The 56,642-nt window shown below is 36.4% G+C and carries 63 protein-coding genes and 1 riboswitch (2 of these 64 cut by a window edge); of the genes, 53 read left to right on the top strand and 10 right to left on the bottom strand.

What is annotated here, in order from left to right; translation table 11 throughout:
- Together pepQ and efp are read left to right on the top strand one after the other, a co-directional pair.
- Nucleotides 1-640, top strand: partial view of a Xaa-Pro dipeptidase gene (gene pepQ / locus ACXKY9_RS20465; RefSeq protein WP_000411041.1) — the 3' portion only. Its footprint begins 422 nt before the window's first position; only the last 640 of its 1,062 coding nucleotides appear in the window; its start codon lies off the left edge, out of view; it ends in the stop codon at nucleotides 638-640.
- Nucleotides 641-661: 21 nt separating this feature from the next.
- Entirely contained in the window at nucleotides 662-1,219 is a 558-nt protein-coding gene (efp, locus tag ACXKY9_RS20460; protein ID WP_000626516.1) for an elongation factor P, read from the top strand.
- 36 nt (nucleotides 1,220-1,255) lie between these two features.
- On the opposite strand, the gene ACXKY9_RS20455 is transcribed toward efp, so the two are convergent.
- Nucleotides 1,256-1,576 carry a hypothetical protein gene (locus ACXKY9_RS20455; protein WP_000645695.1) on the bottom strand — a complete coding sequence of 107 codons (321 nt, stop codon included), beginning with the start codon at nucleotides 1,574-1,576 and terminating at the stop codon, nucleotides 1,256-1,258.
- Nucleotides 1,557-2,135 (bottom strand): GNAT family N-acetyltransferase, encoded by a 579-nt coding sequence (locus tag ACXKY9_RS20450; protein WP_001164991.1) that lies wholly within the window; start codon nucleotides 2,133-2,135, stop codon nucleotides 1,557-1,559. The genes ACXKY9_RS20455 and ACXKY9_RS20450 overlap by 20 nt, the downstream gene beginning before the upstream one ends.
- Nucleotides 2,136-2,326: 191 nt before the next feature.
- Here ACXKY9_RS20450 and ACXKY9_RS20445 point away from each other — a divergent pair, with 191 nt between their 5' ends.
- From ACXKY9_RS20445 to ACXKY9_RS20405, 9 genes are read left to right on the top strand one after another with little or no spacing between them, the layout of a single operon-like run.
- Entirely contained in the window at nucleotides 2,327-2,608 is a 282-nt protein-coding gene (locus tag ACXKY9_RS20445; protein WP_000816050.1) for a YqhV family protein, read from the top strand.
- A 27-nt stretch (nucleotides 2,609-2,635) separates the two neighbouring features.
- Complete coding sequence (spoIIIAA, locus tag ACXKY9_RS20440) at nucleotides 2,636-3,562, top strand: stage III sporulation protein AA (RefSeq protein ID WP_000665905.1); 927 nt, start codon at nucleotides 2,636-2,638, stop codon at nucleotides 3,560-3,562.
- Nucleotides 3,556-4,071 carry a stage III sporulation protein SpoIIIAB gene (spoIIIAB, locus tag ACXKY9_RS20435; protein ID WP_000238702.1) on the top strand — a complete coding sequence of 172 codons (516 nt, stop codon included), beginning with the start codon at nucleotides 3,556-3,558 and terminating at the stop codon, nucleotides 4,069-4,071. Before spoIIIAA ends, spoIIIAB begins: the two co-directional genes overlap by 7 nt.
- 14 nt (nucleotides 4,072-4,085) lie before the next feature.
- Nucleotides 4,086-4,289, top strand: a complete 204-nt coding sequence (spoIIIAC, locus tag ACXKY9_RS20430; RefSeq protein ID WP_000020914.1) for a stage III sporulation protein AC — start codon at nucleotides 4,086-4,088, stop codon at nucleotides 4,287-4,289.
- 23 nt (nucleotides 4,290-4,312) lie between these two features.
- Nucleotides 4,313-4,696 carry a stage III sporulation protein AD gene (gene spoIIIAD, locus ACXKY9_RS20425; protein WP_077393170.1) on the top strand — a complete coding sequence of 128 codons (384 nt, stop codon included), beginning with the start codon at nucleotides 4,313-4,315 and terminating at the stop codon, nucleotides 4,694-4,696.
- Nucleotides 4,697-4,706: 10 nt separating this feature from the next.
- Complete coding sequence (gene spoIIIAE / locus ACXKY9_RS20420) at nucleotides 4,707-5,879, top strand: stage III sporulation protein AE (RefSeq protein ID WP_000946110.1); 1,173 nt, start codon at nucleotides 4,707-4,709, stop codon at nucleotides 5,877-5,879.
- Between the two features lie 12 nt (nucleotides 5,880-5,891).
- Complete coding sequence (spoIIIAF, locus tag ACXKY9_RS20415; protein ID WP_001161026.1) at nucleotides 5,892-6,524, top strand: stage III sporulation protein AF; 633 nt, start codon at nucleotides 5,892-5,894, stop codon at nucleotides 6,522-6,524.
- On the top strand, nucleotides 6,514-7,176 hold the full coding sequence (gene spoIIIAG, locus ACXKY9_RS20410; RefSeq protein WP_000368890.1) for a stage III sporulation protein AG: 663 nt from the start codon (nucleotides 6,514-6,516) through the stop codon (nucleotides 7,174-7,176). Before spoIIIAF ends, spoIIIAG begins: the two co-directional genes overlap by 11 nt.
- 15 nt (nucleotides 7,177-7,191) lie before the next feature.
- Nucleotides 7,192-7,836, top strand: a complete 645-nt coding sequence (locus ACXKY9_RS20405) for a SpoIIIAH-like family protein (protein ID WP_000914710.1) — start codon at nucleotides 7,192-7,194, stop codon at nucleotides 7,834-7,836.
- Nucleotides 7,837-7,946: 110 nt separating this feature from the next.
- Here the strand turns inward: ACXKY9_RS20405 and ACXKY9_RS20400 are convergent, their stop codons facing one another.
- A complete protein-coding gene (locus tag ACXKY9_RS20400; protein ID WP_002101315.1) occupies nucleotides 7,947-8,141 on the bottom strand; it encodes a hypothetical protein in 195 nt (64 codons plus the stop codon).
- A 462-nt stretch (nucleotides 8,142-8,603) separates the two neighbouring features.
- Between ACXKY9_RS20400 and accB the strand changes: the two genes are divergently transcribed.
- The 15 genes from accB to ACXKY9_RS20325 all read left to right on the top strand — a co-directional run bounded on the left by accB (nucleotide 8,604) and on the right by ACXKY9_RS20325 (nucleotide 23,951).
- Nucleotides 8,604-9,098 carry an acetyl-CoA carboxylase biotin carboxyl carrier protein gene (accB, locus tag ACXKY9_RS20395; protein ID WP_000472860.1) on the top strand — a complete coding sequence of 165 codons (495 nt, stop codon included), beginning with the start codon at nucleotides 8,604-8,606 and terminating at the stop codon, nucleotides 9,096-9,098.
- 16 nt (nucleotides 9,099-9,114) lie between these two features.
- Nucleotides 9,115-10,467 carry an acetyl-CoA carboxylase biotin carboxylase subunit gene (accC, locus tag ACXKY9_RS20390; RefSeq protein ID WP_000592870.1) on the top strand — a complete coding sequence of 451 codons (1,353 nt, stop codon included), beginning with the start codon at nucleotides 9,115-9,117 and terminating at the stop codon, nucleotides 10,465-10,467.
- A 22-nt stretch (nucleotides 10,468-10,489) separates the two neighbouring features.
- The gene (locus tag ACXKY9_RS20385; RefSeq protein ID WP_000807630.1) at nucleotides 10,490-10,882 is read left to right on the top strand and encodes an Asp23/Gls24 family envelope stress response protein; all 393 of its coding nucleotides are present in this window, start codon (nucleotides 10,490-10,492) and stop codon (nucleotides 10,880-10,882) included.
- Nucleotides 10,883-11,228: 346 nt separating this feature from the next.
- On the top strand, nucleotides 11,229-11,621 hold the full coding sequence (gene nusB, locus ACXKY9_RS20380) for a N utilization substance protein NusB (RefSeq protein ID WP_000830247.1): 393 nt from the start codon (nucleotides 11,229-11,231) through the stop codon (nucleotides 11,619-11,621).
- Between the two features lie 23 nt (nucleotides 11,622-11,644).
- Nucleotides 11,645-12,505 (top strand): bifunctional methylenetetrahydrofolate dehydrogenase/methenyltetrahydrofolate cyclohydrolase FolD, encoded by an 861-nt coding sequence (folD, locus tag ACXKY9_RS20375; protein ID WP_000226732.1) that lies wholly within the window; start codon nucleotides 11,645-11,647, stop codon nucleotides 12,503-12,505.
- Nucleotides 12,506-12,531: 26 nt separating this feature from the next.
- Nucleotides 12,532-13,890, top strand: a complete 1,359-nt coding sequence (xseA, locus tag ACXKY9_RS20370) for an exodeoxyribonuclease VII large subunit (protein ID WP_000415249.1) — start codon at nucleotides 12,532-12,534, stop codon at nucleotides 13,888-13,890.
- Nucleotides 13,880-14,110 carry an exodeoxyribonuclease VII small subunit gene (gene xseB, locus ACXKY9_RS20365; RefSeq protein ID WP_000428423.1) on the top strand — a complete coding sequence of 77 codons (231 nt, stop codon included), beginning with the start codon at nucleotides 13,880-13,882 and terminating at the stop codon, nucleotides 14,108-14,110. Before xseA ends, xseB begins: the two co-directional genes overlap by 11 nt.
- A complete protein-coding gene (gene ispA, locus ACXKY9_RS20360) occupies nucleotides 14,110-15,000 on the top strand; it encodes a (2E,6E)-farnesyl diphosphate synthase (RefSeq protein ID WP_000150374.1) in 891 nt (296 codons plus the stop codon). The genes xseB and ispA overlap by 1 nt, the downstream gene beginning before the upstream one ends.
- Nucleotides 15,001-15,301: 301 nt before the next feature.
- Nucleotides 15,302-17,194, top strand: a complete 1,893-nt coding sequence (dxs, locus tag ACXKY9_RS20355; protein ID WP_000366454.1) for a 1-deoxy-D-xylulose-5-phosphate synthase — start codon at nucleotides 15,302-15,304, stop codon at nucleotides 17,192-17,194.
- 3 nt (nucleotides 17,195-17,197) lie between these two features.
- Entirely contained in the window at nucleotides 17,198-18,037 is an 840-nt protein-coding gene (locus tag ACXKY9_RS20350) for a TlyA family RNA methyltransferase (protein WP_000111874.1), read from the top strand.
- A gap of 142 nt (nucleotides 18,038-18,179) precedes the next feature.
- Nucleotides 18,180-18,629, top strand: a complete 450-nt coding sequence (argR, locus tag ACXKY9_RS20345) for an arginine repressor ArgR (RefSeq protein WP_001032580.1) — start codon at nucleotides 18,180-18,182, stop codon at nucleotides 18,627-18,629.
- 264 nt (nucleotides 18,630-18,893) lie between these two features.
- On the top strand, nucleotides 18,894-20,633 hold the full coding sequence (recN, locus tag ACXKY9_RS20340; RefSeq protein WP_000947764.1) for a DNA repair protein RecN: 1,740 nt from the start codon (nucleotides 18,894-18,896) through the stop codon (nucleotides 20,631-20,633).
- 118 nt (nucleotides 20,634-20,751) lie between these two features.
- Nucleotides 20,752-22,050 (top strand): SpoIVB peptidase, encoded by a 1,299-nt coding sequence (gene spoIVB, locus ACXKY9_RS20335; protein ID WP_002101312.1) that lies wholly within the window; start codon nucleotides 20,752-20,754, stop codon nucleotides 22,048-22,050.
- Nucleotides 22,051-22,340: 290 nt separating this feature from the next.
- Nucleotides 22,341-23,135, top strand: a complete 795-nt coding sequence (gene spo0A / locus ACXKY9_RS20330) for a sporulation transcription factor Spo0A (protein WP_021727703.1) — start codon at nucleotides 22,341-22,343, stop codon at nucleotides 23,133-23,135.
- 252 nt (nucleotides 23,136-23,387) lie between these two features.
- Nucleotides 23,388-23,951: a PRK06770 family protein gene (locus tag ACXKY9_RS20325; protein ID WP_000428227.1), complete on the top strand. Its 564-nt coding sequence runs from the start codon at nucleotides 23,388-23,390 to the stop codon at nucleotides 23,949-23,951.
- Nucleotides 23,952-24,191: 240 nt separating this feature from the next.
- Here ACXKY9_RS20325 and ACXKY9_RS20320 read toward each other — a convergent pair whose 3' ends face one another.
- Nucleotides 24,192-24,338, bottom strand: a complete 147-nt coding sequence (locus tag ACXKY9_RS20320) for a YycC family protein (protein ID WP_001247671.1) — start codon at nucleotides 24,336-24,338, stop codon at nucleotides 24,192-24,194.
- Nucleotides 24,339-24,388: 50 nt separating this feature from the next.
- Between ACXKY9_RS20320 and ACXKY9_RS20315 the strand changes: the two genes are divergently transcribed.
- A complete protein-coding gene (locus tag ACXKY9_RS20315) occupies nucleotides 24,389-25,117 on the top strand; it encodes a glycerophosphodiester phosphodiesterase (RefSeq protein WP_000172580.1) in 729 nt (242 codons plus the stop codon).
- A 49-nt stretch (nucleotides 25,118-25,166) separates the two neighbouring features.
- Here ACXKY9_RS20315 and ACXKY9_RS20310 read toward each other — a convergent pair whose 3' ends face one another.
- Entirely contained in the window at nucleotides 25,167-25,400 is a 234-nt protein-coding gene (locus ACXKY9_RS20310; protein WP_001190210.1) for a DUF2627 domain-containing protein, read from the bottom strand.
- Between the two features lie 137 nt (nucleotides 25,401-25,537).
- Between ACXKY9_RS20310 and ACXKY9_RS20305 the strand changes: the two genes are divergently transcribed.
- The 19 genes from ACXKY9_RS20305 (at nucleotide 25,538) to ACXKY9_RS20215 (ending at nucleotide 44,166) form a co-directional block, all read left to right on the top strand.
- Nucleotides 25,538-27,610 carry a sigma-54 interaction domain-containing protein gene (locus ACXKY9_RS20305; RefSeq protein WP_000810974.1) on the top strand — a complete coding sequence of 691 codons (2,073 nt, stop codon included), beginning with the start codon at nucleotides 25,538-25,540 and terminating at the stop codon, nucleotides 27,608-27,610.
- Nucleotides 27,611-27,805: 195 nt separating this feature from the next.
- The gene (yqiS, locus tag ACXKY9_RS20300; protein WP_000764671.1) at nucleotides 27,806-28,705 is read left to right on the top strand and encodes a phosphate butyryltransferase; all 900 of its coding nucleotides are present in this window, start codon (nucleotides 27,806-27,808) and stop codon (nucleotides 28,703-28,705) included.
- Nucleotides 28,706-28,739: 34 nt separating this feature from the next.
- On the top strand, nucleotides 28,740-29,840 hold the full coding sequence (locus ACXKY9_RS20295; protein ID WP_000171357.1) for a leucine dehydrogenase: 1,101 nt from the start codon (nucleotides 28,740-28,742) through the stop codon (nucleotides 29,838-29,840).
- 87 nt (nucleotides 29,841-29,927) lie between these two features.
- Nucleotides 29,928-31,031 (top strand): butyrate kinase, encoded by a 1,104-nt coding sequence (gene buk, locus ACXKY9_RS20290; RefSeq protein WP_000115780.1) that lies wholly within the window; start codon nucleotides 29,928-29,930, stop codon nucleotides 31,029-31,031.
- Nucleotides 31,032-31,035: 4 nt separating this feature from the next.
- A complete protein-coding gene (gene lpdA, locus ACXKY9_RS20285; protein ID WP_001051289.1) occupies nucleotides 31,036-32,457 on the top strand; it encodes a dihydrolipoyl dehydrogenase in 1,422 nt (473 codons plus the stop codon).
- Nucleotides 32,458-32,484: 27 nt separating this feature from the next.
- Entirely contained in the window at nucleotides 32,485-33,486 is a 1,002-nt protein-coding gene (bfmBAA, locus tag ACXKY9_RS20280; RefSeq protein WP_000852551.1) for a 3-methyl-2-oxobutanoate dehydrogenase subunit alpha, read from the top strand.
- Between the two features lie 13 nt (nucleotides 33,487-33,499).
- Complete coding sequence (bfmBAB, locus tag ACXKY9_RS20275; protein WP_000290071.1) at nucleotides 33,500-34,483, top strand: 3-methyl-2-oxobutanoate dehydrogenase subunit beta; 984 nt, start codon at nucleotides 33,500-33,502, stop codon at nucleotides 34,481-34,483.
- Nucleotides 34,484-34,498: 15 nt separating this feature from the next.
- Nucleotides 34,499-35,818 (top strand): dihydrolipoamide acetyltransferase family protein, encoded by a 1,320-nt coding sequence (locus ACXKY9_RS20270; protein ID WP_000257679.1) that lies wholly within the window; start codon nucleotides 34,499-34,501, stop codon nucleotides 35,816-35,818.
- 342 nt (nucleotides 35,819-36,160) lie between these two features.
- Nucleotides 36,161-37,339, top strand: coding sequence for an FtsW/RodA/SpoVE family cell cycle protein (locus ACXKY9_RS20265; RefSeq protein ID WP_000831181.1), 1,179 nt, complete (start codon nucleotides 36,161-36,163; stop codon nucleotides 37,337-37,339).
- A gap of 108 nt (nucleotides 37,340-37,447) precedes the next feature.
- Nucleotides 37,448-38,152 carry a DUF421 domain-containing protein gene (locus tag ACXKY9_RS20260; RefSeq protein ID WP_000550971.1) on the top strand — a complete coding sequence of 235 codons (705 nt, stop codon included), beginning with the start codon at nucleotides 37,448-37,450 and terminating at the stop codon, nucleotides 38,150-38,152.
- A 70-nt stretch (nucleotides 38,153-38,222) separates the two neighbouring features.
- A complete protein-coding gene (locus ACXKY9_RS20255) occupies nucleotides 38,223-38,687 on the top strand; it encodes an NUDIX hydrolase (RefSeq protein ID WP_000542555.1) in 465 nt (154 codons plus the stop codon).
- Nucleotides 38,688-38,808: 121 nt separating this feature from the next.
- Nucleotides 38,809-39,216, top strand: a complete 408-nt coding sequence (locus ACXKY9_RS20250) for a YjdF family protein (RefSeq protein ID WP_000366590.1) — start codon at nucleotides 38,809-38,811, stop codon at nucleotides 39,214-39,216.
- A 144-nt stretch (nucleotides 39,217-39,360) separates the two neighbouring features.
- The gene (locus ACXKY9_RS20245; RefSeq protein WP_001979317.1) at nucleotides 39,361-39,774 is read left to right on the top strand and encodes a BrxA/BrxB family bacilliredoxin; all 414 of its coding nucleotides are present in this window, start codon (nucleotides 39,361-39,363) and stop codon (nucleotides 39,772-39,774) included.
- A 249-nt stretch (nucleotides 39,775-40,023) separates the two neighbouring features.
- Entirely contained in the window at nucleotides 40,024-40,803 is a 780-nt protein-coding gene (locus ACXKY9_RS20240; protein ID WP_000737668.1) for a transporter substrate-binding domain-containing protein, read from the top strand.
- 36 nt (nucleotides 40,804-40,839) lie between these two features.
- Nucleotides 40,840-41,499, top strand: coding sequence for an amino acid ABC transporter permease (locus tag ACXKY9_RS20235; RefSeq protein WP_001046915.1), 660 nt, complete (start codon nucleotides 40,840-40,842; stop codon nucleotides 41,497-41,499).
- Nucleotides 41,492-42,214, top strand: coding sequence for an amino acid ABC transporter ATP-binding protein (locus tag ACXKY9_RS20230; RefSeq protein WP_000590209.1), 723 nt, complete (start codon nucleotides 41,492-41,494; stop codon nucleotides 42,212-42,214). The genes ACXKY9_RS20235 and ACXKY9_RS20230 overlap by 8 nt, the downstream gene beginning before the upstream one ends.
- Nucleotides 42,215-42,314: 100 nt before the next feature.
- Nucleotides 42,315-43,283, top strand: coding sequence for an aromatic acid exporter family protein (locus ACXKY9_RS20225; protein WP_000472667.1), 969 nt, complete (start codon nucleotides 42,315-42,317; stop codon nucleotides 43,281-43,283).
- A gap of 16 nt (nucleotides 43,284-43,299) precedes the next feature.
- The gene (locus ACXKY9_RS20220) at nucleotides 43,300-43,860 is read left to right on the top strand and encodes a L,D-transpeptidase (RefSeq protein ID WP_001146565.1); all 561 of its coding nucleotides are present in this window, start codon (nucleotides 43,300-43,302) and stop codon (nucleotides 43,858-43,860) included.
- 66 nt (nucleotides 43,861-43,926) lie between these two features.
- Nucleotides 43,927-44,166, top strand: a complete 240-nt coding sequence (locus ACXKY9_RS20215; protein ID WP_000281167.1) for a DUF3894 domain-containing protein — start codon at nucleotides 43,927-43,929, stop codon at nucleotides 44,164-44,166.
- Between the two features lie 72 nt (nucleotides 44,167-44,238).
- Here the strand turns inward: ACXKY9_RS20215 and prli42 are convergent, their stop codons facing one another.
- Complete coding sequence (gene prli42, locus ACXKY9_RS20210) at nucleotides 44,239-44,331, bottom strand: stressosome-associated protein Prli42 (RefSeq protein ID WP_000549040.1); 93 nt, start codon at nucleotides 44,329-44,331, stop codon at nucleotides 44,239-44,241.
- A gap of 189 nt (nucleotides 44,332-44,520) precedes the next feature.
- Between prli42 and ACXKY9_RS20205 the strand changes: the two genes are divergently transcribed.
- From ACXKY9_RS20205 to ACXKY9_RS20195, 3 genes are all read left to right on the top strand, one after another.
- The gene (locus ACXKY9_RS20205) at nucleotides 44,521-45,066 is read left to right on the top strand and encodes a GNAT family N-acetyltransferase (RefSeq protein ID WP_001987197.1); all 546 of its coding nucleotides are present in this window, start codon (nucleotides 44,521-44,523) and stop codon (nucleotides 45,064-45,066) included.
- Nucleotides 45,067-45,193: 127 nt separating this feature from the next.
- Nucleotides 45,194-46,312 carry a tripeptidase T gene (locus ACXKY9_RS20200; RefSeq protein WP_000609803.1) on the top strand — a complete coding sequence of 373 codons (1,119 nt, stop codon included), beginning with the start codon at nucleotides 45,194-45,196 and terminating at the stop codon, nucleotides 46,310-46,312.
- Nucleotides 46,313-46,774: 462 nt separating this feature from the next.
- The gene (locus tag ACXKY9_RS20195; protein ID WP_001208855.1) at nucleotides 46,775-48,013 is read left to right on the top strand and encodes a DNA polymerase IV; all 1,239 of its coding nucleotides are present in this window, start codon (nucleotides 46,775-46,777) and stop codon (nucleotides 48,011-48,013) included.
- Between the two features lie 40 nt (nucleotides 48,014-48,053).
- On the opposite strand, the gene ACXKY9_RS20190 is transcribed toward ACXKY9_RS20195, so the two are convergent.
- A complete protein-coding gene (locus ACXKY9_RS20190; RefSeq protein WP_000262344.1) occupies nucleotides 48,054-48,755 on the bottom strand; it encodes an MgtC/SapB family protein in 702 nt (233 codons plus the stop codon).
- A 72-nt stretch (nucleotides 48,756-48,827) separates the two neighbouring features.
- Nucleotides 48,828-51,533, bottom strand: coding sequence for a magnesium-translocating P-type ATPase (gene mgtA / locus ACXKY9_RS20185; RefSeq protein ID WP_000482701.1), 2,706 nt, complete (start codon nucleotides 51,531-51,533; stop codon nucleotides 48,828-48,830).
- Nucleotides 51,534-51,864: 331 nt separating this feature from the next.
- A riboswitch (M-box (ykoK) riboswitch) is annotated at nucleotides 51,865-52,032 on the bottom strand.
- A gap of 167 nt (nucleotides 52,033-52,199) precedes the next feature.
- Here mgtA and ACXKY9_RS20180 point away from each other — a divergent pair.
- Nucleotides 52,200-52,739, top strand: a complete 540-nt coding sequence (locus ACXKY9_RS20180; RefSeq protein ID WP_000249059.1) for a hypothetical protein — start codon at nucleotides 52,200-52,202, stop codon at nucleotides 52,737-52,739.
- Nucleotides 52,740-52,774: 35 nt separating this feature from the next.
- Here ACXKY9_RS20180 and ACXKY9_RS20175 read toward each other — a convergent pair whose 3' ends face one another.
- Entirely contained in the window at nucleotides 52,775-53,026 is a 252-nt protein-coding gene (locus ACXKY9_RS20175) for a DUF3932 family protein (RefSeq protein WP_000665709.1), read from the bottom strand.
- Nucleotides 53,027-53,215: 189 nt separating this feature from the next.
- On the opposite strand from ACXKY9_RS20175, the gene rnz reads away from it, so the two are divergent.
- The 3 genes from rnz (at nucleotide 53,216) to sdaAA (ending at nucleotide 56,581) form a co-directional block, all read left to right on the top strand.
- On the top strand, nucleotides 53,216-54,139 hold the full coding sequence (rnz, locus tag ACXKY9_RS20170) for a ribonuclease Z (RefSeq protein ID WP_000397458.1): 924 nt from the start codon (nucleotides 53,216-53,218) through the stop codon (nucleotides 54,137-54,139).
- 885 nt (nucleotides 54,140-55,024) lie between these two features.
- On the top strand, nucleotides 55,025-55,684 hold the full coding sequence (sdaAB, locus tag ACXKY9_RS20165) for an L-serine ammonia-lyase, iron-sulfur-dependent subunit beta (RefSeq protein WP_000877445.1): 660 nt from the start codon (nucleotides 55,025-55,027) through the stop codon (nucleotides 55,682-55,684).
- Nucleotides 55,685-55,702: 18 nt separating this feature from the next.
- Entirely contained in the window at nucleotides 55,703-56,581 is an 879-nt protein-coding gene (sdaAA, locus tag ACXKY9_RS20160) for an L-serine ammonia-lyase, iron-sulfur-dependent, subunit alpha (RefSeq protein ID WP_000489461.1), read from the top strand.
- Between the two features lie 47 nt (nucleotides 56,582-56,628).
- On the opposite strand, the gene proI is transcribed toward sdaAA, so the two are convergent.
- Nucleotides 56,629-56,642, bottom strand: the 3' end of a protein-coding gene (proI, locus tag ACXKY9_RS20155) for a pyrroline-5-carboxylate reductase ProI (RefSeq protein ID WP_000027252.1). The gene runs 826 nt beyond the window's last position; the window shows 14 of its 840 coding nt (coding positions 827-840); its start codon lies off the right edge, out of view — the gene reads right to left on this strand; the stop codon is at nucleotides 56,629-56,631.

Below are 56,642 nucleotides of genomic sequence, written 5' to 3'. Positions count from 1 at the left end.
GATTGCAGATGCTGCCTTTGAGCATATTCTATCATTCATTCGCCCGGGAGTATCTGAAATTGAAGTGTCAAATGAACTTGAATTTTTCATGAGAAAACAAGGAGCAACATCTTCTTCGTTTGATATTATCGTTGCTTCAGGTCTTCGTTCGGCATTACCGCACGGCGTGGCATCTGAAAAAGTGATAGAAACAGGAGATTTCGTTACATTAGACTTCGGCGCTTATTACAAAGGATATTGCTCTGATATTACTCGTACGATTGCAGTCGGTGAACCATCTGATAAATTAAAAGAAATTTATAATATCGTTTTAGAAGCACAACTACGTGGTGTGAACGGTATTAAAGCTGGTTTAACAGGTCGCGAGGCTGATGCGCTAACGCGTGACTACATAACGGAAAAAGGATATGGTGAATACTTTGGACACTCTACTGGTCATGGAATAGGTCTTGAAATCCATGAAGCACCAGGTTTAGCGTTCCGTTCTCATACAGTACTTGAACCAGGTATGGCTGTAACAGTAGAACCAGGTATATATATTCCAGGTATTGGCGGCGTACGTATTGAAGATGATATCATTGTGACAAGTGAAGGTAATGAAGTAATTACGAAATCACCAAAAGAACTTATTATTTTGTAATACACAGGAGGATTTTTTTACATGATTTCAGTAAACGATTTTCGTACAGGTTTAACAATTTCAGTGGACAATGCCCTTTGGCAAGTACTTGATTTCCAACACGTAAAGCCAGGTAAAGGTGCTGCATTCGTTCGTTCTAAACTACGTAATCTTCGCACAGGTTCTGTTCAAGAGAAAACATTCCGTGCAGGTGAGAAAGTAGAAAAAGCACACATCGAAAACCGTCGTATGCAATACTTATACGCAAGCGGTGAGGCTCACGTATTTATGGATAACGGAACTTATGAGCAAATCGAACTTGGTGAAAAACAAATCGAGCGCGAGCTTAAATTCCTAAAAGAAAACATGGAAGTAGCAATCATGACTTACCAAGGCGAAGTACTTGGTGTTGAACTTCCAAACACAGTTGAATTACAAGTTACAGAAACAGAGCCTGGTATTAAAGGTGATACTGCTTCTAACGTAACAAAACCAGCTACATTAGAAACTGGTCTTGTTGTACAAGTACCAATCTTCATTAACGAAGGCGAAATGCTTATCATCAACACTGGTGAAGGTAAATACGTTTCTCGTGCATAGTAAAAAAGCACTCGTGATAATTCACGAGTGCTTTTTTTATAGGAAATAGGGTAGATAGTAAATAGCTGTTATTATAAAACTGACTAAAACAAGTGAAAGAGTACCCATAATAGATGGAGTCAAAACAATTTGAAATGGTTTTATTTCGCCAGTCTCAACGCCAGTTAATGTTTTACTTATTGCGTGATCTGTAATGTTATTTCTATGGTTACTCATAATAATTAACCACATAATTGCAAATATTGCTAAACTACCAAGGAAAAAGGTCTCTATAAATGACCAACCGACCAATAATGAAAAAAGATAAATAAGAGCTAATTCTACTACAACGGTTAAACTAACTTTCAATGCCTTCATATTTTTCCCCCTCATTCTGTAATTTCAACCAGTTTAAAAAATTTTCACGTGACACGACATGCAGAGAGCAAGGTGACTTTACTTCTTTCTCTAGTGCAGCGTGTTCGTCTGGAAACTTGTTTTCCACATGCAATGAAATATAAGGTAGTTTTTCTTGTGCTTTTAAAGAGCGGATATTATTCGTTTTAGCACCAGCAAATACGTAGGAAAGTTGTAAGTCTAAAAAGGCGATTTTAAAGATTTCTTTTTTAGCAGCCTCGTTATAGCCTTTTCCCCAGTACGGATAGCCGAGCCAACTACCAATGTGAGATTGCTTTTTCTCATTATTAATATGTTTAAGTGTGGTGAGGCCAATTATTTCATTTTCTTCATTCACAATCATTCTCGATAAGGATTTCTTTTGACGCTCTTCTTCTATTGCGAAAAGAAGAAATGTTTTCGTGTCTTCGATATTTTCTACCGTTATCCCCAATGCATTTTTTATATGTGGATCACTTGATAGCTCGAAAATCACATTTGTATAGCATAAATCTAGTGGTAATAAAGTGACGTGCTGCATGGTTTAAACCTCTTTTAAACTAAATGTACCATAATATACCATGAAATAATATGAATATTCAGATTGTAATTCAGACTTTAGAGAAAAATTATGTTTTTACTTCTGAAATAGACAACCTCTGCATATGGTTGTACAAATATATTCTTTTTTAGAATACGAAGTTAGTAACTGTTACGGGAGAAGGTGGAAGAATGAAACAGTGGCTAGCGGCAATGGAAACATCCGTGCTTGTTATGGGGGCACTTCGATTATTTTCAGGTAGTGCGGAGATATTTGCTGCTTTGCTTATGCTTTATGTGAATGATGCGAAGAAAGCGTTGTTTATAAATGGTATGTTGGCGTTTGTTGGACCTACCGTATTAATTTTAACAATGACAATTGGGATAGCGAGTGTAGCAAGTGAAATTTCTTTCTTGAAGCTCTTTTTTCTAGCGCTTGGAATTTGCTGTATTTTTATCGCATTACTGAAATAGTAAGTCGAGTATAGTGGGGAGAAGCCGATGAAAGAGGTATTAGAAGTTTTACCAAAAACGATGAAGTACTTAATTGAAGAATGTAAGCAATACGATGCTTTAGAGGAAATTCGCGTTCGAATTGGAAGGCCGCTAGAGTGTATTGCACACGGAAAGGTGTTTTTTTATGACTATATCACTACTGCAGAGGATGCTATTTACTTATTGAATAAGTTAAGTCAATTCTCAATTTATACGATGGAAGAGGAATTAAAACGTGGGTATGTGACGCTTCGCGGAGGGCATAGAATCGGGTTAGCAGGAAAAGTCATTACAGAAAAAAGCGCAGTGAAAATGATTCGTGATGTCTCTTCCTTTAATATTCGTATTGCTCGTCAAAAAATAGGGATTGCTGAACCGCTTTTGCCATATTTGTATGAAAAAAGGTGGTTAAACACGATGGTAATTGGCCCTCCCCAAACGGGAAAAACGACACTCTTAAGAGATGTAGCACGTTGCATGAGTCAAGGGGTAAGTGCTTCGGAAATTCCTTCCTGTAAAGTGGGGATCGTTGATGAACGGTCAGAAATTGCTGGTTGTGTGAAAGGGATCCCGCAATATGATTTTGGTACCCGAGTCGATGTGTTAGACGCATGTCCAAAGGCAGAAGGAATGATGATGATGATTCGTTCTATGAGTCCTGATATTTTGATCGTAGATGAAATTGGCCGTAAAGAAGATAGTGAAGCAATTATGGAGGCAGTGCATGCAGGTGTCCAGCTTTTTATAAGCGCACACGGATTTTCCTATGAGGATGTTGTGAGACGTCCATCGCTCAAGGCAGTGCTAGAGCTTGGTATATTTGATAGGTTTGTGGAGTTGTCAAAAGCGAGGGGTCCAGGAACGGTTATGCAGGTGAAAGATAAATATGGAAAACCAGTGTTATCAAATAGAAAGGCTGAGGGCGTATGGTGAAAATATTTGGTGCAGTGTTAATCGTTGCGGTCAGCACCTTTTTCGGGTTTTCGTACGCTAAAAGATACAGTGAGAGACCGAGGCAACTTAGGTTATTAAAATCAGCACTTCAATCATTAGAGGCAGAAATTATGTATGGACACACACCTTTATCTGAGGCTGCCGAGCGATTAGTTAAACAAATGCCAAAGCCATTAAATTGGATATTTCAAAGTTTCGCTAAAAAACTAGAAAGTGGAGAACAAACAGTAAGGGAAGCTTGGATAGATAGTTTGAAAGAGAATTGGAAGTTGACGGCTTTTCAACAAACCGAGTATGAAATACTGCAGCAATTTGGTGAAACGCTCGGGCAACATGATCGTGAATCACAACAAAAACATATTCGCTTATGTATTACACATTTGGAGAGAGAAGAAGAGGAAGCGAAAGCTTTACAACTGCAATACGAAAAAATGATTAAGAGCTTAGGGGTACTAGCAGGGCTACTTATTGTAATTTTACTGCTATAGGGGGGAGAAAGGCGATGTCCATTGATGTTGGATTAATATTTCAAATCGCCGGAATCGGCATTGTTTTAGCTTTCATTCATACTGTACTAAAAGAATTGAAGCGTGAGGATATTGCAAATTGGGTTATCCTTGTCGGTTTTGTCGTCATTTTATTTCATGTTGCATTTTTAATTAATACGCTATTCGACAAGATTAAAAGTGTCTTTCTCTTCCAGTAAAGGAGGCGGTTCGAATCGAAATTATACAAATTGTCGGATTAGGCCTCGTTGCTACGTTTTTAGCTGCTGTTTTGAACCAGCATAAATCTAGTATTACATCTTTATTTATTGTGTTCGTAGGTAGCGTGATGTTTCTTATTTTAATCGATCAAATTCATTCTATTTTACAAATGATTGAGAGAGTAGCGAGTGAAGCGAAAGTTAGCAACGTCTACGTGGAAACGTTACTAAAAATTATTGGAATTGCTTATATTGCCGAGTTTGGAGCTCAAATTACAAAAGATGCTGGTCAAGGTGCCATCGCTTCGAAAATTGAACTTGCTGGGAAAATCTTAATTCTCGTTATGGCAATTCCTATTTTGACGGTTGTAATTGAAACTATTCTCGGATTTTTACCGACGGGATAAGGGGGAGTGAATGTTGAGGAGGTTTGGAGCTAAGCTGCTATTTGCTTGCTTCCTTTTCTTTTCTTTACCGGTTGTTGTACAAGCTTCTCCTGTAGAAACAAACGTCGTTGATCAACAATTGGATAAGCTCGGAATTGAAGATGTGAAGCAATTTTGGGACGGGCTTGTTACAAAATATGGTGGCTATTTGCCAGAGAGTCAAAAAGGGAGTTTTATGGAGTTTGTAAAGGGAGAAAAAGAATTCTCTCTAAAAGAGTGGATGATAGGGTTATTAAAATATTTATTTCATGAGCTTGCAGCTAATGGAAAACTGCTTGGCACACTCATTATGCTCACAATCTTTAGTGCATTGTTGCAATCACTGCAATCCGCTTTTTCAAAAAGTAGTGTAAGTAAAATTGCTGATGCTGTTGTATATATGGTACTTATTATTTTTGCTTTAAATAGTTTTTATGTCGTTATGACATATGCAAGAGAAACGATACAAACAATGGTAGATTTCATATTAGCGCTATTGCCAATTTTATTGGCGCTTATAGCGACTGGTGGCGGGGTTGTATCTGTATCTTTCTTTCATCCGATTATCATTTTCTTAATGAATACAAGCGGGCTTCTTATGAATTATATCGTTCTACCGCTTTTATTACTGGCAACGATATTAAGTATTGTAAGTACAATGAGTGATCAATATAAAGTTACAAAATTGTCCAAGCTTCTGCAAAACGTTAGCGTTGGGATTATCGGTATCTTCTTAACGATTTTTTTAGGGGTATTATCTGTACAAGGAACAGCGACAGCCGTTGCTGATGGCATAGCTGTGAAAACTGCTAAATTTGTAACAGGAAACTTCATTCCAGTAGTTGGAAGGATGTTTACGGAAGCGGCAGATACTGTTATTAGCGCATCAGGATTATTGAAAAACACAGTCGGAATTATTGGGCTCGTCATTTTATGCTTAATTGTTGCTTTTCCTGCGATTCAAATTTTCTGTATTGCATTTATTTATAAATTCGCAGCAGCAGTATTACAACCGGTTGGCGGCGGAGCAATTATTCAATGTTTAGACATTATTGGAAGAAGCATCATTTACGTATTTGCTTGCTTAGCTATCGTATCATTTATGTTCTTTTTAAGTATTACAATTATTATTGCTGCGGGGAATATTACACTTATGATGCGGTAGGAGGTGAAGAGTATGCAATTTGTTACAGAGTGGATCAGAAATATTATCGTTTTTTTGCTCTTAGCGACAATGATTCATCTTATTCTTCCAAATTCGAATTTGCAAAAATACGTTAAATTTGTTGTAAGTCTTTTGTTAGTCGTATTAATTTTAACACCCCTTTTTAAACTATTGCAGACAGATGTAAATGAAGTAATTGCAAATTTTAATGAAGAAAAGTACGTAGCAGAAGGATCTGTAAAAAATTCAATAGATTCGAAGAAAAAAGAAATACAAGCTCTAACACGTGCATATAGTTTAGAAGAGATGGCTACCAAAATGAAAAAAGAAGTAGGAAAAGAGTTTGAGAAAAAGTATGGTATGGCTGTCTCTGAAATACAAATAGTCGCAGCAGAAAATATAGAAGAAGTAAAGTCAGCGAAAGATATTCAATCTGTTGTTGTGACGTTGAAAGAAAAAGAACGTAGTAAAAATGATGCAATCGAAACAGTAAAGCCAATTGAAATTAACACGAAAGAGCCTCCAAAAAAAGTGGAAGAAACGAATGTAGAAATGAAAGATTTCTTTTCAAGCAGGTGGCAACTAGAGGGTAAACAAATCCAAGTTCAAATGGAAGGGAGGACAGGTAGAGTAAATGGACAATAAAGATAAAAATTCGAAGTTCTCATTTTTTCGAAACTTATTGAATGGGGATCAAAAAGAAAGCAACGAGAAGGGTAAAAAGGTAACACCTAAGTTTTTACTTGTCCTACTCATACTTGGAATTTTGCTTATGTTTTCTAGTAGTCTCTTTTCAAGTAAAAAAGAAGAAGTACCTGTATTTAAAGAACAAAAAACTCAAAACCAAGAAAAAGACGTACCAACTTTCGGACAAAAAAGTAATGATAGTATGTCAAATGTAGAAAAATATGAAAAAGCGTATGAACAAGAATTAAAAACTGCTTTAGAAGAAATAGCAGGAGTAAAAGACGTAACGATTAAAGTGAATTTAGATTCATCTGAAGAAAAAATTTTAGAAAAAAATACAGTGAAACGCTCACAAACAACAGGTGAAACAGATAAAACAGGCGGTAAGAGAGAAGTAGAGGACGAGTCTCTTGATGAAAAGACTGTCATTATACGTGAAGGGGATAAAGAAACTCCTGTTGTTTTACGAACAGAGAAGCCGAAAGTACGTGGTGTTCTTGTCGTAGCAAAGGGAGTGGATAATATACAAGTTAAAGCAATGGTAAAAGAAGCTGTGATAAGGCTGCTAGATGTACCGGCCCATCGCGTTTCAGTTTCACCGAAAAATTGATAGGGAGGAAATAAAGTGTTAAAAAAACAAACAGTTTGGTTATTAACGATGTTAAGTTTAGTTGTTGTACTATCTGTGTATTACGTGACAACTCCTGACAAAATGAATACAGCATCGCCAGCAACAGGTGAAAAGATTGGACAAGAAAAACAAGGTACTGATAAAGCAGTAACAAACGAAGCGCCTAAAGAAACTCCGAAAAAAGAAAATACAAGCAAAGAAACAACGAATAAAGAAACAGACAAAAAAGAAAATGCAAAAAAAGAAACAAGTAAAAAAGAGGGCAATGTATCAGTTCAATCAAGTGATGAGAATTTCACAGCTTTACGTATGCAAATGGAAGATCAGCGTAGTGAACAAAAAGCAAAATTACAAGAAGTGATGAGTTCAACAAAAGCTTCAGCAACAGAAAAGAATAAAGCGAAAGAAAATTTTGATGCCATTACGACAATGGAAACGAAGCAAGAATTACTTGAGACAGTAATTAAATCTCAAGGAGGATATCCAGATGCTCTTGTAAGAGCTGATGGTACTGATATTAGAGTAACGGTTAAAGCGGCAAAACATTCACAGAAAGAAGCAAATAAAATTATTCAACTTGTAAGAAGTGAAGGCGGATCAAAAGATGTAGGTGTGAAATTTGATCCACCAGCGAAATAAGTGAAACTTTAATCCGTAGGGATTTCCCTACGGATTATTATCTTTTACTAAGCAAAGGGTATGCAAATAGTAAAAAGAGTATGTAAGTACGTGTGAATAGAAAAAAGCTATCATTTTCGATAGCTTTTTTCTATTGCGTCTTTGTAATTATTTTTACTATGTTCAGCTCGGAATGGAGAAACACGTTGTGAGTAAAAGATTAATGGTTCATGGTACTGATGATTACTTTTTCCGGATTTGACGTGGATGCAAAGAACGCATGCCCAAACGATTACAGCAGGTAAAAAGAGAATGAGCCATATCATATTTCCACACCTCGACACAATATATTTTCTACACTTTGAACATACTATTCTTATATGAAGGAATGATGAACGGTGTGTAAACAAAAAAAAAATATTTGGTAAAAATATGTTATTGACTATAGGTGTGGTGAAGAGGGAATGGCATGTTTGCTGTGTAACGTTTTGAAAAAGTAGTGAATGTTTTTTAAGAAGTGGTCTTGCCAATTTCGTGTGAAACTTGGTATTATTACTAGGTATTAAATTTTTATTGGAATAATATTTTTACAGGAGTTTCGATTTATTATAAAGAAATATAAATTGGAATGTTTAAAAAATTTATCGTAAGATGGAAATAGTAAATATTTCTATTAGTTAATGAAATATATTTTCTAATAGAATACATCGTATTTTTACAGTCAATCTAGTTTTCGTGACGAGAATCTGTAAAAACGGGACAAACAAGAGTATGGGAGTGGATTTTACATGTTTAAAATTCAAGAAGTTCGCGAATTAATTAAATTAATTGATAGCTCTAATATTGATGAATTTGAATACAAAAAAGACGGTACAACAATCAAAATGAAAAAGCGTGGTAATGAAGTTGTTGCTGTGCAAGCACCTGCAGCAAAACAAGCTATGCAACCAGTAGCGCCTGTTGAAGTTGAAACGAAAGTAGCAGCAGCACAAGCAGAAGCGCCAAAACAAGAAGAGAAGAAGGCTGTTCAAAATGAAAACCTACATAAAATCACATCACCGATGGTAGGTACATTCTATTCTTCTTCTTCTTCTTCGCCTGATACACCTCCATATGTAAGTGTTGGGGATAGAGTATCGAAAGATTCTATCGTGTGTATTGTCGAGGCTATGAAGTTATTTAACGAAATTGATGCTGATGTAGAGGGCGAAATTGTTGAAATTCTTGTTAATAACGGACAGCTTGTTGAGTATGGACAACCGCTATTTCTTGTAAAAGCGTAATAAGGGAGTCTTTGTGATGATAAAAAAAGTATTAATAGCCAATCGTGGGGAAATTGCTGTACGAATTATTCGTGCTTGTAAAGAAATGGATATTGAAACAGTTGCAATTTATTCAGAAGCAGATAAAGAGTCACTTCACGTACAGATTGCAGACGAGGCGTATTGTGTAGGACCAACGATTTCGAAAGAAAGCTATTTAAATTTGACGAACATTATTAGCGTTGCGAAGTTAACAGGCTGCGATGCTATTCATCCGGGATACGGATTTTTAGCAGAGAATGCAGATTTCGCAGAATTATGCCGTGAATGTAACTTGATTTTTATCGGTCCAAGTCCAGAAGCTATTTCAAAGATGGGCACAAAAGACGTTGCTCGTGATACAATGAAAGAAGCAGGGGTTCCGATTGTACCAGGTTCACAAGGGATTATTAAAAATACCGAAGAAGCGATCGAGCTTGCTAATCAAATTGGATATCCAGTTATTATTAAAGCGACTGCAGGTGGCGGCGGAAAAGGTATTCGTGTTGCACGCCATGAAGAAGAGCTTATAAAAGGAATTCAAATTACACAGCAAGAAGCTAGTACCGCTTTTGGGAACCCTGGTGTATACTTAGAAAAGTACGTTGAAGATTTCCGCCATGTTGAGATTCAAATAATGGCAGATACACACGGAAATGCCATTCATTTAGGAGAGCGTGATTGTACAATTCAGCGCCGTTTGCAAAAACTACTAGAAGAAAGTCCATCACCTGCACTTGATGAAGATATTCGCAAGCAGATGGGTGAAGCGGCAGTTAAAGCGGCGGTAGCGGTTGATTATACAGGTGCTGGTACGGTTGAGTTTATTTATGAATATAAAACGAAAACCTTTTATTTCATGGAGATGAATACGAGAATTCAGGTTGAGCATCCGGTTACTGAAATGGTAACGGGAATGGACTTAATTAAAGAGCAAATTCTTGTTGCTTCAGGAGAAAAGTTATCGTTACAGCAAGAAGAAGTACAATTTAATGGTTGGGCAATTGAATGTCGAATTAATGCGGAAAACCCTGCCAAAAAATTTATGCCATCTCCAGGTAAAGTAGAAATGTACTTACCACCAGGAGGATTTGGTATTCGCGTCGATTCAGCTGTATATCCGGGATATTCAATCCCACCTTTCTATGATTCGATGGTTGCTAAATTAATTGTTCACGGAAAAACACGTGAAGAGGCAATTGCAAAAATGAAGCGCGCACTTAGTGAATTTGTCATTGAAGGCGTACATACAACAATCCCGTTCCATTTGCAATTGCTAGATCATCCTGATTTTGTAAAAGGTGAGTTTAATACGAAATTTTTGGAAGAGCATGAACTTGTGACGCAGTGATACATTAAAGGAGGTTTTTTTCATGGCTGAACATATGTTAGATATGGGTCAAGATACAACTCTTGGTAAAGTAGAAATTGCACCAGAAGTAATTGAAGTAATTGCAGGTATTGCAGCTGCTGAAGTAGAAGGTGTAGCGGCAATGCGCGGTAATTTTGCTACAGATGTTGTTGAGAAGTTAGGTAAGAAAAATCATGGTAAAGGTGTAAAGGTTGAATTAGCAAACGAAGATATTATCGTTGACCTTTATGTTGTAATGTATTTTGGTGTAGCAATTCCAGTTGTTGCACAAAAGATTCAAGACAATATTCGCCAAGCACTCTTTACAATGACAGGACTTGAGCCAAAAGAAGTGAATGTTCACATCGTTGGCGTAACATTCGAAACACAAAAAACAGAAATCGAACCAGTGTAAGAATGAAAAGGTGCCTAGTAACATAGGCATCTTTTTTATCGTTTCATTTCTTCACAAATTACAACCCTCTAATTATTATACTATTTCAAAAAATAAGAAATAAACAAGGAAATGTGTCGTTTTTCCAAAAAACGTACATTGTGATAAGATATGGAACTTGAAGTTAATCTTTTTATTATTTTTCAGCCTTGTAACCCGTGTGTGAAACGATAAATTGTGTTATTATCATTGTATTATAAGGTTGGAAAATCAATGAAAACTGTAAGAGTAAGTGAATTGACGGCTTATAAATTATAATAATATAACAAAGTATAAGGAAAGACTTGAAGCATAAAGGAGAGTTACAATGAAACGTAGGACGGCTAGAGAAAGAGCAATGCAAGCATTATACCAAATGGATATTACAGGTGAATTAGAACCGAAAGTAGCAGTGGAAAACACGCTGGATGAAGGCGAAGAAACAAATGAGTTTCTAGAGTCACTTGTAGTAGGTTTTGTAGAAAATAAAGAAGCAATCGATGAAGCGATTCGTCAAAACTTAAAAAAGTGGAAGCTTGAGCGTATTAGTATTGTTGATCGCAGTATTTTACGTGTAGCTGTGTATGAAATGAAGTACATGGAAGAAATTCCACACAACGTAACAATTAACGAAGCAATTGAAATTGCAAAAACATTTGGGGATGAGGAATCTCGTCGTTTTATTAACGGCGTTTTATCTAATATAAAAGATACACTGTAAATTCTTTAAGGGGGAATCTTAAAATGGTAGCAGTAATCATCAAAGGAAATGAAGTTGCGGAGAAAAAACGAGCACAATTAACAGAAGAAGTTGTGAAGTTGAAAGAGCAAGGTATTGTACCAGGATTAGCAGTTATTTTAGTTGGAGAAGATCCAGCATCTCGTTCTTATGTGAAAGGAAAAGAAAAAGGCTGTGAACAAGTAGGGATTTACTCAGAGCTAATTGAACTTCCTGAAACAATTACTGAGGAACGTTTGCTTGCTGAAATCGATCGCTTAAATGGAGATGACCGTATTAATGGCATATTAGTGCAATTACCTTTACCAAAACATATTGAAGAAAAAGCTATCATTGAAAGAATTTCACCAGAAAAGGATGTAGACGGATTTCACCCAATCAGCGTGGGACGTATGATGACGGGACAAGATACATTCCTTCCATGTACACCGCATGGTATTGTAGAATTAGTAAAAGAAACAAATCTTGATATTTCTGGAAAACATGTAGTAGTAATTGGAAGAAGTAATATTGTCGGTAAACCAGTGGGACAATTGTTTTTAAATGAAAATGCCACTGTAACATATTGTCATTCTAAGACGCAAAATATGAAAGAGTTATCGAAGTTAGCTGATATTTTAATCGTAGCTGTTGGACGACCTAAAATGATAACAGCGGATTATATTAAAGAAGGAGCGGTTGTAATTGACGTTGGTGTTAACCGTTTAGAAACAGGAAAACTTTGTGGTGATGTTGACTTTGACAACGTGTTAGATGTTGCGGGTTACATTACACCTGTGCCAAAGGGTGTTGGTCCAATGACAATCACAATGCTTCTTCATAATACTGTTGAATCTGCCAAACGTGCAGGTGTCGTTTGTAAATAATTTGAGTCGGCTATGAGGAGAGAGAAATGGAGAAGCAATATTTAACCGTTACAGCGTTAACACGCTATATAAAAACAAAAATAGAATATGATCCGCATTTGCAGTCTGTTTGGTTAAAAGGTGAAATTTCCAACTTTAAAAATCATAGCCGTGGCCACATGTATTTTACATTGAAAGATGAAAATGCAAGAATCGCAGCGGTTATGTTTGCGGGCCATAATCGTAATATTAAATTCAAACCTGAAAATGGGATGAAGGTACTCGTGAAAGGGAAAATCTCTGTTTACGAGGCGAGTGGTTCTTATCAAATTTATATTCAAGACATGCAGCCTGACGGAGTCGGGAATTTACATTTAGCGTACGAACAGTTAAAAGTTCGTTTAGAAGAAGAAGGACTTTTTTCTCAAGTTTATAAAAAAGCGATTCCTCCTTACGCTAAAACAATAGGTGTGATTACGTCGCCAACAGGAGCAGCGATTCGTGATATTATAACAACGATTAAACGTCGTTATCCAATTGGGAATGTTATTGTATTTCCGGTACTTGTACAAGGGGAGTCAGCGGCTCCCTCGATTGTACAAGCGATTCGTACAGCGAATGAAATGGGAGAGATAGATGTACTAATCGTTGGTCGTGGTGGAGGTTCTATTGAGGAATTATGGGCTTTCAATGAGGAAATGGTTGCAAGAGCAATCTTTAAGAGTGAAATTCCTATTATTTCGGCAGTAGGCCATGAAACGGATTTTACAATCGCAGATTTTGTTGCAGATTTACGCGCGCCAACACCGACTGCAGCAGCTGAGCTGGCAGCACCTAACATTATAGAGTTACAAGAAAAGGTATTACAAAGAACTCTGAGATTGCAAAGAGCAATGAGAGAGTTAGTACATAAAAAAGAAGAAAAACTACAAGTGTTGCAAAAATCGTATGCGTTCCGTTATCCAAGACAAGTATATGAGCAAAAGGAAGAGCAATTAGATAGAGCGCTAGAACAGCTTGTTTTAGCGAAAGAGCGCTATATTGATAAAAAGGTGAATCAGTTAAAGCAACTTTCATTTTATTTAGAGAAGCACCACCCATCTCAAAAAATTATGCAAACGAAGGTAGCTGTTGAAACGTTGCAAAAGCAATTACAACGTGAAATGCAAACGTTACTTCAAACGAAAGAATTTGCCTTTGTAAGAGCTGCTCAAAAACTTGAAGCGTTAAGTCCGCTTAAAGTAATGATGAGAGGGTACGGGCTTGTATATGATGAAGAGAAGCAAGTGTTAAAAAGTGTGAAAGATGTAAGCCTTGGAGATGCTGTTTCAGTTCAATTACAAGATGGAATACTAGATTGTAGCGTATCAGGCATAGAGGAGCGTGAATTGAATAATGGAAAATAAATTAAGCTTTGAAGAGGCAATTTCGCAACTTGAGCATCTTGTTTCTAAGCTAGAACAAGGTGACGTACCTTTAGAAGAAGCGATTTCTTATTTTAAAGAAGGTATGGAATTATCTAAGCTTTGTGATGAGAAGCTGAAGAATGTACAAGAACAAATGGCAGTTATTCTTGGGGAAGATGGAGAGCTTGAACCGTTTACTGCTTTAGGAGATGAAGCATAGTGACGATTGCTTTTGATACTTTTTTGAAAGAAAGTAAAACTTTCGTAGAAGAAAAACTTGTAAGCTATGCAAATGAATTACAATGTCCAAATGTACTTCGTGAAGCGATGGCATATTCTTTGGAAGCGGGTGGAAAACGTCTCCGCCCGTTACTTTTGTTTGCAACATTACAAGCGTTTGGGAAAGAAAGAAATCTTGGAGTAGGTGCAGCTTGTGCTCTTGAAATGATTCATACATATTCATTAGTTCATGATGATTTACCTTGTATGGATGATGATGATTTAAGAAGAGGAAAGCCCACAAATCACAAAGTATTTGGTGAAGCGATGGCAGTTTTAGCAGGAGATGGCTTATTGACGTATGCTTTTCAAGTTATTATGGCATATGAGCAAAAAGAAATTTCTGCCGAAAAAAAAGTAAGACTTGTACTTGAACTTGCAAAAGCAGCAGGACCAGAAGGAATGGTTGGCGGACAAGTGGCAGATATGGAAGCTGAAGGGAAACGCCTTACGATTGATGAATTGGAGTACATCCATAAACATAAGACCGGAAAACTGCTTGAATTTGCTGTACTTGCGGGTGCGATACTTTCTGATGCGACAGAAGAGCAAGAAGAAAAGTTGCTTACGTTTGCCAAATATATCGGTCTAGCTTTCCAAATTCGAGATGATATTTTAGATGTCGAAGGAACTGAAGAAGAGATTGGAAAACCGATTGGTAGCGATCTTTCTAATGAAAAGAGCACATATACAACGTTGTTTACTGTAGATAGAGCAAAGGATATTTTAGAAGAAACAATTGCAGAAGCAAAAGGTGCGATTAGTTCCTTGCAATTACAAGATGAATATTTACTATCTATTTGTGATTTGATTGCAAAACGTAATAACTAATATAACAGCGTTTTCATTTGTTGAGTCATTCATCATTTTATGATATAAATGTAGGAAAAGGTTTTTCTTTTCTTGTTATTGGCAAAAATATATGTAGATTACATTGCCGTTATCACTTCGTGTTAGCGGCTATTTTTTTCATCGCCTAAAGAAATATGGTTTATAATAGGATTAGGGCGCAATAGACTGGTTAATAGCGGGACAAGACGAAAAATAGAAAAGAGAATTTCTTGTTTTGTGTAAATGTTTTTTATAATATTTGACATGTTGACAGATTATGAAATGAAAGTGAGTGATCCATGTGGATCTAACGCAAATTCAAAACCCTAGTTTTTTGAAAGATATGTCTATCAGTGAACTAGAGGGATTGAGTGAGGATATTCGTAAGTTTTTAATTGAAGAGCTCTCTCAAACAGGTGGACATATTGCACCTAATTTAGGTGTAGTAGAACTCACAATTGCTCTGCACAAATTATTTGATAGCCCGCAAGATAAATTTTTATGGGATGTAGGACATCAATCCTATGTACATAAAATTTTAACTGGACGTGCGAAAGAGTTTGGTACATTAAGGCAATATCAAGGTCTATGTGGTTTCCCGAAACGTTGCGAGAGTGAGCACGATGTATGGGAAACTGGTCATAGCTCGACTTCGTTATCGGCTGCAATGGGAATGGCTCTGGCACGTGATTTAAAGAAAACGAAAGAATATGTTATACCAATTATTGGAGATGGTGCTTTAACAGGCGGAATGGCTTTAGAGGCATTGAACCATATTGGACATGAAAAAACAGACATGATTGTTATTTTGAATGATAATGAAATGTCAATTGCACCAAACGTTGGTGCGCTTCATAATGTGCTCGGTCGTTTACGTACCGCAGGAAAATATCACTGGGTAAAAGATGAATTAGAGTATATATTAAAGAAAATCCCAGCAGTTGGCGGGAAAGTGGCTGCGACAGCAGAGAAAATAAAAGATAGTCTTAAATATTTACTAGTATCTGGTGTCTTTTTCGAAGAGTTAGGCTTTACATATTTAGGTCCAGTCGATGGGCATGATTATGAAAAGTTATTCGAAACGTTGCAATATGCAAAGAAAACAAAAGGCCCAGTGCTTGTTCACGTTATTACGAAAAAAGGAAAAGGTTATAAACCGGCTGAGAGTGACGTTATTGGAACTTGGCATGGAACAGGACCTTATAAAATTGAATCAGGTGACTTCGTTAAGCCGAAAGAAGTTGCACCAGCATGGAGTGCTGTCGTTAGTGAAACAGTACTTAAGCTAGCGAGAGCGGATGAGCGTATCGTAGCAATTACACCTGCAATGCCTGTTGGATCAAAACTTGAGAAATTCCAAAAAGAATTCCCAGATCGTATGATTGATGTAGGTATTGCAGAACAGCATGCTACAACAATGGCAGCAGGTATGGCAACGCAAGGAATGAAGCCATTCTTAGCGATTTATTCAACATTTTTACAAAGAGCATATGACCAAGTTGTTCATGATATATGCCGCCAAAATTTAAATGTTTTCATCGGAATAGATCGCTCGGGATTAGTAGGAGCAGATGGTGAAACGCATCAAGGCGTATTTGATATCTCATTCTTACGTCACTTGCCGAATATGGTGCTTATGATGCCGAAAGATGAAAATGAAGGGCAACATTTAGTTTATACGGCGATGCAATATGAAGATGGACCAATCGCATTGCGTTATGCTCGCGGTAATGGACTTGGCGTTCATATGGATAAAGAATTAAAGGCGATTCCAATCGGTACGTGGGAGACGTTAAAAGAGGGGACACAAGCAGCTATTTTAACGTTTGGTACGACAATACCAATGGCAATGGAAGCAGCTGAGCGTCTTGAAAAAGCTGGGGTTTCAGTGAAAGTAGTGAATGCTCGCTTTATTAAACCAATGGATGAAGCATATTTACATGATCTTCTAGGAAAGAATATACCGATTTTAACGATTGAAGAAGCTTGTTTAATCGGTGGTTTTGGAACAGGAGTAGTTGAATTTGCATCTGAAAATGGTTACCATAGTGCATTAGTTGAACGAATGGGTATTCCAGACCGCTTCATAGAGCACGGAAGTGTAACAAAATTATTAGAAGAAATTGGTTTAACGACAGATGCTGTTGTAGACCGTATTCATACAATGATTCCATCAAAACAAAAAAGGGCGTAACAAATGAGCGTAAAAAAAGAAAGAGTAGATGTACTATTAGTAGAGCGAGGACTTATAGAAACGCGTGAGAAAGCAAAGCGCGCCATTATGGCCGGACTCGTATATGCAAATGAGATGAGACTTGATAAGCCAGGAGAGAAAATCTCGCAAGATACTGAGATTACGGTGAAGGGACAAGTTATGCCGTATGTAAGTCGTGGTGGTTATAAACTTGAAAAGGCATTAGAGACATTTCATCTTGATTTACAAGATAAAGTTATGATAGATATTGGTTCATCAACTGGTGGCTTTACAGATTGCGCGCTTCAAAATGGAGCGAAATTATCTTATGCATTAGATGTAGGATACAATCAACTAGCGTGGAAATTACGTCAAGATGAGCGTGTTGTTGTAATGGAACGAACAAACTTCCGTTACGTGACACCGGCAGACTTAGAACGTGGTTTACCTCAATTTGCAAGTATTGATGTTTCATTTATATCATTAAAGCTTATACTGCCAGTTTTAAAAACAATGCTTATGCCTAACGGAGATGTAGCAGCGTTAATTAAACCGCAGTTTGAAGCTGGAAGAGAGCAAGTTGGGAAAAAAGGTATCGTTCGTGATAGAAAAGTACATGAAGCTGTTGTAGAAATGATTGTCGAGTTTGCTTTAAAAGAAGGCTATGATGTGGAAGGTTTAACATTCTCACCAATTACGGGTGGGGATGGTAATATTGAATTTTTAATTCATCTGAAATGGCATGGTGAACGTGAGAATGGCGAAAATCATTCTCCGATTTCTATAGAGCAAGTTGTTACAGAAGCGCATGACGTTCTAAAACAAAAAGGGAAAGGGGAATAACATATGTTGTTCCTCTTTTTGCTGTAATTGTATAATGATTGTAAAAACAATTGTGTACAAGAAACGAATTATAAGTTAACATAAATAAGTGAAGTATACCAATGTTTAAACTATGGTAAGAGATAGTGTGAGGTGCAAATGTATGAATAAAGGTCAGCGCCATATTAAAATCAGGGAAATTATTGCAAACAAAGAAATTGAAACACAAGATGAATTAGTTGATATTTTACGTAATGAGGGATTTAATGTAACGCAAGCAACAGTATCGCGCGATATTAAAGAACTGCACTTAGTGAAGGTGCCATTACATGATGGGCGCTATAAATATAGCTTGCCAGCAGATCAACGATTTAACCCGTTACAAAAATTAAAACGAAATCTAGTGGATTCATTTGTAAAATTAGACACGGCAGGACATATGCTTGTGCTAAAAACATTGCCTGGTAACGCTCATTCACTTGGAGCACTTATTGATCATTTAGAGTGGGATGAGATCATCGGAACCATCTGTGGTGATGATACTTGCTTAATTATTTGCCGTACACCTGACGATACAGGTGTTGTCTCTGATCGTTTCTTAAATATGTTGTAACAAAAAATCTTGTTTGCTTTCCATCGTAAAGTGGAAAGTGAACAAGATATTTTTATTGGTTAAAAATATGAATTTTCAATTGTAATATAATATTTTGTTTGCATAAAGTTAAAAAATAGATGGATTGACCCGTAAAACAAATGTTTGGTACAATGAAGCGGGTTAGAAGAGTATATACATACAAATATATAGCATGATTATTTGAATGAAGAACTGAGAAAATCCTTTAGTAAGGGATTATTTTATAACGAGGTGAATGGGGCATTGTTATCGGAATTATCGATTAGAAACTTTGCTATTATTGAAGCATTAAATATTTCTTTTCAAAAAGGTTTAACGGTTTTAAGCGGTGAAACAGGGGCCGGAAAATCGATTATTATTGATGCAATTAGTTTACTTGTAGGTGGCCGTGGGTCAGCAGAATTTGTTCGATATGGAACAGAAAAGGCTGAGATTGAAGGGCTATTTTATGTTGAAGATGAGAAGCATCCATGTATTGAAAAGGCAGAAGAGTTAGATATAGAAATAGAAGATGGTATGATTATTTTAAAGCGTGATATTGCTGCGAACGGGAAGAGTGTATGTCGTGTAAATGGGAAGCTTGTTACACTTAGCATATTAAAAGAAATTGGGAAAACACTTGTTGATATTCATGGACAGCACGAAACGCAAGATTTAATGAATGAAGAACGACATCTGTTTATGCTTGATCACTTTGATGGGGATCGAATCGTTAAACAATTAGACATATATCAAAACGTATACGCTGACTATGAAAAATTAAAAAAACAATTGAAATCGTTAAGTGAAAATGAGCAACAAATGGCACATCGCTTAGATTTAATTCAATTTCAGCACGAGGAAATTCGCAAGGCGGATTTAAAGATGGATGAAGAAAATGAATTAACTGAGGAACGATTGCAAATTTCTAATTTTGAAAAGATTTATAAAGCGTTAGGTGATGCATATCGTTCTTTAAGTGCCGACGGACAAGGATTAGATAATGTAAGAAGTGCAATGGGGCAAATGGAAAGTATTACACATTTAGATGAAGTGTATCAAGAGAATCATGATTCAATTGCAAATAGCTATTACTTATTAGAAGAGGTTGCCTATCAACTGAGGGAAAAGCTCGATATGATGGAATATGATCCAAATCGTTTAGATGAAATTGAAACACGTTTGAATGAAATTCGTATGCTAAAGAGAAAATATGGAAATAATGTAGAAGAGATTTTAGCGTATGCTGATAAAATTGAACAGGAAATTTTTACGATTGAAAATAAAGACGTTCATATTGAAACGACGAAGAAACAGTTGAAGGAATTAGAAAGTGTTATTATGAAAGAAGCAACGTTGTTAAGTGATATGCGTCATGAGCTTGCAGAACACCTTACAAATGCAATTCATCAGGAATTAAAAGAATTATATATGGAAAAAACGAAATTTGAAGTGAGAATTATGAAGAGAGAAGGAAATGCAGAAGAGCCCCTTGTGGAAGGTGCGCCGGTAAGACTTACGGCGGATGGTTACGATCATGTGGAATTTTATATTTCAACGAACCCAGGAGAGCCGCTAAAACCACTTTCAAAGGTTGCTTCTGGCGGAGAGTTATCTCGTATCATTTTAGCTTTAAAAAGCATTTTTTCTAAGCATCAAGGGGTTGCATCTGTTATTTTTGATGAAGTGGATACGGGTGTAAGTGGCCGGGTCGCACAGGCTATTGCGGAAAAAATTTATCGAGTATCAGTAAACTCGCAAGTACTTTGTATTACGCACTTACCTCAAGTAGCTTCAATGGCGGATTCACATTTATTTATTCGAAAACAAGTAGCGAATGATCGGACAATTACATCAGTTACTGTTTTAACTATGGAGGATAAAGTAACAGAAATAGCTCGAATGATTTCTGGTGTGGAAATCACAGATTTAACGACAGAGCATGCGAAAGAATTACTTACGCAAGCGCATCATTTTAAACAGACAGCAGAGGCTATCCAGTAATGGATAGCTTTTTTTCTCAAATGACGATTTCTTAATTCTTCCGGTTATAAATAAAGCACTGCAAGGAGAGATTAAAAAGTGAAGCCAAGAGGCTGAATGTGGGGTAGGAGCGAGGAGAGTGAACAAGTTGAAATTAGAAAAATTTCGAAAAATAATAGGTCTTTGTCTCCTTGTTTCTTTAGTTTTTATTGGATGTTTTAAACCGCTTCGAACGTTTATTTCATCACCGAAACAACTTGTTGTTTTTGAAGGGCAACAATCAGAAATATCATCATTACCAGTTTTCAAAGCTTCATCCACAAATCGTCATGTATTTACAGTGAGTTCGAATGAACAAAAACAAGGACTTATGGTAAATTCTCATCAAAATGGTGAAGCTGATATGGTATTTCAGCTTGCTGGTTTTCCAGTGAAAAAAGTAAATGTGAAAGTGTTAAAAGATTTTAAAGTGATTCCAGGTGGACAATCAATTGGTGTGAAATTAAATACAAAAGGTGTACTTGTTGTAGGCCATCATTTAATTCAAACTGAAAAAGGTAAAATATCTCCTGGTGAAACAGCAGGTGTACAAATTGGAGATATGATTACTGAAATTAATGGTAAAACAATTGAAAGAATGAGTGATGTAGCACCGTTTATTCATAATAGTGGAGAAACAGGTGAACCGCTTACTCTTGTATTGTTAAGAGATGGAAAATATATTCGTACGAAGCTAACTCCACAAAAAGACAACGGTGAATCGTCTTATCGAATTGGCTTGTATATCCGTGATTCGGCAGCTGGAATTGGAACGATGACATTTGTTCATCCAGATTCTATGAAATATGGGGCACTTGGTCATGTTATTTCTGATAATGATACGAAAAAGCCGATTCAAGTCGAAGATGGACAAATTATGCGCTCGACAGTTACATCAATTGAAAGAGGTAGTCATGGGAATCCAGGGGAGAAATTAGCAAGATTCTCACCAGACCGTGAAGTGATTGGCAATATTACAATTAATAGTCCATATGGTATTTTTGGAAAATTAAATACGAATATGAAAAACGGTATAATGGATAAAGCAATGCCTATCGCATTATCTCATCAAGTAAAAGAAGGACCGGCAAAAATATTAACAGTTATTGATCAAGATAAAGTAGAAGCGTTTGATATTGAAGTTGTTAGTACAGTGCAGCAAAAATTCCCAGCCACAAAGGGTATGGTAATAAAAGTAACAGATAAACGTCTATTAGCGAAAACGGGCGGTATCGTACAAGGAATGAGCGGAAGTCCAATTGTACAAAATGGAAAAGTAATTGGTGCTGTTACACATGTATTTGTAAATGATCCAACATCAGGATATGGTGTTCATATTGAATGGATGTTACATCAAGCTGGAATTAATATTTATGATCAAGAGAAAAAAGCGAGCTAATATATATTATTAGCTCGCTTTTTCTGTTGAAAAATTCGTTGAAATTTTGTAAAAGCTCCGCAAGAGGTGTTTTTTGTTGTAAAATAAAAGGAAAGGGTTGAACGTTTCGTTGTATTTCTATGATGGAATGTGTTGCGAAAGGGAATAAATGAGCGATAAACATATTTTTTTGTGATTTTATCGGAAAGTAAGAAACTTTAAAAGGGAATTTTCACACAATTGTCGAACAATTCATGTAGCCTAGAAGGATACACATGTCGGAGAATCGATTCGGTAAGGGAGGAAAAGCTGTGGAGAAAATTAAAGTATGTCTTGTGGATGATAATAAAGAACTAGTATCAATGTTAGAGAGCTATGTAGCCGCTCAAGATGATATGGAAGTAATCGGTACTGCTTATAATGGTCAAGAGTGTTTAAACTTATTAACAGATAAGCAACCTGATGTACTCGTTTTAGACATTATTATGCCACACTTAGATGGTTTAGCTGTATTGGAGAAAATGCGACATATTGAAAGGTTAAAACAGCCTAGCGTAATTATGTTGACAGCATTTGGCCAAGAAGATGTGACGAAAAAAGCAGTTGACTTAGGTGCCTCATATTTCATATTAAAACCATTTGATATGGAGAATTTAACGAGTCATATTCGTCAAGTGAGTGGTAAAGCAAACACTATGATTAAGCGTCCACTACCATCATTCCGATCAGCCACAACAGTAGATGGAAAACCGAAAAACTTAGATGCGAGTATTACGAGTATCATTCATGAAATTGGTGTACCCGCTCATATTAAAGGATATATGTATTTACGAGAAGCAATCTCCATGGTATACAATGATATCGAATTATTAGGATCGATTACGAAAGTATTGTATCCAGATATCGCAAAGAAATATAATACAACAGCAAGCCGTGTGGAGCGCGCAATTCGTCACGCAATTGAAGTAGCTTGGAGCCGTGGGAATATTGATTCTATTTCGTCCTTATTCGGTTATACAGTATCCATGTCAAAAGCAAAACCTACGAATTCTGAGTTTATCGCAATGGTTGCGGATAAGCTGAGACTTGAACATAAAGCTAGTTGAGAGTAAAAGTAGTAAGGGATTTAAGTTTTAGTAAAGCTTAATAATTCTTGAAATTGATACTCGATATCAAATTTAAAACCAATGAACTTTTTATTTAAAGACCAATGAATGTTATAATTCGTTGGTCTTTTTATTTTGTTGAGAAAAAGAGATTATTTGATAGTATGGAAAATAAAACCTATTTTTAGTAATATTACATGTAAGTGAGTTTTTTATAAGGCAATAAAATAGATATAGATAGGGAGAAGGGGAATGGAAAATAAAATTTCAACTTGGCTAGGAATAGTAGCAGCTATGGGAGTTCTTGCTATTGCAGTTACATTTGGAATGTTAGAACTTGCAGATAATCCCGTAGATAAAGAAGTGAGCGCTCAAATAGATAAAAAAGAAGACCAAACAATAGTAGGTAGAGAGGTAGATGGGGTCTTTGTTGATGTGTATGTTACTGAAAATTCTACTGAAAGCGAAGTCATTACAGCGATGCATCGCATGACTCATCAAAAAGTGGTGGCAGAACGAAAATCGGGCTCTATCCCAATGATTCAAAGTAATGCTAAAAAATTAAAAGAAATTATAAATAAGAGTAGCTTTGCGAAGAAAAATGAACTTTTAGCAATTGCTGATAGATGGGCGAAAAAAGATTTTAGTAAAATTGTAGAAGATCACAATTATTTCTCGGATGCTCAAGAAGATAGCGTTTGTAAAGCAACTAGAGCAATGGATGCGTTAGAAGAGCAACATTATATTTTAACTACATTCGGGGAGGAAAAAGCGAAAGAACTATACGAATCAGGGGATGCTCCGCACGTTCAATAAAAAACAATATAAAGGGCTTCTAGTTTTTTTATGATCGTGTTTTTAGGACGCAATGGGGACTTATAAATAAATGGTCTGCTTTCTTTATGACGTGTAACAAAAAAGAAAAGATGTGATTCATTATTAAATGATGAAGGAACGGCTAAATCACATCGTAGTACATCTGTTAAAGGATTTTAGTAGGAAAGGCATCCGTGATATAATAGAAAATAATAAAAAGTCCTGCAAAACAGGACTGTATTATTCTTCGTCTTTATTTTGTTTTTCTAATTCAACTAGTTTTTGAATTAAAATGTGCTGCGGCATATGCATGAGTTGTTCAAGTGGAACACCTAGTGCTTTTGATAAGCGGACTGCAGTATCTGGAGAGATTTGTAATGGTCTCATAGAAGTACCTCCTTTTTCGTATAGTATAGCATAAGATTGGGGGAGTGAGGATGACTCTTATATTTGCACATCGTGGTGCGGCTGGAACGTACCCAGAAAATACAATGATTTCATTTGAAGCAGCTGAGTCTTTTAGAGCGGATGGAATTGAACTTGATGTTCAATTAACGAAAGATGGAAAAGTTGTCGTCATTCACGATGAAACGGTGGACCGGACAACAAATGGAAAAGGTGCGGTTCGCAATTATGTATATGAGGACTTATGCAAGTTAGATGCAAGTTATAAATTTGGTGATAAAGTAGGTTTTTGTAAAATACCACTTTTAGAAGAGGTATTAGAATGGCTTGAACAAACGAGTTTGCTACTTAATATTGAACTTAAAAATAATAAAATTCCATACAGAGGTTTAGAGGAAGAAGTTATAACGCTTGTACGGAAATTTAGTCTAGAGGATCGTGTTATATTTTCTTCGTTTAATCACTACAGTATGAAACGGTGCCATATGATGGCTCCTGATATTCAAACAGCAATTTTATATCGCGAAGGTTTGCATAGTCCGTGGGCATACGCGAAAAAAATGGGGGCTACAGCAGTACATCCGAATTATCGTTATCTTCAAGATGCTATTGCCGAACTAACGATGGAAAGTGGTGTAGAAGTTCGCCCTTATACAATTAATGAAGAAACGCTTATGCGTAAATATTTTGATATGAATATATCGGCGATTATTACTGATTACCCTGAAACGGCAAGAACGTTATTGCCAATAAAAAAATGAGACCGCGTGTAACGGTCTCATTTTTTTATTTATAAATAGTGGGGCATTCCTATCTTCTAAAGCGAGCTTGTACTTTATTTCGTTTGCGATCTCGGTGCAAGACGAAGCCACCAAAGATATAAAACCCGAGCGCGAAGCAGAGAGCGCCGATTAAAAATTGTAACCACAGTATGGAAATTGGTGGAAATAGAATCCCGAATACAGTATCTCTCATTAACTTTATACCAAACACAGCTAATGAAATAGGGATAAGTGCTAATAGTAGAGCAACGTAACGCTGCATACATAACGCTCCTTTTCAGATTATTTCGTATATTTTAATGATGTTATACGGAAAGGGGGTTTGTCAAGAGGGTGCTGAACGAGTAAGATAAGGGTGTGAAAAAATTTGCAGAGTTACTTCGAGAGGAAGTGTAATATATGAAACAAAAAGTATTAATTGTTGGTGCAGGTGAAGGCGGGAGCGCGCTGCTGAATCTGTTACAAAGTTCGAATATATTTCAAATTATAGGGATTATTGATATAAATCCGTTGGCAAAAGGACTACAAATTGCTAAGGAATACGGGATTGCAATTGGAGAAAGTGTAACTCCATTTCTTTCTATGCATATCGATGTAATATTTGATATGACAGGTGAAGATGATGTACATAAAGTTTTATTAGAAAAAAAGAAAAAAGACACTCTTCTTATACCAGGTGATATCGCAAAAATTGTTACAGGATTAGCGCATGAGAAGGAAGGGCTAATTGGGCGGTTAGAGGAACAGACGCAACAAGGAGAATTAATTTTAAATTCTACACATGACGGCATGATTGTAATTGATCGAGAGGGACAAGTTCGTCTTTTTAATAAAAGTGCAGAGCGTATTATCGGATATAAAAAAGAAGAGGCGATAGGAAAGTATATTTTAGAAGTCATTCCAACTAGTAAATTACTTCGCATTATACGTACGAAACAAATAGAAGTAAATTATGAACTGACATTAGAGAATGGAAAGAAAATTATTACAACGCGTATTCCAATATTAAAAGAAGGAGGAGAGGTACAAGGGGCATTTGCAATTTTTAAAGATATAACAGAAGTTGTAGATCTTGCGGAAGAAGTTACAGACTTAAAAGAAATTCAAACACTATTAGAGGCAATTATTAACTCATCTGAAGAAGCGATTTCGGTTGTGGATGAAAAAGGAAGAGGTTTAGTCATTAACCCAGCATATACGAAATTAACGGGTTTAACAGAAGAAGATATTATTGGGAAGCCTGCTACAACTGATATTGTAGAAGGCGAAAGTATGCATATGAAAGTACTTCGAACGCGTCGTGCGGTGCGCGGAATACATATGAAGATTGGGCAAAAAAAGCGAGATGTAATTGTAAACGTAGCACCAGTTATTGTGGATGGAATATTGAAAGGAAGCGTCGGTGTTATCCGTGACGTGTCGGAAATTCAAAAATTAACAAATGAATTGAATAGAGCAAGGCAAATTATTCGTACATTAGAAGCAAAATATTCATTTGATGATATTGTCGGAAATTCAGATGAAACAACGGCAGCTATCGAACAGGCGAAGCTAGGAGCGAATACACCAGCAACAGTACTGTTACGCGGGGAATCTGGGACTGGTAAAGAATTGTTTGCACATGCAATCCATAATGGAAGTAATCGAAAATACAATAAGTTCGTCCGTGTAAACTGTGCGGCCATTTCGGAGACGTTGTTAGAAAGTGAATTATTTGGTTATGAGGAAGGGGCGTTTTCTGGAGCGAAAAGAGGCGGGAAACGTGGGTTCTTTGAGGAAGCGAATAACGGTAGTATTTTTTTAGATGAAATAGGGGAGTTGTCTGCAAATACACAAGCGAAACTCCTTCGTGTATTGCAGGAAAAAGAAATTGTAAAAGTTGGTGGAACGAAAGCGATACCTATTAATGTTCGAGTAATTGCAGCGACACATGTGAATTTAGAAAAGGCTATTCTAGAAGGGAAGTTTAGGGAGGATTTATATTATCGATTAAATAAAATTCCAATTCAAATTCCATCTCTTCGTCAACGTAAAGGAGATATACCGACAATTGCGGACAGATTGATTCAAAAAATTAATCAAGATTACGGTCGTAATGTAGAAGGGCTCACTGATTCAGCCGTTTTATATTTACAATCATACGAATGGCCAGGAAATGTGAGGGAACTTGAAAATATTTTGGGGAGAGCTATTATCTTTATGAATTATAACGAGACCTATATTGATGTACACCATTTACCGCCATTACATAACGAAGAGCAGGTGGAGTCAAAGCAATCTCATTTATTACCTGAATTAGAAGAAAAGCCACTTGAACATTTAGTGACAGAGTTTGAAGGGAATATTATTTATGAATATTTGGAGAGATTTGATGGGAATAAAACACAAACTGCAAAAGCGTTAGGAATTTCCGTTCGAAATTTATATTACAAGCTAGAAAAGTATGACCATGCAAAAAATAGCATGCAATAAATTGCGTACCATGCAATTTATTGCATGGTATACAAAAAGCGACAAAATAAGACAGAATCTTTCGTTATTTTCTAAAGTATTGATTTTACTGCATTTTGAATGCGTTTTCATTATTGGTAAGACCACTTTTAAAAGTTGGCACGGTATTTGCTTTATAAATAGACGAGGGACGACGGAAAGGGTTGATTACAAAATATGAAGTTAGAATACTTAATTGATCAAGCAGCAGGAAAGCCTAAAAAAACTGTGGCTGTAGCAGTAGCTGAAGATCATGAAGTAATTGAAGCTGTAGCGAAAGCAATTAAATTACAGCTAGCTCAATTTCGTCTATATGGAAATCAAGAAAAAATAATGGGGATGCTACAAGAACATGGTTTACAAACTTCAGAACATGTTGAAGTGATTGCAGCAATGTCTAGTGCTGAAGCTGCAGAACTTTCTGTTAAAGCTGTGAGAAATGGTGAAGCAGATGTGCTTATGAAGGGGAACATCCCAACAGCGAATATTTTGAAGGCTGTGTTAAACAAAGAGTGGGGCCTACGTAAAGGTAGCGTACTTTCACATGTAGCAGCATTTGAAGTTCAAAATTACGATCGTCTTATTTTCGTTACAGATGCAGCGATGAACATCGCACCTGACGTAACACAAAAAGCTGCTATTATACAAAATACTGTAGAAGTTGCCCGGGCAATAGGAATCGACTTGCCAAAAGTGGCACCAATCGCAGCAGTAGAAGTTGTGAATCCAGCGATGCAGGCGACAATTGATGCAGCGATGTTAACACAAATGAATCGCCGCGGACAAATTAAAGATTGTATCGTTGATGGACCACTTGCTTTAGATAATGCAGTATCACAAATTGCAGCAGAACATAAAGGCATAGTAAGTGATGTAGCAGGTAAGGCAGATATTTTACTCGTCCCAACGATTGAAGCTGGAAATGTGCTATATAAATCACTCGTATACTTTGCGGATGCAAAAGTAGGAGCAATGATTGCTGGCGCAAAAGCACCAATTGTTTTAACATCTCGTGCTGATTCAGCAGAAACAAAAGTATATTCATTAGCATTGGCAGTTGCGACTGCTTCAAAATAAACCAAAAAGGGTAAAACATTAGGGGGAAACGACAATGACATTAGAAATCTTCGAATACTTAGAAAAATATGATTATGAGCAAGTAGTATTTTGTCAAGATAAAGAATCTGGTTTAAAAGCAATTATTGCAATTCATGATACAACACTTGGACCGGCTCTTGGTGGAACAAGAATGTGGACATATGATTCTGAAGAAGCGGCGATTGAAGATGCATTGCGTCTTGCAAAAGGGATGACATATAAAAACGCAGCAGCTGGTTTAAACTTAGGTGGTGCGAAAACAGTAATTATCGGTGATCCTCGTAAAGATAAGAGCGAAGCAATGTTCCGTGCACTAGGACGTTATATCCAAGGACTAAACGGACGTTACATTACAGCTGAAGATGTTGGTACAACAGTAGATGATATGGATATTATCCATGAAGAAACTGACTTTGTAACAGGTATCTCACCATCATTCGGTTCTTCTGGTAACCCATCTCCAGTAACTGCATACGGTGTTTACCGTGGTATGAAAGCAGCTGCAAAAGAAGCTTTCGGTACTGACAATTTAGAAGGAAAAGTAATTGCTGTTCAAGGCGTTGGTAACGTAGCATATCACCTATGCAAACATTTACACGCTGAAGGAGCAAAATTAATCGTTACAGATATTAATAAAGAAGCTGTACAACGTGCTGTAGAAGAATTCGGTGCATCAGCAGTTGAACCAAATGAAATTTATGGTGTTGAATGCGATATTTACGCACCATGTGCATTAGGCGCAACAGTTAATGATGAAACTATTCCACAACTTAAAGCAAAAGTAATCGCAGGTTCTGCAAATAACCAATTAAAAGAAAATCGTCACGGTGACATCATTCATGAAATGGGTATTGTATACGCACCAGATTATGTAATTAATGCAGGTGGCGTAATTAACGTAGCAGACGAATTATATGGATACAATAGAGAACGTGCACTAAAACGTGTTGAGTCTATTTATGACACAATTGCAAAAGTAATCGAAATTTCAAAACGCGATGGCATAGCAACTTATGTAGCGGCAGATCGTCTAGCTGAAGAGCGCATTGCAAGCTTGAAAAATTCTCGTAGCACTTACTTACGCAACGGTCACGATATTATTAGCCGTCGCTAATCATTCATATATAACTTTTACAAAAGGCGTGGTTATCTCGTATGAGGTTTCCACTTCCTTTTGAATTTATTAGTGGAGGTAGCAACATTGTCTGTAAATCGAATTCTTGTTATTAACCCAGGTAGTACATCCACAAAAATTGGTGTTTTTGATAATGAAAGACCCGTTTTAGAAGAAACGATTCGTCATGACGTAGAACAGATTGGGAAATACAAGCGAATTATCGACCAATATGAGTTTCGAAAAGAAACGATTTTAGAAGTTCTACATTCTCATGGTATTAACATTTCAAAGTTAAACGCTGTTTGTGGACGTGGTGGATTACTTCGTCCAATCGAAGGCGGTACGTATACAGTAAACGATGCGATGTTAGAAGATTTAAAAAATGGGTTTAGCGGTCATCACGCTTCAAACCTTGGAGGCATTTTAGCATATGAAATTGCTTCTGGATTAAACATTCCTGCATTTATTGTGGATCCTGTCGTTGTAGATGAGATGGAGCCAGTTGCTCGTATAAGTGGTATTGCTGGTATGGAACGTAAAAGTATCTTCCATGCATTAAATCAAAAAGCAGTTGCTCGTAAAGTAGCTGAACAGTTAAACCACAAATATGAGGATTTAAATTTATTAGTTACGCATATGGGCGGTGGTATTACAGTTGGTGCTCATAAAAAAGGAAGAGTAATCGATGTGAATAACGGTTTAAACGGAGAAGGACCATTTAGTCCAGAGCGTGCTGGTACAGTACCAGTAGGGCAACTAGTAGAAATGTGTTTCTCTGGTGAGTATTACCGAGATGAAATGATTAAAAAGCTTGTCGGACAAGGTGGACTTGTAAGTTTAATCGGTACAAATGATGCGATTAAAGTAGAGAAAATGGTTGAAAAAGGTGATCCTGAAGCAACTCTTATTTATAAAGCAATGGCATATCAAGTTGCAAAAGAGATTGGTGGAGCTAGCGCTGTACTTCACGGGAAAATCGATGCAATCGTATTAACTGGTGGACTGGCATACAGTAAAATTCTTGTCGATGAAATAAAAGAGCGAGTGGACTGGATTGCAGATGTTATCGTACATCCAGGCGAAGATGAGTTAGAAGCGTTAGCAGAAGGAGCACTTCGTGTATTACGTGAAGAAGAAGCTCCAAAAGAATACGTTGTACGTGAAAAAGAAACGGTAGCTAGGGGTTGAGATAATGGCAAAAGAATATGATTTAGTCATCGTTGGCGGCGGTACTGGTGGATATGTTGCTGCAATTCGTGCATCACAACTAGGGTTAAAAACTGCACTAGTCGAAAAAGAAAATCTTGGTGGTACTTGTTTACACAAAGGATGTATTCCTAGTAAAGCTCTTTTACGTAGTGCGGAAGTATATGCAACTGCTAAAAAAAGCGAAGAGTTCGGAGTTATTGCAAGCAATGTAGAACTAAACTTTGCGAAAGTACAAGAGCGTAAAGAGAAGATTGTAACGCAGCTTCATAAAGGCGTTCAACATTTAATGAAACAAGGTAAAATTGATGTGTTTGAAGGTATTGGCCGTATTCTTGGCCCATCTATTTTCTCTCCGATGCCAGGGACAATTTCAGTTGAACTTGCAAGTGGAGAAGAGAATGAAATGTTAATTCCAAAAAATGTACTTATTGCAACAGGTTCTCGTCCAAATTCATTACCAGGTTTAGAATTAGACGGAGAGTACGTAATGTCTTCAGATCATGCCCTAAAAATGGAAACGCTTCCTAGTTCAATTATTATCGTTGGTGGCGGTGTAATCGGGATTGAGTGGGCATCTATGCTTGCTGACTTCGGTGTAGAAGTTACAGTATTAGAGTATGCAAAAACGATATTACCACTAGAAGATCAAGATGTTTCAAAAGAAATGCAACGTCTATTCAAGAAAAAAGGTATTAAAGTGGTAACTGGTGCAAAAGTATTACCAGAAACATTGGTAAAAGATAATGGAGTAACAATCCAAGCTGAACACAACGGTGAAAATAAAGAATTTAAAGCAGAAAAAATGCTTGTATCTGTAGGAAGACAAGCGAATACGCAAAATATTGGCTTAGAGAACACAGATATCGTTGTGGAAAAAGGATACATTCAAACAAATGAGTTTTATCAAACGAAAGAATCGCATATTTACGCAATTGGAGATGTAATCGGTGGCCTGCAACTTGCTCACGTTGCTTCTCATGAAGGAATTGCTGCAGTAGAACATATTGCAGGGAAAGAAGTTACACCAATTGATTACTCTATGGTATCAAAATGCGTATATAGCAGTCCAGAAGTTGCTTCTGTCGGTTTAACAGAACAAGAAGCGAAAGAAAAAGGCTATAAGTTAAAAGTAGGTAAGTTCTCATTCCGCGCAATCGGAAAAGCACTTGTATACGGAGAATCAGATGGTTTCGTAAAACTTGTAGTTGATGAAGAGACAAATGACATTCTTGGTGTTCATATGATTGGACCGCATGTAACAGATATGATTTCTGAAGCGGGTCTTGCAAGAGTACTTGATGCAACACCTTGGGAAGTAGCACATACAATTCATCCGCATCCATCATTATCTGAGGCGATTGGTGAAGCAGCACTTGCTGTAGATGGAAGAGCGTTACACGCATAAAAATGTGGATTTAGGAGGTTATGAAAAATGGCAGAAGTAAAAGAAAAGCGCCATGAAGAGCTTGGCTTAAGTGATGAGCAAGTATTAGAAATGTTCCGTACGATGTTACTTGCACGTAAAATTGACGAACGTATGTGGTTATTAAACCGCGCTGGTAAAATTCCATTCGTAATTTCTTGTCAAGGACAAGAGGCTGCACAAGTTGGAGCGGCGTTCGCTCTTGATAGAGAGAAAGATTATGCATTACCATACTACCGTGATATGGGTGTTGTACTAGCATTTGGTATGACAGCTAAAGAGCTTATGTTGTCTGCTTTCGCGAAAGCTGGAGATCCAAACTCTGGTGGTCGTCAAATGCCTGGTCACTTCGGTCAAAAGAAAAATCGTATTGTTACAGGTTCATCTCCAGTAACAACGCAAGTACCACATGCAGTTGGTATTGCACTAGCTGGAAAAATGGAGAAGAAAGATTTAGTAACGTTCGTTACATTTGGAGAAGGTTCTTCAAACCAAGGTGACTTCCATGAAGGGGCAAACTTTGCTGGTGTACACAAACTACCTGTTATTTTTATGTGTGAAAATAACAAATATGCAATCTCTATTCCAGTTGAAAAACAATTAGCATGTAAAAACGTATCAGATCGTGCGATTGGTTACGGTATGCCTGGATATACAATAGACGGAAACGATCCGCTTGCAGTATATAAAGCTGTAAAAGAAGCAGCAGATCGCGGTCGTCGTGGTGAAGGCCCAACTTTAATTGAAACAGTATCATATCGTTTAACAGCACATTCTAGTGACGATGATGATCGTGTTTATCGTGATAAAGAAGAAGTAGAAGAAGCAAAGAAAAAAGATTCAATTATAACATTCGCGGCTTATTTAAAAGAAGCTGGTGTGTTAACTGAGGAATCGGAAAAACAAATGTTAGACGAAATTATGCATATCGTAAATGAAGCAACAGAATATGCAGAAAATGCTCCGTATGCAGCACCTGAAGATGCATTGAAGCACGTATACGCAGAATAGGGGGGAACGTTTCATGGCTGTAATGTCTTATATTGATGCTATTACATTAGCAATGCGCGAAGAAATGGAACGCGATGAGAAAGTATTCGTTTTAGGAGAAGATGTTGGTAAAAAAGGTGGCGTGTTTAAAGCGACACACGGTTTGTATGATCAATTTGGTGAAGATCGTGCGCTTGATGCACCGCTTGCAGAATCTGCAATTGCTGGGGTAGCAATTGGTGCAGCAATGTATGGTATGCGTCCAATCGCTGAAATGCAGTTTGCTGATTTCATCATGCCAGCAGTAAACCAAATTGTTTCTGAGGCAGCAAAAATTCGTTATCGTTCTAATAATGATTGGACTTGTCCAGTTACAATCCGTGCACCATTTGGCGGGGGTGTTCACGGTGCATTGTATCATTCACAATCTGTAGAAGCGATGTTTGCAAACCAACCAGGTTTAAAAATCGTTATCCCTTCTACACCATATGATGCAAAAGGCTTATTAAAAGCAGCCATTCGTGATGAAGATCCAGTATTATTCTTTGAACATAAACGTGCATATCGTTTAATTAAAGGTGAAGTACCGGAGGATGACTACGTATTACCAATCGGAAAAGCAGATGTAAAACGTGAAGGTGATGATATTACAGTTATCACGTACGGATTATGTGTTCATTTTGCTCTTCAAGCGGCTGAAAAGTTAGCACAAGATGGCATCTCTGCACACATTCTTGATTTACGTACTGTATATCCATTAGATAAAGAAGCAATCATTGAAGCAGCTTCTAAAACAGGTAAAGTTCTTCTTGTAACAGAAGACAATAAAGAAGGAAGCATTATGAGTGAAGTGGCAGCAATTATCGCTGAAAACTGTCTATTTGATTTAGATGCGCCAATCGCACGTCTTGCAGGTCCAGACGTTCCAGCAATGCCATATGCACCAACAATGGAAAAATTCTTTATGGTAAATCCAGATAAAGTTGAAAAAGCAATGCGTGAACTTGCGGAATTTTAATCGGGGGGACTATACATGGCTGTAGAAAATATTACAATGCCTCAGCTCGGGGAGAGCGTTACAGAGGGCACAATTAGTAAATGGCTCGTTAATGTTGGCGATCACGTAAATAAGTATGATCCGCTTGCAGAAGTAATGACTGATAAAGTAAATGCTGAAGTACCATCTTCTTTCACGGGTGTTGTGAAAGAGTTAATCGCTGGTGAAGGTGATACGTTAGCTGTAGGTGAAGTAGTTTGTGTTATTCAAGTAGAAGGCGCAGATGAAGTAGCAGCAACAGCTGTTGAGGAAAAAACAAAAGAAGAATCAAAGGCAGAAATAGCTACGTCTGAAAAAGCACCGAAAGTAAAGCAACCAACTGATGGAAAACCACGTTTTTCACCAGCTGTGTTAAAGCTTGCGGGTGAGCATAACGTTGATTTAGATCTAGTAGAAGGTACGGGAGCAAACGGCCGTATCACTCGTAAAGATATTTTAAAGCTTGTGGAATCTGGAAATATCCCACAAGCAGGTGCGGCGAAGAAAGAGGAAGCTGTAGCGGCAGTAGTAGAAGCTCGCCCAGAAGCACCAAAAGCAGCACCAGTAGCGCAAAAAGTAGAAGCTGCGAAACCAGTTTCTGTACCTACAATGCCTGGAGATATTGAAATTCCAGTAACAGGTGTGCGTAAAGCAATCGCAGCAAACATGCTACGTAGTAAACACGAAGCACCACATGCTTGGATGATGATTGAAGTAGATGTGACAAACCTTGTGTCATACCGTAACTCAATTAAAGGTGACTTTAAGAAGCGTGAAGGCTTTAACTTAACGTTCTTTGCTTTCTTCGTAAAAGCAGTAGCACAAGCGTTAAAAGAGTATCCTCAAATTAATTCAATGTGGGCTGGCGATAAAATTGTTCAGAAGAAAGATATTAACCTTTCTATCGCTGTTGCAACAGAGGAAGAACTATTTGTACCAGTAATTAAGCAAGCGGACGAGAAAACAATTAAAGGTATTGCTCGTGAAATTACAGAACTTGCAGGAAAAGTACGTACGAAATCGTTAAAAGCAGACGAAATGCAAGGTGGAACATTTACAATTAATAACACAGGATCATTCGGTTCTGTTCAATCTATGGGTATTATTAATTACCCGCAAGCGGCTATTTTACAAGTTGAATCAATTGTAAAACGCCCAGTAATTATGGATAACGGTATGTTCGGTGCTCGTGATATGGTTAACTTATGTTTATCACTTGATCACCGAGTACTTGATGGTTTAATTTGTGGTAAGTTCTTAGGACGTGTTAAAGAAATTTTAGAAAACATGTCAGAAAATAATACATCTGTATATTAATAAAAAGCTCGCTTATGCGAGCTTTTTATTATCTTATTTCTTCATCTACATCCTACTATATGTATAAATATCTTTCCCAGTAATCTTACAATAAACGATTATGTATTAGGAATTTACGAAAATACATTGCTGATATATGGTATATGGATATAAAATAAGAAAAGAATAATTTTTTTGGCAAATCTTACTGACGAAACTGTAGTATAATATATTGTATTGTATGAAAAAGAGAGTTATTCTATATAAGTGTTTTATAGATAATGTGTAATCAGTCGTCAAAACATGAAGAATGTTGACTCCTGGTTTTTTATTTTTGCCGTAACAATGTTTCAGGAGGATGTCATGAAAAGAAGTACCGAGTTTCTAAAAAGTTTAGATGTAAAATTAATTTTAATTTTGTGTGCACTATGTGTGACGAGTATAGCTGCTATATATAGCAGTCAGCAAACGGGACAGTATGGAGCTGCAAACTTTGCTATGAAACAAGGTGTTAACTACATAATTGGGGTTGTATTGTTACTTCTTGTTGCAAGCATCGACTTAGATCAATTGCAAAAATTATCTTGGCCGCTTTATATTGCTGGGTTTGCTTCACTTATTCTTTTGAAAGTATTACCACCATCAGGTTTTACACCTGAAAAATTAGGTGCAAAAAGATGGTTTGTTTTCCCAGTATTTGGACAAATTCAGCCGTCTGAGTTTTTCAAAATTGCATTGCTACTTGTAGTAGCGAGTATAGCAGTGAAACATAATGCACAGTATATGGCAAGGACATTCCAAACAGATTTAAAGCTAGTAGGTAAAATTATGCTAGTGTCACTTCCACCTATGGCGGTTGTATATAGTCAACCTGATACAGGTATGGTGTTCTTATATGCTGCTGCTATTGCATGTATTTTATTTATGTCAGGTATTCAAAAGAAATTGATAGCATTATGTACAGTTATTCCGTTGACCATATTATCTGCTTTAATATTTATTTTCTTTAAGTATCAAGATTTTTTCTATAATAATTTAGTTACTTTACTAAAGCCTCACCAACAGTCGCGTATTGTAGGTTGGTTAAATCCATTTGAAAATGCAGATCAAGGTTATCAAACACAGCAATCGATTTTAGCTGTAGGTAGTGGAGGAATGGAAGGTAAAGGGTTTGGGGGAGGAAGCGTCTATATTCCCGAGAAGCATACTGACTTTATTTTCGCTACAATTGCCGAAGAAGGTGGATTTATCGTAGCAGCCTTAGTTGTCTTCTTGTTCCTATTACTACTATATCGAACAATTATTATTGGTTATTCCGCTGATAATTTATTTGGTACATTATTATGCGCTGGATCAATCGGTATATTAACAGTTCAAATATTCCAAAACATCGGTATGATCGTTGGATTAATGCCTGTAAAAGGTATTGCATTACCTTTCTTATCGTATGGGGGAAGTTCCTTATTCTCAAATATGATTATGATGGGGCTCATATTATCGGTACGGAAAACTTATAAAAAATATATGTTTTCAGTTAAGTAAAAAAAGCTGGTTCGTTTTTAAACGAACCAGCTTTTTTTACATATATGCTCATAAACGTTGCAAACTAAAACAGGATAGCAGTTTGAGACGGGTAAGGAGTGCAAAGTGATGCATATGCATATTTTTGAAGGAGCACGGCATCTTTCTAATAGTGAATGGGTTATTCGGGCTATTATAGCATACATATTTTTAATATTAGTTGCGAAAGCGATGGGGCAAAGGTCTATCGCACAACTTCGTTTTTTAGATGTTGTATTAGTGTTATTGCTTGGTGGGAATATTTCTAACTCATTGTCTGATGAAAAAGTAGGGTTACTGGGATCGATGATTACAACGTTCATACTTGTTGTACTTCATATTATAAGCTCAGTTTTAATGCTGAAATGGGATAGATGGAGACGTTTTTTAGAGCCAGCACCTATTATTCTTATACATAATGGTTCCATTGATTTTAGCAATTTGAAAAAGGCGAGAATTACCGTGGAATATTTGTTTTCGGAACTTCGTATGCGAAATGTGAGCGATATTCAAACGATTAAATTAGCATTATGGGAAGCGAACGGTGTCGTTTCTATATTTCGGTATCCAGAATATGAAGCAGTTTCGCGGCTTGATCTTAAAGTGGCGGGAAAAAAATCTCCAGTTTCTTTTGTATTAGTAAAGGATGGGAGGATACAGAAAGATGTTCTTGCATTATTAGGAAAAACAGAAGCGTGGGCGAGAGAATTTCTAGAGGAGAGTACAGAAGTCGAATCTATTATGTTAGCTACAGTAGATGAATCACATAAAATAAATATTTTGTTAAAAAAATGAAAAATATACGCATTTTGTCGTTTCGTACATATGATACAATAGTGTGGACAACGAAAAAGGAGGCGATACGGTGGGATATGTAGAAGAATTACGAAAAATAGTTGGTCATCGCCCTTTAATTTTAGTTGGTGCTGTTGTACTCGTTATAAATGAAAATGGATATGTTTTATTGCAGCAGCGGACAGAGCCGTACGGAAAATGGGGGCTACCTGGCGGGCTAATGGAGCTTAGTGAATCACCAGAAGAAACAGCTTATCGTGAAGTATATGAAGAGACAGGAATAAAAGTGAAGAACTTGCGACTAATCAATGTATTTTCTGGAGCGAACTACTTTACAAAATTAGAAAACGGTGATGAATTTCAATCTGTAACAACCGCCTATTATACGGATGAATACGAAGGGGATTTTGTTATGAATAAAGAAGAAGCAGTTCAGCTTAAATTTTTTTCAGTAACAGAACTACCTGACTATATTGTAGGATCGCATAAAAAAATGATTGCTGAATATATGAAGATTATGGAAAAAAAGATATAATAATAGTGAAAGAAATACAAAAACACAGCTCTGGTTGGTAGTCCAGACGCATGATTTCATGTCAGTAACCTTCCCCTCCGGGATGTCCCGTATTTCTAATCTTTTAAAGGAGGGGCTGTCAATGGATTTGACAGTATATCACGATGGCCAATTTTTTGTTGGAATCATTACATGTAAAGAAAAAGGGAAATTGTATGGAGCGAGGTATATTTTTGGGTCGGAACTGTCAGATGAAGAAGTGCTTATGTTTGTGAATGGTTCACTTTTAGAGCATTTTCAGCACTTTGCAAAATGTGGTGTAGAAGTTAAAGAAAAACAGCGTCCTAAAAACATAAAGCGTATCATACGACAAGCAGCAAAAGAAACAAATGTTAAACGTTTTACTAAGGCGCAAGAGGCAATTAGTTTATCTTATGAATTGCATAAACAAGAAAAGAAAGTGCAGTCTAAAGAGAAGCGAGAAGCTGAAAAAGAAAGAAGACGTTTAATGAAAGTACTAAAAGCAAAGCAAAAACATCGTGGTCATTAAAGAAAAGGTGTTAGAGCAAGAGCTCTAACACCTTTTCTATACTTAAATACAAGTAAACTTACTTGTATTTCATAAACATTAACTGGTAAGATACAAATAGGTAGTTTTAGAGGAGGGAAAAGAGTGATTAATTTTAACTTTTTTATGAATGATGTTGTCCGCCAAGCGCGTGAAGAAATTGTCTCTGCTGGATATACAGAATTGACGACGCCGGAAGCGGTAGAAGAAGCGTTTAAAAGAAATGGAACAACACTTGTAATGGTAAACTCTGTATGTGGTTGTGCAGGTGGTATTGCTCGTCCTGCTGCTGCGCATTCCGTACATTATGATAAACGTCCTAACCACCTTGTAACGGTGTTTGCAGGTCAAGATAAAGAAGCGACAGCAAGAGCGCGTGAATATTTCGAAGGGTACCCACCTTCTTCTCCATCATTTGCTTTATTAAAAGATGGAAAAATTGTAACGATGGTAGAGCGTCATGAAATTGAAGGTCATGAACCGATGCAAGTTATTGCAAAACTACAATCGTATTTCGAAGAGAATTGTGAAGAACTATAAAAAATAAGAGAAAAGGCGGCACATCCACAATCAAGTGGATGTGCCGCCTTTTTTATTTATTATTAAAATTCATGAGATAATAGTTATGTTATTTTATGCATTATTTTATACATAATAAGCAGTGTTTGTATTGCTTTTTTATTTATTTTTATTTTATATATTGCATAAAAATAAAAGTGCTGATACAATACAAACATCGAATAAATATTCTATTAAACTTTTAAATATACATTATTAGGGGGAAGAAAGATGAAGAAGTTAGTATCAATATCGTTTGCACTTATTTTAATTGTAAGTATATTCAGCGCTTGTAGTAATGGGGAAGAAAAGGCAACTGGAAAAAGTGAAAAAGTACTGGTTATGGGGACTTCAGCGGATTATAAACCATATGAATACGTGGAAGCTTCAAAAAGTGATGAAATTATTGGTTTTGATGTTGATGTTGCTAAATATATCGGAAAAGAACTTGGGTATGAAGTGAAAGTGAAAGATATGGATTTTGGTGGTTTATTAGCATCTCTTAGTTCAGGAAAAGTTGATTTCGTAATGGCAGGCATGACGCCAACTGCAGAGCGTAAAAATAATGTTAATTTTACAGATATTTATTTTGTTGCGAAAAATATGGTCATTTCTAAAAAGGATTCTAACATTAAATCTGTAGAGGATTTAAAAGGGAAAAAAGTAGGAGTACAAACAGGGTCTATTCAGGAAGAGAAAGCAGCAGAATTTAAAAAACAAGTAGATTTCCAAGTTGAGGGACGTGACCGTATACCAGAAATCGTACAGGAAATTAAAGCTGGTCGTTTTGATGCTGCAATTATAGAAGACACAGTTGCTAAAAATTATTTAGAGAAAATGAAAGATTTACAAGGAATTGAAATTAAAGAAGCACCAGAAGAAGTTGGAGCAGCAATTGCCCTTCCGAAAAACAGTGATAAAACAGCTGAATTTAATAAAGTAATTAAAAAAATGCAAGAAAATGGAGAAATGGATAAATTAGTGAAGAAATGGTTTGGCAGCGGAAAATAAGCTGCCTTTCACTTTTCTGTGAGGGGAATGAAAAGAATGAACTTAGATTTTTCGGCGATTACGCCTTCGATACCATATATACTAAAAGGTTTAGAAGTTACTTTGAAAATTGTAGCAGTATCAGCTTTAGCAGGATTTATTTTAGGAACGCTATTAGCACTTTGTAAAATTGCTAGAATACGAGCATTAAATATAGCAGCAGATTTTTATACATCAATTTTTCGTGGTACACCCCTTGTATTGCAATTAATGATTATTTATTTCGGCGTCCCACAAATAATTGGTTATGAAATACCAGCATTCTTAGCTGCTGTACTTGCATTTAGCTTGAATTCAGGTGCATACATGTCAGAAGTAATTCGTGCTGGTATTCAAGCGGTTGATAAAGGACAAACAGAAGCAGCAATGGCTTTAGGGATACCGTACGGAAAAATGATGAGAAATATTATTTTCCCTCAAGCATTAAAAAATATATTACCAGCGCTTGTGAACGAATTTGCGACACTTACGAAAGAATCGGCTGTAGTAACAGTAATAGGCGCGACTGATTTAATGCGTCGTGCTTACATTGTAGGCGGTGAGACATTTAAATATCTTGAACCATTACTTTTTGTTGGACTGATTTATTATATGTTAGTCATTATTCTTACATTAGTCGGGAAGGCAATTGAAGGGAGAATGAAGAAAAGTGATTAAAATTGAAAACCTTCATAAATCATTTGGTAAAAACGAAGTATTAAAAGGAATTACAACAACGATTGAAAAAGGGGAAGTAGTTGCAATTATAGGGCCTTCTGGATCAGGAAAATCAACATTTTTACGTTGTATGAATATGTTAGAAGCACCAACGAATGGTCACATTTGGATTGGAACGGAAGAAGTAACGAATCCGAAAACGAATGTTATGCATGTTCGTGAAAATGTCGGTATGGTATTTCAGCATTTTCACTTATTTCCTCATATGACTGTATTAGAAAATATTACGTATGCTCCTATCAATGTAAAAGGGGTAACGAAGCAAGAAGCTGAAAAGAAAGCTGAGAAACTTTTAAAAAAGGTTGGATTAGTAGATAAAAAAGATACGTATCCAAATCGTCTTTCGGGAGGACAAAAGCAACGTGTAGCAATTGCAAGAGCGTTAGCGATGGAACCGGAAGTTATGTTATTTGATGAACCGACATCGGCGCTAGATCCAGAGATGGTGAAAGAAGTGTTAGAAGTTATGAAATCGTTAGTTACGACAGGAATGACGATGGCTATCGTTACACATGAAATGGGTTTTGCAAAAGAAGTGGCAGATCGTGTTATTTTCTTGGACGGAGGAAAGCTTGTAGAAGATAGTGCGCCAGAAGAATTTTTTGCAGCGCCGAAAAGTGAACGTGCGCGACAATTTTTACAAAAAATATTGTAATATGAAAAGGTTATGTGAATAATAAGTAGAAAAGGATGACATTGTGTCATCCTTTTCTTATACTAGCTGTAAATACGTTTATACATATAGGAGTAATGATATGTTTAAAATTGGATATCGTACAGTAAAAACAGCAATAGGGACAGGTGCGGCAGTTTTTATTGCTCAGTTATTAGGGTTAGAATTTTATAGTTCAGCAGGTATTTTAGTTATTTTATGTGTACAAAATACGAAGCGCAAATCACTTCAAGTGTCGTTACATCGTTTTCTAGCGTGTGTATTATCAATGGCATTCGCGTTTTGTATTTTTGAAACGATTGGCTATACACCACTTGCAATTAGCATATTGTTACTTACATTTATTCCGACTGCAGTAATGCTTAAAATTCAAGAAGGTATTGTCACGAGTTCAGTTATTGTTATGCATCTATATTCATTGAAGCAAATTACATGGCTTATAGTTGGAAATGAAATTGCTATATTAACGATAGGGATTAGCGTGGCGTTATTAGTAAATATGTATATGCCGAGTAGTGAAAATAAGCTAAAAGAGTACCAGGATAAAATAGAGAGTAATTTTAAAACGATTTTGTTTGAAATGGTTGTGTATTTACGAAATCGAGAAAGTAGTTGGAGTGGAGCAGAACTCATTGAAACCGAGAATATGTTAAATGAAGCAAGAGATTTATCGTTTAAAAAACTTGAGAATGCATTTATGCGAGAAGATGATTATTACTATCGTTATTTTAATATGCGTATGCAACAATTCGAAATTTTAGAGCGAATGATACCACTAGCAGCTTCTTTATCGTGGACATATGAACAAGCTGACATGATTGCAGATGTTGTTGAAAACATTGGTAATGCTATTAGCCCTGAAAGTACTGGCGTTATTTCCTTAAGGCAGCTTCAAGAAATGAGGGAATTATTTAGAGACATGCCATTGCCAGCTACACGCGAAGAATTTGAGATACGTGCGAAACTTGTTCAACTTGTGTATGAAATGGAACAATATTTACTCATTAAAAGTCGCTTTAAGGGAAAGGATAATATAAAAGAACTTATATAGAAGGTAGGAATTATCTATGCCGTATCTTCTCTCTATCATATTATGTCTTTCTTTATCACCGATTTGGCCTCTTGGGGATAATCCACGTGCCGGAGATCCTTTTATTATTGTAAATAAAGCAACGAATAAATTAGCTTACATTGACGATGGAAAGATTCAAAAGGTTTTTCCAGTAGCGACAGGGAAAACGAATGAATTAACTCCAGAAGGAACTTTTGATGTTGTAATGAAAGCAAAGGATCCGTATTACATTGCGAAGGATATTCCAGGTGGATCGCCAAAAAATCCACTTGGGTCAAGGTGGATTGGATTTAATGCAAGAGGAACTGATGGAAGTAAATATGGAATACATGGGACAAACCAACCGAGTTCAATTGGAAAGTATATTTCACAAGGGTGTATAAGAATGAAGAAAAACGATGTGGAATATTTGTTTGATCGCATTCCAATTGGAACGAAAGTATGGATTGTGAAATCGAAAAAATCATTTCAGCAATTGGCAAAAGAAAAAGGAGCCGTCGCATATGAAAAAGCCAACGAAAAGGGTGGCTTTTTCTATTATAATAAGTTGTCTTGACATGTGTACATAACCGTGCGTTAATGAGAGTATAGAAAGATAAAGTTAGATAAAGGGGTTGCTCATATGTACTTGAATCCAAAACTTTCGTATATGCAGTTTTTTATGGGATTTCTATTTGTTATTACATTCATATTGGCAACTTTTAATATATGTTCTTATCTTGTAGCGATTGTATGTATGGCATTACTTAATCTCACTTTTGTTATTGGGGCATTTCAGCAGAAACAATATACAAGTTTTGTAATAGCGCTTGTAATGTCATTTTCCTTTAGTATTGTAGCGATTGTGTTTTATATAAAATAAACCATCTCGATGTCGAGATGGTTTATTTTGTTATGTGTAAAAAGTAAAAAAAGGACGAACACATCGCCCTTTTTACCAAAACATACTCGCGCCAGCAAGTAATGTTGTTACAAGCATAGAAATTAGCATCACATAAACCATAACTTTTTGAGCTTTTTTATGCATCGTTATACCTCCTTGCAAATCAGTACAATTTCATTGTAACGAGAAATGAAATTATGGACAAGGGGAGAGTGAGGACAAAATTCGGGAGGGGATTGCAAAATATAACAGGAAATTTGAGAGTGTGTAGAGAATATAGTAAAAGGGTATATTGTTAATTTTTAGTTGGGCAAGCTGAAGAATGGAGATACGATGATGAAAATATACGAAACAGATCGTTTATACTTAAGGGAAATTGATGAGTCGTATGCTGAAACAGTTCTTCAATATTACGACAGAAATCGTGAATTTTTAAAAGCTTGGGAAGAGTATAGACCGGATGATTTTTTTACGCTAGATTATCAAAAGAAAAAGTTGCAAAAGGATAGAAAAGAGTTCGAAGAAGGGAAAATCATCAGACTATGGATTTTTAAAAAGGGTGATGATACGAAAATAATTGGGTGTATTTCATTTAATTTAATCGTTCGTGGCATTTATCAATCTTGTGTACTCAGTTATAAATTAGATAAAGCAGAGTTAAACAAAGGGTATACGACAGAAGCGCTTAGAAAAGCAATTCAAGTTGCTTTTGGGGAATTTCAGTTACATCGTATAGAAGCTCCGATTATGCCTCGTAATTTAGCATCTATACAAGTAGTAACGAAGATAGGTTTTCAATATGAAGGCGTATCTAGGAAGATGTTAATGGTAAATGGCGTGTGGGAAGATCATATGCGCTGGGTATTGTTAAATGAGTAATAGAAAGCAGATGGTTATCTAGACATGTAAACCATCTGTTTTTTGTCTTGTATTTCGAAACTTTTGCGAAATTCTGTTATAATTAATAGTGTTACATACATAATGGTAGTGCAGGAGGCGCAGTCTTATGATTAATCAAGAACGTTTAGTAAATGAATTTATGGAATTAGTACAAGTAGATTCTGAAACGAAATTTGAAGCAGAAATCTGCAAAGTATTAACGAAGAAATTTACAGATTTAGGTGTAGAAGTATTTGAAGATGACACAATGGCTGTAACTGGTCATGGTGCAGGTAACTTAATTTGTACTTTACCAGCAACAAAAGATGGTGTTGATACAATTTACTTTACTTCTCATATGGATACAGTAGTTCCTGGTAATGGAATTAAGCCTTCTATTAAAGATGGATATATCGTATCAGATGGTACAACAATTTTAGGTGCGGATGATAAAGCTGGATTAGCATCAATGTTCGAAGCAATCCGTGTTTTAAAAGAGAAAAATATCCCTCATGGTAAAATTGAATTTATTATTACAGTCGGAGAAGAATCAGGTCTTGTTGGTGCAAAAGCATTAGACCGTGAGCGTATTACAGCGAAATATGGCTACGCATTAGATAGCGATGGAAAAGTTGGTGAAATCGTTGTTGCAGCTCCAACACAAGCGAAAGTGAACGCAATTATTCGCGGGAAAACAGCTCACGCTGGTGTAGCGCCGGAGAAAGGTGTATCTGCAATTACTATCGCAGCGAAAGCAATTGCGAAGATGCCACTTGGTCGCATTGACTCTGAAACGACTGCAAATATTGGACGTTTTGAAGGTGGTACACAAACGAATATCGTTTGCGATCATGTACAAATCTTTGCAGAAGCTCGTTCTTTAATCAATGAGAAAATGGAAGCACAAGTTGCGAAAATGAAAGAAGCATTTGAAACAACTGCAAAAGAAATGGGCGGGCATGCAGACGTTGAAGTAAACGTTATGTACCCAGGATTTAAATTTGCTGATGGTGATCATGTTGTAGAAGTTGCAAAACGTGCAGCTGAAAAAATTGGTCGTACACCTTCTCTTCACCAAAGTGGTGGCGGAAGTGATGCAAACGTAATTGCAGGACATGGTATCCCAACAGTTAACTTAGCAGTTGGTTATGAAGAAATTCATACAACAAACGAGAAGATTCCTGTTGAAGAATTAGCAAAAACAGCAGAATTAGTTGTTGCAATTATTGAAGAAGTAGCGAAGTAATGGAATAGAAAAAGCGTGTAAATCAATTGTGATTTACACGCTTTTTATTTTGATTCGATTGCTTTGACAAGACGTATAAGCCAATATAAGAAAACCTATGGAAGTATATACGTTGTTGCTACATGTACTAGACGAAGGAATAATCCTAACGTATTCATATTGAAAATCGGAAGTAGTAAATAATTAATTGCAATGATTAATATAACTACAAGGAATGTATAATTGAGTTTATCCCGCTATTTGCCGGACAGTAAGCCCCCCACCTCAAAATTCAGCGAAAGTAAAGAATTTAGGTGAGGGCTGATTAAAGTTTCACTTTATTAGTTGATCTCATCATAATCAGACCCTTTCACATATATATCCTCTTTATATCGATTATAAAAAGAACAAGTAATTATTATAACTATTGTGCAAAATTTGATATAATGAAAGAACGAACGTTCTGATTAGGGAGTGAGTACTATGCGAGAAATGTATCCGAAAAATGGTCGTGTTATTTTACATGTAGATATGAATTGCTTTTTCGCATCTGTTGAAATTGCTCATGATCCATCATTACAAGGAAAGCCATTAGCGGTTGCTGGAAATGAAAAAGAGAGAAAAGGAATTATTATAACATGTAGTTATGAGGCGAGAGAATACGGAATACGTACGACGATGCCCCTTTGGGAAGCGAAAAGGTTATGCCCGCAATTAGTTGTAAGGCGTCCTAATTTCACATTATATCGCGAAGCTTCATTTCAAATGTTTCAAGTCCTTTCCCGTTTTACAGAAAAGATACAACCAGTCTCAATAGATGAAGGATATTTAGATATTACAGATTGCTACGCACTCGGTTCGCCTCTTGAAATAGCAAAGATGATTCAACAAGCACTATTAACAGAGTTGCAGCTTCCGTGTAGTATCGGAATCGCTCCAAATCTTTTCCTAGCAAAAACAGCTTCTGATATGAAAAAACCTCTCGGTATTACCGTACTTCGAAAACGTGATATTCCAGAAATGATTTGGCCACTTCCAGTTGAAGCAATGCATGGGATTGGAGAAAAAACAGCTGAAAAATTAAATGAAATTCATATACATACAATTGAACAGTTAGCGAAGGGAGACGAGCATATCATTCGCGCTAAAATTGGGAAGCATGGTATTGATTTACAAAAGCGTGCAAAAGGTATGGATGATAGGGAAGTGGATCCGAGTCAAATGGGCCAACATAAAAGTGTCGGTAACTCGATGACTTTTTCAAAGGATATGGATGAAGAGAAAGAATTGCTTGATATGTTAGAACGGTTATCAAAATCAGTGAGTAAAAGATTACAAAAGCGAACCCTTGTCAGCTATAATATTCAAATTATGATTAAATACCATGATAGGCGAACAGTAACACGGAGTAAGCAATTGAAAAATGCAATTTGGGAAGAACGCGATATTTTTCAAGCAGCATCCCGTTTATGGAAGCAACATTGGGATGGTGATTCCATTCGTTTACTAGGTGTTACAGCTACTGAAATAGAGTGGAAGACAGAATCGGTGAAACAATTAGATTTGTTTTCATTTGAAGAGGATGCGAAAAAAGAACCACTACTTGCTGTCATTGATCAAATTAACGATAAGTATGGAACACCGATTTTACAACGAGGTAGTCAACTACTACGTAAGCAAGAGAAGTCGTTTCAACAAAAGTTAGAAAATAAGTTTATGTAGAAGGTGTCATGAAGTAGTAAAATCATGACACCTTTCCTGTTTAACTCGCTTCTAAATTTAAAGAAGTCTTCCATCCAGCTCCAGTAACGCCAGACTCTAATAGCATTCTACTTACTATTTTTTCAATTAAGATAGCCGCATTTGTCTTGCAATGTAATGTAGCCTGTATACAAACTTTTTGATTAGAATCTACATCTTCACTATACAATTCTTTTAAACCGAGCCCTTCTGTACTTACCATATGCATAAGTAAAAAACGAATATGTGCTTCATTTTCTTCTGAACAAGTAAGGGAAAGTAAGTAGTTCGTTTGTTCTGGTGATTCTTCTTTTGATTTTTTATTCATAAAAAGAGCAATTGGGCGAAGAAGTATATTTGCTAGTAACACGCCAGCTGCACCTAATATAGCTGCAACGAGGAAACCGGCGCCTGTAAGAGTACCGACAGCAGCTGCACACCATAAAGTAGCTGCCGTATTTAGCCCTCTAATACTAAAACCATCGCGGATAATAACGCCACCCCCTAAAAAGCCAATGCCACTAACGACTTGAGCAGCAATGCGGGATGGGCTAGCATCATGATCAAGCATGACGGATAATAAAACAAATATACAGGCACCAAGTGATACGAGAGCATTTGTCCGTAACCCAGCCATTCGGTGTCTCCATTGTCTTTCCATTCCAATGCAAGCTCCTACAATAATTGCGATAACTAATCTGAATACAATGTCGTACCATACCATCATGGTCACCTCCATATATAATATGTGTTATGTCTTTTAGAATGAGCGGGGAATACCCACTCATTCTTATTTTTACAACCAGCTATGAAACTTTTTAATATAAAGCTTTTTCAGGAATTGTGTTAAAAAAGCGTAGCCTAATAGTATTCCTACTAACCAAGGGAAGTAGTTAAGTGGCAATGCTTGTAAACCAACGGCTGCACCAAGTGGTGAGAATGGAATATAAATCCCGATTGCCATAATAAGAGCGGTTAATAAAACGACTGGTGTTGATGCAGTGCTTTGAATAAATGGAATCTTTTGTGTTCTTATCATGTGAACAATTAAAGTTTGTGTTAACAATCCAACGACAAACCAACCGGACTGGAATAATGATTGCTCGCTCGGTGTATTTGCACCAAATACATTCCACATGACTACGTATGTGATAATATCAAATATGGAACTAATTGGGCCGATACAAATAATGAAGTTTCGTAAGTTTGCAGTATCCCATTTTCGTGGTTTTTCTAGAAACTCTTTATCCATTTTGTCCCATGGAATAGAAAGTTGTGAAATATCATAAAGTAAGTTTTGAATTAAAAGATGAATGGCAAGCATCGGTAAAAAAGGAATGAAAGCACTTGCTACTAACACACTAAACACATTACCGAAGTTAGAGCTAGCTGTCATCTTAATATATTTTAAAATATTTCCGAATGTAGTACGTCCTTCTAAAATCCCGGCTTCTAATATAGTTAAACTTTTTTCGAGTAGAATAATATCGGAAGCTTCTTTCGCAATATCAGTAGCAGTATCAACAGATATTCCGACATCAGCTTCACGTAATGCTACGGCATCGTTAATGCCGTCTCCCATGTAACCTACAGTGTGTCCATTTCCTTGTAATGCGTGTATAATACGAGATTTTTGCATTGGATTAAGCTTCGCAAATACAGTCGTTTCTTCAGCAAGTTTTGCTAATGCTTTATCTGGTAAAGAATCAATCTCGTAACCGAGGATTGGTTCGCCGATATCTAATCCAACTTCTTTACAAACCTTTCTTGTAACAATTTCGTTATCGCCAGTTAAAATTTTCACTTGTACACCATGTTTTTGTAATGCTTGAATTGCAGCTGCTGCAGATGGTTTCGGTGGATCTAAAAAGCCGATATATCCAGCGAGAATCATATCAGTTTCGTCTTTTACTGCGTACTCTTTATCATTTATTCTTCTATCTTTTTTATAAGCCACAGCAATAACCCGCATACCTTCACTATTTAGTGTCTCACTTAGTTTTTTGACATTTGAACGTATTTCCTCGGTGAGTGGGACGATTTTTTCATCCACTTCAGTGTAGTTACAAATTGATAAAATTTCTTCTACGGCACCTTTACAAACCATTGTATGTTCACCTGAACTATCCTTTACGATGACTGACATACGTCGGCGGGCGAAATCGAATGGAATTTCATCTAGCTTTTGAAAAGCTAATGGATTAAATTTATTGTTTTCCTCTGTATGCTTAATAACAGCTTTATCTATTAAATTTTTCAATCCAGTTTGATAGAAACTATTTAAATAGGCAAATTGCAAGACGCGATTGCATTCATTCCCCTTGGGATCTAAGTGACGAACAAGGACCACTTTATCTTCTGTTAAAGTTCCGGTTTTATCTGTACAAAGAATGTTCATAGCACCTAAGTTTTGAATAGAATTTAGCTGTTTTACAATTACTTTTTGTTTAGACATGTTAACGGCACCCTTAGCTAAATTAGCAGTTACAATCATTGGTAACATTTCAGGTGTAAGGCCAACAGCGACGGCAATAGCGAAGAAGAAAGCTTCTTGCCAATCTCCTTTTGTGAATCCATTAATGAGAAGGACAATAGGTGCCATAATAAGCATGAATGTAATTAAGAGCCAGCTTACTTTGTTTACACCTTTATCAAAGCTTGTTTCTACACGCTTTCCGATTACCTTATTTGCTAAAGAGCCGAAATACGTATCGGTACTTGTTGAGATGACAACAGCTTTCGCGCTGCCACTTACAATATTTGTTCCCATGAAACAAAGGTTTTCCATATCGAGTGGATTGTAATTTTTTTTCATGTTTGTCGGTAAGATATGCTTATTTTCTGTATGATAGCAGTGTTCGTATTTTTCTACAGGGAGTGCTTCCCCTGTTAAAGAAGATTGATTAACAAATAAATCTTTAGCGGATACAATACGCACATCAGCTGGAACGATATCACCGGCTGAAAGGGAAATAATATCGCCAGGTACAAGTTCCTCAATTGGAATTTCTGTTGTGTAATTTCGATTTAAATTCGTTACATTTTTTGTTTCATGTACAAATCCATTTATTCTAAATACGCTCGCAGTTGTTCGAACCATAGCTTTTAACTTATCGGCAGCTTTTTGAGAACGAAATTCTTGGGAAAACCGAATTGTTGCACTAAGTAGGACCATTGCAGATACGACAATTGTTCCTTGTATGTCATCTGTGAAAAAGGAAAGGGCTCCAAGAGCTAATAAAACGAAAATAAATGGATTTTTAAATGCCAGCAGAAATTGAATGTACCACGGCGCCATTTTATTATGAGCTATTTCGTTCGGACCGTATAAAGAAAGTCTACGAGACGCTTCTTGTTTAGATAATCCATCTTGTGTTGTTTCTAGAAGTTTTAACGCAGAGCTTACATCATGTGTTGCAACCTCCACTAATAATTCGTTATTTGTTTGCATGCTATCTTGCTCATAAGCATGCTTTGTTTCTTGTCTTTGTAAATTAAACATCAGTAGTTCCTCCTCTGTCATGAAAGAGGAAACAATCTGTTACCTAACTATTTGAAATGGTGAGGAACAGTTTCTTTCCTACCTACATGATGAAATATGAATGTAAAACGTATGGGTATCTGGGCCGAATCATCAATTGCCAACTGTTCCTCACCTCCGTACAATTTAGTAGTTTCTGAATATGCTATGTTTGTTTCATAGTAAGGTGCATATATACGTAAAAAGACCTTTACTCAAAACGAGTAAAGGTCTGAATTCGCAGTTAAAAGAGTCTACAACAAAGACTGTTAGTAAACATAAATAAAAACAGTTTTTGTGTATGACAAAATACATGCACCTCTCCCTCGTTGAGTTTTAGCACTGTATAGCATAGGTACTGAAACCAGCTACGTTAAAAAAGGCCTTCATTCCGACCTTTCCTGTTGACCCATTGGCGTCTCTCGACATTTTTGGGCAGCAGCGTTTCTCTATACAGGAGCCTCACCTAACAGAGACCATATTCAATTACATGTTGATGTTAGCACTGTAAAATCGTAGTGTCAATATCTTTTTTATCTGTGTTTTTAAAATATTAAATGGATTTATAATAGATATATGGGATGAAATGCATGATATTGATTATAAATAATATGGAAAATAAATATTTTTATAAAAGGGGAATTTGTAATGGTACCACAAAATTTTATTATAAATATTGAGAATCAAAAATGGTTGTTTAATGAGCAGGAAGATTTATGTTCTCATGGAGAAATATATTTAAATATGGCTGGAACCATTATTACGCAGGCAGGTATGGATGAGGAATGGGGAATAAGTGAATCAGCTTTAGCTTTGTTACGAACTTTAGATAAAGAATATATTTGTGATATTAAAAATGAAGAGGGGCTTATTTTGCACGGATGTGGCACTATGCTAATGTTAGGATGCCCAATTTCAATTCATTGGACTATAAACCATATAAGTAAAAACGTGATTTTAAAGGACTTTGTCAAAGTTATTTCTACTGATCAAAAGGCTATATACTATGAAGGGCTTCATATAGAATTGAATGAAAATGAATATAGAAGACAAATTGTTTCTTTTGCATTACAAGCAAAAGAATTATTTAATAAATCAAGTGACAAGATAATTTTAGATGAGTTTGATCAAAGGATGTATACAAACTTTTGGACGGAATATGACGATTTACTAAATAAGTATAAATAAAAAAGCACTGTAACCAGTGCTTTTTTATTTATAGATTACGAGATTGTAGGGTTTTCAAAAATAACAATCTCTGAACTGTTTGTAGTTGAAACACGTTGGGCGTAATATGTTAAAGCTGAAGAAATATATGCTGGTAACGTATCATTTGTATGTGATGTTGTATATTCATGGATTAATTCCTTTAAAGTTGTCCATTCTAATTGTGCTGGGTGATCAGACACGAAAGAACTTACCCAGCGATCAAATGAAGATGAAAAATCAGTTTGTAAACGAAATACTTCTTTCATAATAAAACGCTCCCTTAAAATGTAGTATAATCATTTTACCACAAAACACGAACGATGGCTAAATTTTTTAAGTATAATGTTCGTGTTATATAGTTGTCTAGATGATTGGTTATGTAAATTCAATTTGCCATTTGAAATAACATTCCGTAAGATGAGAGATAGAGTATATTTAGAGCTGGAGGAAAGAAAGTGGAATTTGTATTTTTAGGAACTGGTGCAGGTGTTCCTTCAAAAGGAAGGAACGTTTCAGCAATTGCTTTACAATTGTTAGAAGAACGAGGACAAACTTGGTTATTTGATTGTGGCGAGGCCACGCAACATCAAATATTACATACATCTGTACGTCCGCGCCGCATTGAAAAAATATTTATTACGCATTTACATGGCGATCATATTTTTGGATTGCCTGGTTTATTAGGTAGCCGTTCATTTCAAGGAGGAACTACGCCTTTAACGGTGTATGGACCGAAAGGAATTAAACAATTTATTGAAGTGGCATTATCGGTAAGTACGACACATGTGAAATATCCACTTGAAGTTGTGGAGATAACAGAAGAAGGTACCGTATTTGAAGATAATGAATTTTATGTAGAAACGAAAAGATTGTCACACGGTATAGAATGTTTTGGATATCGTATTGTAGAGAGAGATATACAAGGTGCTCTTTTAGTTGATAAGTTGCTTGAGATGGGTGTGAAACCAGGTCCAATCTTTAAACGTTTAAAAGATGGTGAAGCAGTTGAATTAGAGGATGGCACGATATTAAATGGAAATGAGTTTATCGGCCCACCTCAAAAAGGAAGAATTATTACTATCTTAGGTGATACGCGATATTGCGAAGCGAGTAGGGAGCTTGCGCAAGATGCAGATGTACTTGTCCATGAAGCGACTTTCGCAGCAGAAGATGAGCAACAAGCGTATGATTATTTTCATTCTACATCTAAGCAAGCTGCGAGCATTGCACTTCAGGCAAATGCGAAGCGACTAATATTAACTCACATTAGTTCTCGCTATCAAGGAGATACATATAAGGAATTATTGAAAGAGGCTAGAGAGTTGTTTTCTAATACAGAAATAGCGACGGATTTGAAATCATTCCCAGTAGAAAAATGATAATTTTATAAAAAATGGTAACGGCGGGTTACCATTTTTTTTTGTCTAAAAAAATTTAAAAATAAAACTGTTATTATTTTATACTTATACTTGGATGATACAGAAAATTAGGATGGTTTGAATATATAGGATAAAAATACGAAATAATGATTATTTAGAAAAACTGTTATATAAGTCAGATGACATACAAGTGATACAAATAGCAGAAATGGACTTTTATTCAGAACTTTTAAAATTCAACAAAAGTAAGCGTTTTATAAAAAACAAGCTATAATGAGGGCAGATTATAATTTATGATAAGTCACATGTATTTTAGTCATTATCGTAACAAGTGAAGTTGACTAAATCATGAGAGAGTAACACGAGAATTATAATAGGAAAGATATTACTATTATTTGTCATAAGTCTTTTTCACTTTTTAGCTAAACGATATGATTAGCGAGTGTATCTATTGCAAGTTCCTTAGTTGAAGCTTTTTATTAATAAGGTGGTGGAGATTTAATTGGTAGGTATACCACTCTTTAAAAGAGTTCAGAACATCAGCAGGTAGTCTAGGTGGAATAGCGGGTGCAAATTTAGTTGCATTAGCAATGGTTATATCACTTGTTTATGCTATGCTTGCAATGGCTTCTGTGTTAAACTTTGGATTGCTACCAGACTTTATTGTGGATTATCTTGTATCATTTTTAAATGAAAATAATGCTAAGATTCTTATGTATTATGATAACTGGTGTTATTTCAGGTTATATTGGATTACTTTTATTCAAAAACTATCCAATTCGTATAGCAGAACAAATTCGTGGTACAACTGGAAAAGCGACAGATGTAGCAGCTTAATAGAATAGTAGAATAAATTTTTTTCATAGAGGTTTAGGGGGAGTTATGATGAAGTATCGCTCAGTATTTGATATTATCGGTCCAGTTATGATTGGACCATCAAGTTCACATACAGCAGGCGCGGCAAGAATGGGGCAAGTTGCTCGCCAGCTGTTTCGTCATGAACCAGAAAGAGTAAGCATTTCGTTATATGGATCATTTGCAAAGACGTATCGAGGGCATGGTACGGATGTAGCACTAATCGGTGGAATATTAGGATTTGAAACAGATGACTTACGTATTCCAGAGGCGCTAGAAATAGCAAAAGAGCGCGAAATTGAAGTGGAATTCATTGAAGAAGATGCCAATGCACCTCATCCAAATACAGCGAGAATTCGTTTGTATAAAGGTGAAGATGAAATTGAAGTTGTTGCTTGCTCAATTGGTGGCGGTAAAATTGAAGTTGTAGAATTAAACGGATTCGATCTTCAATTATCAGGCACGAGCCCAGCACTACTTATTGTAAATAACGATCGCTTTGGTGCTATTGCAGCGGTAGCTTCAATCCTTGCGAAACATGAGATTAACATTAGTACGATGAGTGTATCTCGTAAAGAAAAAGGAAGAAGAGCGCTTATGGTCATCGAAACAGATGAATTATTAGCAGATGAAGTAATTGAAGAAATAAAAGCGCAACAAAATATTTGTCAAGTAACTATTATGGAATAATTGCAGGGGGGACACACCATGTTTCGGAACGCAGCGGAACTAGTGGCGCAAGCTAAAGAACAAAATGTAAAAATCGCAGAAATTATGATTCAATGTGAAATGGAAACAAGAAGTATTTCACGTGAAGAAGTAATTGCTGGTATGGAAAAGAACTTAGTAGTGATGGAGCAAGCAGTAGAACGTGGTATTCGCGGCGTGAAATCACCAACTGGTTTAACTGGTGGAGATGCTGTAAAAGTTCAAGCGTATATGAAGAGTGGAAAAGGCTTATCTGGAGATACGATTTTGGATGCAGTAAGCAAAGCTGTGGCAACAAATGAAGTAAACGCAGCGATGGGAATTATTTGTGCAACACCAACAGCAGGGTCTGCTGGAACAGTGCCAGGTGTACTATTTGCACTAAGAGAAAAATTGCAGCCTACACGTGAAGAAATGATTGAATTCTTATTTACAGCAGGAGCTTTCGGTATGGTTGTTGCGAATAACGCTTGTATTTCTGGTGCGGCAGGAGGATGCCAAGCTGAAGTTGGTTCAGCAAGTGGAATGGCGGCTGCAGCTGCAGTTGAGATGGCTGGTGGAACACAAGATCAAGCAGCTACAGCAATGGCAATTTCATTAAAGAACATGCTTGGTTTAGTGTGTGATCCTGTTGCAGGACTTGTAGAAGTACCTTGTGTAAAACGTAATGCAGCAGGAGCTGCAAATGCGATGATCTCAGCAGATTTAGCATTAGCTGGTGTAACGAGTACAATTCCATGTGATGAAGTAATTGAGGCAATGTTTAGAATCGGACAAACGATGCCAGTAGCACTTCGTGAAACAGCAGAAGGTGGACTTGCAGCAACGCCAACTGGTCGTCGCCTGCAAGAAGAGATTTTTGGGAAGAACAATAACTAAGTGTAAATTATAGAAAAAGGAGCTCAAATAAACTTGAGCTCCTTTTTCTATTTTTCTTTTG

Source organism: Bacillus sp. 2175 (assembly GCF_057812155.1).
This window is presented reverse-complemented; position numbering and strand designations above follow the sequence as displayed.

Excerpts from the sequence above, each read along its gene's own strand:
- efp (WP_000626516.1), top strand. The coding sequence starts at position 662 with ATGATTTCAGTAAACGATTTTCGTACAGGTTTAACAATTTCAGTGGAC.
- ACXKY9_RS20455 (WP_000645695.1), bottom strand. The coding sequence starts at position 1,576 with ATGAAGGCATTGAAAGTTAGTTTAACCGTTGTAGTAGAATTAGCTCTT.
- ACXKY9_RS20450 (WP_001164991.1), bottom strand. The coding sequence starts at position 2,135 with ATGCAGCACGTCACTTTATTACCACTAGATTTATGCTATACAAATGTG.
- ACXKY9_RS20445 (WP_000816050.1), top strand. The coding sequence starts at position 2,327 with ATGAAACAGTGGCTAGCGGCAATGGAAACATCCGTGCTTGTTATGGGG.
- spoIIIAA (WP_000665905.1), top strand. The coding sequence starts at position 2,636 with ATGAAAGAGGTATTAGAAGTTTTACCAAAAACGATGAAGTACTTAATT.
- spoIIIAB (WP_000238702.1), top strand. The coding sequence starts at position 3,556 with ATGGTGAAAATATTTGGTGCAGTGTTAATCGTTGCGGTCAGCACCTTT.
- spoIIIAC (WP_000020914.1), top strand. The coding sequence starts at position 4,086 with ATGTCCATTGATGTTGGATTAATATTTCAAATCGCCGGAATCGGCATT.
- spoIIIAE (WP_000946110.1), top strand. The coding sequence starts at position 4,707 with ATGTTGAGGAGGTTTGGAGCTAAGCTGCTATTTGCTTGCTTCCTTTTC.
- spoIIIAF (WP_001161026.1), top strand. The coding sequence starts at position 5,892 with ATGCAATTTGTTACAGAGTGGATCAGAAATATTATCGTTTTTTTGCTC.
- spoIIIAG (WP_000368890.1), top strand. The coding sequence starts at position 6,514 with ATGGACAATAAAGATAAAAATTCGAAGTTCTCATTTTTTCGAAACTTA.
- ACXKY9_RS20400 (WP_002101315.1), bottom strand. The coding sequence starts at position 8,141 with ATGATATGGCTCATTCTCTTTTTACCTGCTGTAATCGTTTGGGCATGC.
- accB (WP_000472860.1), top strand. The coding sequence starts at position 8,604 with ATGTTTAAAATTCAAGAAGTTCGCGAATTAATTAAATTAATTGATAGC.
- accC (WP_000592870.1), top strand. The coding sequence starts at position 9,115 with ATGATAAAAAAAGTATTAATAGCCAATCGTGGGGAAATTGCTGTACGA.
- ACXKY9_RS20385 (WP_000807630.1), top strand. The coding sequence starts at position 10,490 with ATGGCTGAACATATGTTAGATATGGGTCAAGATACAACTCTTGGTAAA.
- nusB (WP_000830247.1), top strand. The coding sequence starts at position 11,229 with ATGAAACGTAGGACGGCTAGAGAAAGAGCAATGCAAGCATTATACCAA.
- folD (WP_000226732.1), top strand. The coding sequence starts at position 11,645 with ATGGTAGCAGTAATCATCAAAGGAAATGAAGTTGCGGAGAAAAAACGA.
- xseA (WP_000415249.1), top strand. The coding sequence starts at position 12,532 with ATGGAGAAGCAATATTTAACCGTTACAGCGTTAACACGCTATATAAAA.
- xseB (WP_000428423.1), top strand. The coding sequence starts at position 13,880 with ATGGAAAATAAATTAAGCTTTGAAGAGGCAATTTCGCAACTTGAGCAT.
- ACXKY9_RS20350 (WP_000111874.1), top strand. The coding sequence starts at position 17,198 with ATGAGCGTAAAAAAAGAAAGAGTAGATGTACTATTAGTAGAGCGAGGA.
- argR (WP_001032580.1), top strand. The coding sequence starts at position 18,180 with ATGAATAAAGGTCAGCGCCATATTAAAATCAGGGAAATTATTGCAAAC.
- ACXKY9_RS20325 (WP_000428227.1), top strand. The coding sequence starts at position 23,388 with ATGGAAAATAAAATTTCAACTTGGCTAGGAATAGTAGCAGCTATGGGA.
- ACXKY9_RS20320 (WP_001247671.1), bottom strand. The coding sequence starts at position 24,338 with ATGAGACCATTACAAATCTCTCCAGATACTGCAGTCCGCTTATCAAAA.
- ACXKY9_RS20315 (WP_000172580.1), top strand. The coding sequence starts at position 24,389 with ATGACTCTTATATTTGCACATCGTGGTGCGGCTGGAACGTACCCAGAA.
- ACXKY9_RS20310 (WP_001190210.1), bottom strand. The coding sequence starts at position 25,400 with ATGCAGCGTTACGTTGCTCTACTATTAGCACTTATCCCTATTTCATTA.
- ACXKY9_RS20305 (WP_000810974.1), top strand. The coding sequence starts at position 25,538 with ATGAAACAAAAAGTATTAATTGTTGGTGCAGGTGAAGGCGGGAGCGCG.
- yqiS (WP_000764671.1), top strand. The coding sequence starts at position 27,806 with ATGAAGTTAGAATACTTAATTGATCAAGCAGCAGGAAAGCCTAAAAAA.
- ACXKY9_RS20295 (WP_000171357.1), top strand. The coding sequence starts at position 28,740 with ATGACATTAGAAATCTTCGAATACTTAGAAAAATATGATTATGAGCAA.
- lpdA (WP_001051289.1), top strand. The coding sequence starts at position 31,036 with ATGGCAAAAGAATATGATTTAGTCATCGTTGGCGGCGGTACTGGTGGA.
- bfmBAA (WP_000852551.1), top strand. The coding sequence starts at position 32,485 with ATGGCAGAAGTAAAAGAAAAGCGCCATGAAGAGCTTGGCTTAAGTGAT.
- bfmBAB (WP_000290071.1), top strand. The coding sequence starts at position 33,500 with ATGGCTGTAATGTCTTATATTGATGCTATTACATTAGCAATGCGCGAA.
- ACXKY9_RS20270 (WP_000257679.1), top strand. The coding sequence starts at position 34,499 with ATGGCTGTAGAAAATATTACAATGCCTCAGCTCGGGGAGAGCGTTACA.
- ACXKY9_RS20265 (WP_000831181.1), top strand. The coding sequence starts at position 36,161 with ATGAAAAGAAGTACCGAGTTTCTAAAAAGTTTAGATGTAAAATTAATT.
- ACXKY9_RS20260 (WP_000550971.1), top strand. The coding sequence starts at position 37,448 with ATGCATATGCATATTTTTGAAGGAGCACGGCATCTTTCTAATAGTGAA.
- ACXKY9_RS20250 (WP_000366590.1), top strand. The coding sequence starts at position 38,809 with ATGGATTTGACAGTATATCACGATGGCCAATTTTTTGTTGGAATCATT.
- ACXKY9_RS20245 (WP_001979317.1), top strand. The coding sequence starts at position 39,361 with ATGAATGATGTTGTCCGCCAAGCGCGTGAAGAAATTGTCTCTGCTGGA.
- ACXKY9_RS20240 (WP_000737668.1), top strand. The coding sequence starts at position 40,024 with ATGAAGAAGTTAGTATCAATATCGTTTGCACTTATTTTAATTGTAAGT.
- ACXKY9_RS20235 (WP_001046915.1), top strand. The coding sequence starts at position 40,840 with ATGAACTTAGATTTTTCGGCGATTACGCCTTCGATACCATATATACTA.
- ACXKY9_RS20225 (WP_000472667.1), top strand. The coding sequence starts at position 42,315 with ATGTTTAAAATTGGATATCGTACAGTAAAAACAGCAATAGGGACAGGT.
- ACXKY9_RS20220 (WP_001146565.1), top strand. The coding sequence starts at position 43,300 with ATGCCGTATCTTCTCTCTATCATATTATGTCTTTCTTTATCACCGATT.
- ACXKY9_RS20215 (WP_000281167.1), top strand. The coding sequence starts at position 43,927 with ATGTACTTGAATCCAAAACTTTCGTATATGCAGTTTTTTATGGGATTT.
- prli42 (WP_000549040.1), bottom strand. The coding sequence starts at position 44,331 with ATGCATAAAAAAGCTCAAAAAGTTATGGTTTATGTGATGCTAATTTCT.
- ACXKY9_RS20205 (WP_001987197.1), top strand. The coding sequence starts at position 44,521 with ATGATGAAAATATACGAAACAGATCGTTTATACTTAAGGGAAATTGAT.
- ACXKY9_RS20200 (WP_000609803.1), top strand. The coding sequence starts at position 45,194 with ATGATTAATCAAGAACGTTTAGTAAATGAATTTATGGAATTAGTACAA.
- ACXKY9_RS20195 (WP_001208855.1), top strand. The coding sequence starts at position 46,775 with ATGCGAGAAATGTATCCGAAAAATGGTCGTGTTATTTTACATGTAGAT.
- ACXKY9_RS20190 (WP_000262344.1), bottom strand. The coding sequence starts at position 48,755 with ATGGTATGGTACGACATTGTATTCAGATTAGTTATCGCAATTATTGTA.
- mgtA (WP_000482701.1), bottom strand. The coding sequence starts at position 51,533 with ATGTTTAATTTACAAAGACAAGAAACAAAGCATGCTTATGAGCAAGAT.
- ACXKY9_RS20180 (WP_000249059.1), top strand. The coding sequence starts at position 52,200 with ATGGTACCACAAAATTTTATTATAAATATTGAGAATCAAAAATGGTTG.
- ACXKY9_RS20175 (WP_000665709.1), bottom strand. The coding sequence starts at position 53,026 with ATGAAAGAAGTATTTCGTTTACAAACTGATTTTTCATCTTCATTTGAT.
- sdaAB (WP_000877445.1), top strand. The coding sequence starts at position 55,025 with ATGAAGTATCGCTCAGTATTTGATATTATCGGTCCAGTTATGATTGGA.
- sdaAA (WP_000489461.1), top strand. The coding sequence starts at position 55,703 with ATGTTTCGGAACGCAGCGGAACTAGTGGCGCAAGCTAAAGAACAAAAT.